The 56,104-nt window shown below is 68.5% G+C and carries 54 protein-coding genes, 1 other RNA gene and 1 riboswitch (1 of these 56 cut by a window edge); of the genes, 33 read left to right on the plus strand and 22 right to left on the minus strand.

Translation table 11 applies throughout. The features are described from left to right. Positions 1-78: 78 nt before the first annotated feature. A riboswitch (cyclic di-AMP (ydaO/yuaA leader) is annotated at positions 79-243 on the minus strand. Positions 244-701: 458 nt separating this feature from the next. Further along, positions 702-2,468, plus strand: a complete 1,767-nt coding sequence (locus MLGJGCBP_RS27155) for a DEDD exonuclease domain-containing protein (protein WP_160099358.1) — start codon at positions 702-704, stop codon at positions 2,466-2,468. Then, complete coding sequence (locus MLGJGCBP_RS27160; protein WP_005247708.1) at positions 2,465-2,740, plus strand: Lrp/AsnC family transcriptional regulator; 276 nt, start codon at positions 2,465-2,467, stop codon at positions 2,738-2,740. Before MLGJGCBP_RS27155 ends, MLGJGCBP_RS27160 begins: the two co-directional genes overlap by 4 nt. An 8-nt stretch (positions 2,741-2,748) precedes the next feature. On the opposite strand, the gene trpD is transcribed toward MLGJGCBP_RS27160, so the two are convergent. Both trpD and MLGJGCBP_RS27170 read right to left on the minus strand, forming a co-directional pair. Next, entirely contained in the window at positions 2,749-3,837 is a 1,089-nt protein-coding gene (trpD, locus tag MLGJGCBP_RS27165) for an anthranilate phosphoribosyltransferase (protein WP_160099360.1), read from the minus strand. A gap of 44 nt (positions 3,838-3,881) precedes the next feature. Further along, entirely contained in the window at positions 3,882-4,352 is a 471-nt protein-coding gene (locus tag MLGJGCBP_RS27170; protein ID WP_160099362.1) for a hypothetical protein, read from the minus strand. 126 nt (positions 4,353-4,478) lie between these two features. On the opposite strand from MLGJGCBP_RS27170, the gene ctaE reads away from it, so the two are divergent. The 4 genes from ctaE (at position 4,479) to qcrB (ending at position 8,824) form a co-directional block, all read left to right on the plus strand. Then, positions 4,479-5,090, plus strand: coding sequence for an aa3-type cytochrome oxidase subunit III (gene ctaE / locus MLGJGCBP_RS27175; RefSeq protein ID WP_087556213.1), 612 nt, complete (start codon positions 4,479-4,481; stop codon positions 5,088-5,090). Between the two features lie 64 nt (positions 5,091-5,154). Beyond that, the gene (gene qcrC / locus MLGJGCBP_RS27180; RefSeq protein ID WP_087556212.1) at positions 5,155-6,006 is read left to right on the plus strand and encodes a cytochrome bc1 complex diheme cytochrome c subunit; all 852 of its coding nucleotides are present in this window, start codon (positions 5,155-5,157) and stop codon (positions 6,004-6,006) included. Beyond that, positions 6,003-7,145 (plus strand): cytochrome bc1 complex Rieske iron-sulfur subunit, encoded by a 1,143-nt coding sequence (gene qcrA / locus MLGJGCBP_RS27185; RefSeq protein ID WP_124389931.1) that lies wholly within the window; start codon positions 6,003-6,005, stop codon positions 7,143-7,145. The genes qcrC and qcrA overlap by 4 nt, the downstream gene beginning before the upstream one ends. A gap of 29 nt (positions 7,146-7,174) precedes the next feature. After that, complete coding sequence (qcrB, locus tag MLGJGCBP_RS27190; protein ID WP_160099435.1) at positions 7,175-8,824, plus strand: cytochrome bc1 complex cytochrome b subunit; 1,650 nt, start codon at positions 7,175-7,177, stop codon at positions 8,822-8,824. Positions 8,825-8,826: 2 nt separating this feature from the next. Here the strand turns inward: qcrB and MLGJGCBP_RS27195 are convergent, their stop codons facing one another. Next, positions 8,827-9,777: a DMT family transporter gene (locus tag MLGJGCBP_RS27195; RefSeq protein WP_160099364.1), complete on the minus strand. Its 951-nt coding sequence runs from the start codon at positions 9,775-9,777 to the stop codon at positions 8,827-8,829. Positions 9,778-9,846: 69 nt separating this feature from the next. Between MLGJGCBP_RS27195 and MLGJGCBP_RS27200 the strand changes: the two genes are divergently transcribed. Then, a complete protein-coding gene (locus tag MLGJGCBP_RS27200) occupies positions 9,847-10,452 on the plus strand; it encodes a TetR/AcrR family transcriptional regulator (protein ID WP_160099366.1) in 606 nt (201 codons plus the stop codon). Between the two features lie 66 nt (positions 10,453-10,518). Here the strand turns inward: MLGJGCBP_RS27200 and MLGJGCBP_RS27205 are convergent, their stop codons facing one another. Beyond that, positions 10,519-10,935 carry a cytochrome c oxidase subunit 4 gene (locus MLGJGCBP_RS27205; protein WP_072945453.1) on the minus strand — a complete coding sequence of 139 codons (417 nt, stop codon included), beginning with the start codon at positions 10,933-10,935 and terminating at the stop codon, positions 10,519-10,521. A 41-nt stretch (positions 10,936-10,976) separates the two neighbouring features. Further along, positions 10,977-12,044 (minus strand): aa3-type cytochrome oxidase subunit II, encoded by a 1,068-nt coding sequence (gene ctaC / locus MLGJGCBP_RS27210; protein ID WP_160099368.1) that lies wholly within the window; start codon positions 12,042-12,044, stop codon positions 10,977-10,979. 272 nt (positions 12,045-12,316) lie between these two features. Between ctaC and asnB the strand changes: the two genes are divergently transcribed. Beyond that, positions 12,317-14,242 carry an asparagine synthase (glutamine-hydrolyzing) gene (gene asnB, locus MLGJGCBP_RS27215; protein WP_160099371.1) on the plus strand — a complete coding sequence of 642 codons (1,926 nt, stop codon included), beginning with the start codon at positions 12,317-12,319 and terminating at the stop codon, positions 14,240-14,242. Positions 14,243-14,311: 69 nt separating this feature from the next. On the opposite strand, the gene MLGJGCBP_RS27220 is transcribed toward asnB, so the two are convergent. From MLGJGCBP_RS27220 to MLGJGCBP_RS27230, 3 genes are all read right to left on the minus strand, one after another. Then, positions 14,312-15,286 carry a carbohydrate kinase family protein gene (locus MLGJGCBP_RS27220; protein WP_087556206.1) on the minus strand — a complete coding sequence of 325 codons (975 nt, stop codon included), beginning with the start codon at positions 15,284-15,286 and terminating at the stop codon, positions 14,312-14,314. 178 nt (positions 15,287-15,464) lie between these two features. Then, positions 15,465-15,815 (minus strand): iron-sulfur cluster assembly accessory protein, encoded by a 351-nt coding sequence (locus MLGJGCBP_RS27225; RefSeq protein WP_005247725.1) that lies wholly within the window; start codon positions 15,813-15,815, stop codon positions 15,465-15,467. Between the two features lie 138 nt (positions 15,816-15,953). Continuing rightward, positions 15,954-17,030 (minus strand): glycerate kinase family protein, encoded by a 1,077-nt coding sequence (locus tag MLGJGCBP_RS27230; protein WP_160099373.1) that lies wholly within the window; start codon positions 17,028-17,030, stop codon positions 15,954-15,956. An 88-nt stretch (positions 17,031-17,118) separates the two neighbouring features. On the opposite strand from MLGJGCBP_RS27230, the gene MLGJGCBP_RS27235 reads away from it, so the two are divergent. After that, the gene (locus MLGJGCBP_RS27235) at positions 17,119-17,775 is read left to right on the plus strand and encodes a DUF3043 domain-containing protein (protein WP_087556204.1); all 657 of its coding nucleotides are present in this window, start codon (positions 17,119-17,121) and stop codon (positions 17,773-17,775) included. Positions 17,776-17,778: 3 nt separating this feature from the next. Here the strand turns inward: MLGJGCBP_RS27235 and MLGJGCBP_RS27240 are convergent, their stop codons facing one another. Then, a complete protein-coding gene (locus tag MLGJGCBP_RS27240; protein WP_160099375.1) occupies positions 17,779-17,994 on the minus strand; it encodes a hypothetical protein in 216 nt (71 codons plus the stop codon). Between the two features lie 100 nt (positions 17,995-18,094). Between MLGJGCBP_RS27240 and cobU the strand changes: the two genes are divergently transcribed. From cobU to MLGJGCBP_RS27255, 3 genes are read left to right on the plus strand one after another with little or no spacing between them, the layout of a single operon-like run. Then, positions 18,095-18,739 (plus strand): bifunctional adenosylcobinamide kinase/adenosylcobinamide-phosphate guanylyltransferase, encoded by a 645-nt coding sequence (gene cobU / locus MLGJGCBP_RS27245; RefSeq protein WP_160099377.1) that lies wholly within the window; start codon positions 18,095-18,097, stop codon positions 18,737-18,739. Beyond that, a complete protein-coding gene (gene cobT, locus MLGJGCBP_RS27250) occupies positions 18,736-19,878 on the plus strand; it encodes a nicotinate-nucleotide--dimethylbenzimidazole phosphoribosyltransferase (protein WP_160099379.1) in 1,143 nt (380 codons plus the stop codon). Before cobU ends, cobT begins: the two co-directional genes overlap by 4 nt. Before the next feature lie 2 nt (positions 19,879-19,880). Beyond that, positions 19,881-20,621, plus strand: a complete 741-nt coding sequence (locus tag MLGJGCBP_RS27255; RefSeq protein WP_160099381.1) for an adenosylcobinamide-GDP ribazoletransferase — start codon at positions 19,881-19,883, stop codon at positions 20,619-20,621. Between the two features lie 43 nt (positions 20,622-20,664). Here MLGJGCBP_RS27255 and MLGJGCBP_RS27260 read toward each other — a convergent pair whose 3' ends face one another. Continuing rightward, positions 20,665-21,768, minus strand: a complete 1,104-nt coding sequence (locus MLGJGCBP_RS27260) for a branched-chain amino acid aminotransferase (RefSeq protein WP_087556199.1) — start codon at positions 21,766-21,768, stop codon at positions 20,665-20,667. Between the two features lie 63 nt (positions 21,769-21,831). Next, positions 21,832-22,932, minus strand: a complete 1,101-nt coding sequence (gene gcvT / locus MLGJGCBP_RS27265; RefSeq protein WP_160099383.1) for a glycine cleavage system aminomethyltransferase GcvT — start codon at positions 22,930-22,932, stop codon at positions 21,832-21,834. A gap of 126 nt (positions 22,933-23,058) precedes the next feature. Here gcvT and MLGJGCBP_RS27270 point away from each other — a divergent pair, with 126 nt between their 5' ends. Then, entirely contained in the window at positions 23,059-24,576 is a 1,518-nt protein-coding gene (locus MLGJGCBP_RS27270; protein ID WP_160099385.1) for a leucyl aminopeptidase, read from the plus strand. Positions 24,577-24,644: 68 nt separating this feature from the next. On the opposite strand, the gene MLGJGCBP_RS27275 is transcribed toward MLGJGCBP_RS27270, so the two are convergent. Next, a complete protein-coding gene (locus MLGJGCBP_RS27275; protein ID WP_072945480.1) occupies positions 24,645-24,983 on the minus strand; it encodes an oxidoreductase in 339 nt (112 codons plus the stop codon). A 327-nt stretch (positions 24,984-25,310) separates the two neighbouring features. Between MLGJGCBP_RS27275 and sucB the strand changes: the two genes are divergently transcribed. The 5 genes from sucB (at position 25,311) to MLGJGCBP_RS27300 (ending at position 30,750) form a co-directional block, all read left to right on the plus strand. Beyond that, positions 25,311-27,047 (plus strand): 2-oxoglutarate dehydrogenase, E2 component, dihydrolipoamide succinyltransferase, encoded by a 1,737-nt coding sequence (gene sucB / locus MLGJGCBP_RS27280; RefSeq protein ID WP_087556196.1) that lies wholly within the window; start codon positions 25,311-25,313, stop codon positions 27,045-27,047. Between the two features lie 92 nt (positions 27,048-27,139). Beyond that, positions 27,140-28,030, plus strand: coding sequence for a TIGR01777 family oxidoreductase (locus tag MLGJGCBP_RS27285; RefSeq protein WP_160099387.1), 891 nt, complete (start codon positions 27,140-27,142; stop codon positions 28,028-28,030). A gap of 48 nt (positions 28,031-28,078) precedes the next feature. Then, complete coding sequence (gene lipB, locus MLGJGCBP_RS27290) at positions 28,079-28,855, plus strand: lipoyl(octanoyl) transferase LipB (RefSeq protein ID WP_160099389.1); 777 nt, start codon at positions 28,079-28,081, stop codon at positions 28,853-28,855. Positions 28,856-28,907: 52 nt separating this feature from the next. Further along, positions 28,908-29,918: a lipoyl synthase gene (lipA, locus tag MLGJGCBP_RS27295; RefSeq protein WP_160099391.1), complete on the plus strand. Its 1,011-nt coding sequence runs from the start codon at positions 28,908-28,910 to the stop codon at positions 29,916-29,918. 73 nt (positions 29,919-29,991) lie between these two features. Then, a complete protein-coding gene (locus tag MLGJGCBP_RS27300) occupies positions 29,992-30,750 on the plus strand; it encodes a DUF4191 domain-containing protein (RefSeq protein WP_012688122.1) in 759 nt (252 codons plus the stop codon). An 84-nt stretch (positions 30,751-30,834) separates the two neighbouring features. Here MLGJGCBP_RS27300 and MLGJGCBP_RS27305 read toward each other — a convergent pair whose 3' ends face one another. After that, positions 30,835-31,311: an RDD family protein gene (locus MLGJGCBP_RS27305; protein ID WP_087562181.1), complete on the minus strand. Its 477-nt coding sequence runs from the start codon at positions 31,309-31,311 to the stop codon at positions 30,835-30,837. Between the two features lie 211 nt (positions 31,312-31,522). On the opposite strand from MLGJGCBP_RS27305, the gene glnA (MLGJGCBP_RS27310) reads away from it, so the two are divergent. The 7 genes from glnA (MLGJGCBP_RS27310) (at position 31,523) to MLGJGCBP_RS27340 (ending at position 39,189) form a co-directional block, all read left to right on the plus strand. Next, a complete protein-coding gene (gene glnA / locus MLGJGCBP_RS27310; protein WP_005247755.1) occupies positions 31,523-32,959 on the plus strand; it encodes a type I glutamate--ammonia ligase in 1,437 nt (478 codons plus the stop codon). Between the two features lie 267 nt (positions 32,960-33,226). Continuing rightward, complete coding sequence (locus tag MLGJGCBP_RS27315) at positions 33,227-34,480, plus strand: multidrug effflux MFS transporter (protein ID WP_160099393.1); 1,254 nt, start codon at positions 33,227-33,229, stop codon at positions 34,478-34,480. 6 nt (positions 34,481-34,486) lie between these two features. Continuing rightward, positions 34,487-35,467 carry an antibiotic biosynthesis monooxygenase gene (locus MLGJGCBP_RS27320; RefSeq protein ID WP_160099395.1) on the plus strand — a complete coding sequence of 327 codons (981 nt, stop codon included), beginning with the start codon at positions 34,487-34,489 and terminating at the stop codon, positions 35,465-35,467. 99 nt (positions 35,468-35,566) lie between these two features. Beyond that, positions 35,567-36,217 carry an ABC transporter permease gene (locus tag MLGJGCBP_RS27325; RefSeq protein ID WP_087562178.1) on the plus strand — a complete coding sequence of 217 codons (651 nt, stop codon included), beginning with the start codon at positions 35,567-35,569 and terminating at the stop codon, positions 36,215-36,217. Further along, complete coding sequence (locus MLGJGCBP_RS27330) at positions 36,210-37,436, plus strand: ABC transporter ATP-binding protein (protein WP_160099397.1); 1,227 nt, start codon at positions 36,210-36,212, stop codon at positions 37,434-37,436. The genes MLGJGCBP_RS27325 and MLGJGCBP_RS27330 overlap by 8 nt, the downstream gene beginning before the upstream one ends. Beyond that, positions 37,433-38,206, plus strand: a complete 774-nt coding sequence (locus MLGJGCBP_RS27335) for an ABC transporter permease (protein ID WP_087562176.1) — start codon at positions 37,433-37,435, stop codon at positions 38,204-38,206. Before MLGJGCBP_RS27330 ends, MLGJGCBP_RS27335 begins: the two co-directional genes overlap by 4 nt. Then, positions 38,206-39,189 carry a glycine betaine ABC transporter substrate-binding protein gene (locus MLGJGCBP_RS27340; protein ID WP_160099399.1) on the plus strand — a complete coding sequence of 328 codons (984 nt, stop codon included), beginning with the start codon at positions 38,206-38,208 and terminating at the stop codon, positions 39,187-39,189. Before MLGJGCBP_RS27335 ends, MLGJGCBP_RS27340 begins: the two co-directional genes overlap by 1 nt. 3 nt (positions 39,190-39,192) lie before the next feature. On the opposite strand, the gene MLGJGCBP_RS27345 is transcribed toward MLGJGCBP_RS27340, so the two are convergent. The 4 genes from MLGJGCBP_RS27345 to MLGJGCBP_RS27360 form a co-directional block, all read right to left on the minus strand. Further along, positions 39,193-40,155: an endonuclease/exonuclease/phosphatase family protein gene (locus MLGJGCBP_RS27345; protein ID WP_160099401.1), complete on the minus strand. Its 963-nt coding sequence runs from the start codon at positions 40,153-40,155 to the stop codon at positions 39,193-39,195. Next, complete coding sequence (locus tag MLGJGCBP_RS27350; protein WP_160099437.1) at positions 40,152-43,166, minus strand: bifunctional [glutamine synthetase] adenylyltransferase/[glutamine synthetase]-adenylyl-L-tyrosine phosphorylase; 3,015 nt, start codon at positions 43,164-43,166, stop codon at positions 40,152-40,154. The genes MLGJGCBP_RS27345 and MLGJGCBP_RS27350 overlap by 4 nt, the downstream gene beginning before the upstream one ends. 8 nt (positions 43,167-43,174) lie before the next feature. Then, on the minus strand, positions 43,175-44,515 hold the full coding sequence (glnA, locus tag MLGJGCBP_RS27355; protein ID WP_005247775.1) for a type I glutamate--ammonia ligase: 1,341 nt from the start codon (positions 44,513-44,515) through the stop codon (positions 43,175-43,177). A 116-nt stretch (positions 44,516-44,631) separates the two neighbouring features. Then, positions 44,632-46,200, minus strand: a complete 1,569-nt coding sequence (locus MLGJGCBP_RS27360) for an alpha/beta hydrolase (protein WP_160099403.1) — start codon at positions 46,198-46,200, stop codon at positions 44,632-44,634. A gap of 183 nt (positions 46,201-46,383) precedes the next feature. Between MLGJGCBP_RS27360 and panB the strand changes: the two genes are divergently transcribed. From panB to pip, 3 genes are read left to right on the plus strand one after another with little or no spacing between them, the layout of a single operon-like run. Then, positions 46,384-47,253 (plus strand): 3-methyl-2-oxobutanoate hydroxymethyltransferase, encoded by an 870-nt coding sequence (gene panB / locus MLGJGCBP_RS27365; protein WP_087562172.1) that lies wholly within the window; start codon positions 46,384-46,386, stop codon positions 47,251-47,253. Between the two features lie 40 nt (positions 47,254-47,293). Continuing rightward, positions 47,294-47,752: a hypothetical protein gene (locus MLGJGCBP_RS27370; RefSeq protein ID WP_160099405.1), complete on the plus strand. Its 459-nt coding sequence runs from the start codon at positions 47,294-47,296 to the stop codon at positions 47,750-47,752. 7 nt (positions 47,753-47,759) lie between these two features. Then, on the plus strand, positions 47,760-48,725 hold the full coding sequence (gene pip, locus MLGJGCBP_RS27375) for a prolyl aminopeptidase (RefSeq protein ID WP_160099407.1): 966 nt from the start codon (positions 47,760-47,762) through the stop codon (positions 48,723-48,725). A 4-nt stretch (positions 48,726-48,729) separates the two neighbouring features. Here the strand turns inward: pip and MLGJGCBP_RS27380 are convergent, their stop codons facing one another. After that, a complete protein-coding gene (locus MLGJGCBP_RS27380) occupies positions 48,730-50,130 on the minus strand; it encodes an RNB domain-containing ribonuclease (protein WP_160099409.1) in 1,401 nt (466 codons plus the stop codon). Between the two features lie 30 nt (positions 50,131-50,160). After that, complete coding sequence (locus MLGJGCBP_RS27385; RefSeq protein ID WP_087562169.1) at positions 50,161-50,346, minus strand: hypothetical protein; 186 nt, start codon at positions 50,344-50,346, stop codon at positions 50,161-50,163. A gap of 411 nt (positions 50,347-50,757) precedes the next feature. Here MLGJGCBP_RS27385 and MLGJGCBP_RS27390 point away from each other — a divergent pair, with 411 nt between their 5' ends. Genes MLGJGCBP_RS27390 through MLGJGCBP_RS27400 form a run of 3 tightly spaced genes read left to right on the plus strand, consistent with a single transcriptional unit; the run spans position 50,758 to position 52,266 of the window. Then, positions 50,758-51,204: an FAS1-like dehydratase domain-containing protein gene (locus MLGJGCBP_RS27390; protein ID WP_087562168.1), complete on the plus strand. Its 447-nt coding sequence runs from the start codon at positions 50,758-50,760 to the stop codon at positions 51,202-51,204. Then, entirely contained in the window at positions 51,201-51,620 is a 420-nt protein-coding gene (locus MLGJGCBP_RS27395; protein ID WP_160099411.1) for a MaoC/PaaZ C-terminal domain-containing protein, read from the plus strand. The genes MLGJGCBP_RS27390 and MLGJGCBP_RS27395 overlap by 4 nt, the downstream gene beginning before the upstream one ends. 22 nt (positions 51,621-51,642) lie before the next feature. After that, positions 51,643-52,266, plus strand: coding sequence for a LysE family translocator (locus MLGJGCBP_RS27400; protein WP_087562166.1), 624 nt, complete (start codon positions 51,643-51,645; stop codon positions 52,264-52,266). A 61-nt stretch (positions 52,267-52,327) separates the two neighbouring features. Here MLGJGCBP_RS27400 and MLGJGCBP_RS27405 read toward each other — a convergent pair whose 3' ends face one another. Further along, the gene (locus MLGJGCBP_RS27405) at positions 52,328-53,131 is read right to left on the minus strand and encodes an alpha/beta fold hydrolase (protein ID WP_160099413.1); all 804 of its coding nucleotides are present in this window, start codon (positions 53,129-53,131) and stop codon (positions 52,328-52,330) included. A gap of 226 nt (positions 53,132-53,357) precedes the next feature. Further along, positions 53,358-53,794, minus strand: an RNA gene (gene rnpB, locus MLGJGCBP_RS27410) — RNase P RNA component class A. A gap of 60 nt (positions 53,795-53,854) precedes the next feature. Here rnpB and MLGJGCBP_RS27415 point away from each other — a divergent pair. Together MLGJGCBP_RS27415 and MLGJGCBP_RS27420 are read left to right on the plus strand one after the other, a co-directional pair. Continuing rightward, complete coding sequence (locus MLGJGCBP_RS27415) at positions 53,855-54,382, plus strand: DUF1697 domain-containing protein (RefSeq protein WP_179220500.1); 528 nt, start codon at positions 53,855-53,857, stop codon at positions 54,380-54,382. 7 nt (positions 54,383-54,389) lie between these two features. Then, complete coding sequence (locus tag MLGJGCBP_RS27420; RefSeq protein ID WP_160099415.1) at positions 54,390-55,640, plus strand: SLC13 family permease; 1,251 nt, start codon at positions 54,390-54,392, stop codon at positions 55,638-55,640. 7 nt (positions 55,641-55,647) lie between these two features. Here MLGJGCBP_RS27420 and MLGJGCBP_RS27425 read toward each other — a convergent pair whose 3' ends face one another. Further along, a protein-coding gene (locus MLGJGCBP_RS27425; RefSeq protein ID WP_160099417.1) for a bifunctional RNase H/acid phosphatase crosses the window boundary here: on the minus strand, positions 55,648-56,104 show its end. It continues 644 nt past the right edge of the window; 457 of the gene's 1,101 nt are visible here — the last part of the coding sequence; the start codon falls outside the window, past its right edge; the stop codon is at positions 55,648-55,650.

A 56,104-nucleotide genomic window follows, 5' to 3' on the forward strand; every position in this document is an offset into this window, starting at 1 on the left:
CGACTGCGAGCGCGCCGGCGACGACTGCCCGTCGCACATTCCGCTTGGAAACTTGTGACGCCACGAAAGGGGTACTCCGTTTCTTCCATTCATCCGCCGACCGAGTTAGCTGACGGGTTCGGGCTGGGAAGATCAGCCCTACCCACCGGTGCGTGAGGACGTCCCGGCGGGATTCACCCCAGTAGAAACTTGGGTTCCCGGTACGACCGCTCTCGCGAGTGGCCGATTAGGCGGTGACTAGCGATGCTGCCCCGGTGTTGGGGCTGCGAGACTCCGCTAGGTCTCAGGAAGGTTACGAAATGGAATACCCCGATGTCGACCGGAACACGCGGAAAGTGTCCGTTTGCACCGTTTCGGGGTTTGCGGGCGCGCGATACCCGCATTCGGTAACGACTGGATAACAAGCGGTATGTTTCCGTTCGCTTTTCGACAGCGGGAGTGGGCATTTCGCGTCGCCCGGCGACTCCCCCGGCTGTGCCTCGCGCCGCGTTCCCGCTGTTCAATGGGGGTGCCGGGAACGCAGCTCGACATCCGCACCGGACTCGCCGCCCGCGGTCCCCGCGCTCCGGGAACCCCAATTCCGGGTCGCTCGCCGGGCCGCCCCTCCACTCGCCACCGCAGCCCGCAAACGGGCAGTGTGATCCTCGTCTCTCCGGGCTCCCCGGGCGGGTCTGTCGGTGCCCGTCCATACGCTCTGAGCCGTGAGTGTCCCCGGCGTACCCGAACAGCTGAGATTCGACGAGCTCGACACCCCGCTGCGGGACACCACGTTCGTGGTGGTCGACCTCGAGACCACCGGAGCGCGGCCCGGCGAGGACGCCATCACCGAGATCGGTGCGGTGAAGATCCGCGGCGGCGAGGTGATCGCCGAGATGGCCACCCTCGTCGACCCGGGACGGTCCATCCCGCCGCACATCGTCGAGATCACGGGCATCACCACCGCGATGGTGATCGACGCGCCACGGATCGAGCGCGTGCTGCCCGCGTTCCTCGAGTTCGCACGCGGAGCGGTCCTCGTCGCCCACAACGCCCCCTTCGACACCGGCTTCCTCAAGGCCGCCGCGTCGGCCACCGACACTCCCTGGCCCAAGTTCACCGTGCTCTGCACGGTCAAACTTGCCCGGCGGGTCCTCACCCGCGACGAGGCGCCGTCCGTGAAACTCTCGTCGCTGGCCCGGCTGTTCGACGTCGGGACCACCCCGACCCACCGGGCCCTCGACGACGCCCGCGCCACCGTCGACGTCCTGCACGCCCTCATCGCCCGGGTCGGCAACCAGGGAGTGCACAGTCTCACCGAGCTCGTCGACTACCTTCCCGACGTCTCCTCGCACCAGCGGGCCAAACGCACGCTCGCCAGTCATCTCCCCCGTTCGCCCGGCGTCTACCTGTTCCGCGGGCCGTCCGACGAGGTCCTCTACGTCGGCACGGCGACGGATCTGCGCCGCCGGGTGCGCAATTACTTCACCGGCTCCGAGACGCGCGGCCGGATGAAGGAGATGGTCGCGCTGACCACCCGGATCGACCACGTCGAATGCGCGCACGCTCTCGAGGCGGGTGTGCGCGAGCTCCGGCTGCTCGCCGCCCACACGCCGCCGTACAACCGGCGGTCCAAGTACCCGAAGCGCGGCTGGTGGATCACTCTCACCGCGGAGGCGTTCCCCCGGCTGTCGGTCGTGCGGACCCCGGCCACCGATTCACTCGGTCCGTTCCGGTCCCGTTCGACCGCCACCGACGTCGCCGACGTCCTCGCCGAGTACTGCATTCTCCGCACCTGCACGAGCCGGATCCCGAAGGGACGGGCGCACGGTGCGCAGTGTCCGCCCCGGGAGCTCGGGCGCTGCCCCGCATCCGTCCACGGCCGCGACACGGAGGACGCCTACCGTCCCGGTCCGGAGCTCTTCCGGCTCTTCCTGCGCGGCGCAGACGACGCGCCGCTGCACCGGATGCGCGCACGGGTGGAGGAACTGGCCGCGGGCGAGTTGTTCGAGAACGCCGCGCGGCTGCGGGATCGCACCGCGGAGGTCGTCCTCGCACTGCGCAGGATGCAGCGCCTGGCGGCCTTGACCGCCCTCGATCAGCTCGTGGCCGCACGCCCGGCCGCGACCGGCGGCTGGGAGTTCGCAGTGATCCGTTCCGGGCGTCTCGCGTCCGCGGGCTGCGCCCGGCGGGGAGTTCACCCGATGCCGGTGGTCGATGCGCTCGTCCTCACCGCCGAGACCGTCGTTCCGGACGCGACTCCGCTTCGCGGCGCGTCCCCCGAGGAGGCCGGACTGCTCGCGCGCTGGCTCGACCAGGACGACACCCGCATCGTCAGCGCATCCTCGGGGTGGTGCGAGCCCGCACGGGGCGCCGGATCCTGGTCCGAGTGGTGCGCACTCGCCCTCGCAGGCAGCGCGTCGACACGGGACGCCGAGACCCGACCACCCGCACCGGGTTCCGCCGACCACCGCTTAGGCTGGCGATCATGATCAACGCCATCGTCCTGATCCACGCCGAAGCCCACCGAATCCCGGAGACCGCTCAGGCCGTCGCCGACATCGAGGGCGTCGACAAGGTCTACTCCTGCGCAGGCGACGTCGACCTCATCGCGATCGTGCGGGTCCGGGACCACGCGAAGATCGCGGAGGTCGTCACCGAGGGAATCAACAAGGTGGACGGCGTCTCACGGACGGCGACGCACATCGCGTTCCAGTCCTACTCCAGCGCCGACGTCGAAGCGGGCTTCTCGATCGGCGAATAGCTCCGCGGCTATTTGCTGGTGGCCAGGCCCGACGTGAGTTCGGCCCACCGCCCGAGCAGCGTCGCGGCCGCTCCACTGTCGATGGACTGCGCCGCCGTCGAGAGCCCGTCCGACAGTCCGTCTTCGAGCGTGCGGCCGGCGAGTCCCCGGAACGCGGCGATCGCCGCCGCGGCGTTGAGCAGGACCGCGTCGCGGACGGGCCCGATCTCACCCGCGAGGAGTCGCCGCGCCACCGCCGCGTTCACGTCGGCGTCGCCGCCGCGCAGTTCGTCGAGCGACACCCGCGCGATCCCGATGTCGCGGGGGTCGAACTGACGGGTGGTCACCGACCCGTCGGCGACGATGTGAACGGTCGACGTGGTCGACGTCGTCAATTCGTCCAGACCGTCGTCGCCGCGCACCACCAGCGCCGAATTACCGCGCTGCGCGAGCACACCGGCCACCACCGAGATCAGGCCCGGGAAGGCGCAGCCGATGAGGCCCGCCCGCGGACGTGCCGGGTTGGTGAGCGGACCGAGCACGTTGAAGACGGTCGGGATGCCGATCTCCTTGCGGGGCGCGCCCGCGAACCGCAGCGCGGGGTGGAACACCGGCGCGAAGCAGAAGCCGATGCCGACCTCCTGCACGCAGCGGGCCACCTCATCGGGGCCGAGATTGATCTTGACGCCGAGCGCCTCGAGGACGTCCGCCCCACCGCTCTTGGAGGACGCCGCCCGGTTCCCGTGCTTGACGACGCGGATGCCGGACGCCGCGACCACGAGTGACGCCATCGTGGAGATGTTCACCGTGTTCGATCGGTCACCGCCGGTGCCGACGATGTCGACGACGTCGTCGTCGACGGGGACCCTGCGTGCGTGCCCGAGCATCGAGTCCGCCAGGCCGCGCAACTCGTCCGGGGTCTCACCCTTCATCTTCAGGGCGACGCCGAATGCCGCGATCTGCGCGGACGTGGCGTTGTCGGACATGATCTCGTCCATCGCCCACTTCGCGTCGTCCACCGCGAGGTCACGTCCGTCGGTGAGCGCACCGAGGACCGACGGCCAGGTGCGCGCAGGCAGCACACCGTCGTTGGTCCCCTGAGCAGTCGGGCTCTGCATCGTCGTGTCCCCTTGTACTAGTGGCGGATCCGATCCCTGGCAGCCTAGTCACCGGGCGGATCGGACTCGCGCGCCGGTTGCGTCGCGTCCCATCCGTCGACCGAGCCCCCGAGCCGCTGGGCAAGCCCGGCCATCCTCGACCGTTCCTGGGAGCAGTGCAGGGCATCGAGGACCTGGACCCGCTGCAGCACGAGTTCGACGGTCGCACCGTCCTCGGCGGCGGATGCCTGCCCGTCCGGATGCTGCGGCCGGTACCCGTCCTGGGCGGCGATCGACACGGCGTCGGCCACCGAGGACGCAGGCAGCCGCAAATGGTGCCGCAGTACCGCTTCCGCGTCGGCGTCCCACCGCGGATCCTCGGCGGCGGCACGGTCGAGCGCGGTCGAGCACGCCTCCACGTCGTCGAAGCTCGAGGCGACGACCACGAGGTCGGGCCGATCCTGATCGAGAGGGGTCTGCTTCCGACTTCCGAACAGTCGCCGCAGCCACCCCGTACTGTTGTCTCCAGAGCGCATGACTCCACCCTTTCACGGTCCGCGACCAGGCTGTCAGCAGGGAGAATCGGACAAGCGGGGCGCCTCGGCGCGCCGAGGGTGGACCCGGGTAGTCGTCTCTTACGACGAAGCGTCATACTTCTGTCTGTGACGAGCGCAGTAGGGACTTCAGGATCAGCAATCACCCAACGCGTGCACTCGCTGAACCGACCTAACATGGTCAGCGTTGGCACCATCGTGTGGTTGTCAAGTGAGCTCATGTTCTTCGCAGGGCTCTTCGCCATGTATTTCGTGGCGCGATCGCAGGCGAATGGAAACTGGCCGCCGGAGCCGACCGAGCTGAATCTGTTCCTGGCCGTGCCGGTGACGCTGGTGCTGATCGCCTCGTCGTTCACCTGCCAGATGGGTGTCTTCGCAGCGGAGCGCGGCGACGTCTTCGGCCTCCGCCGGTGGTACCTCCTCACGTTGGCGATGGGCACCTTCTTCGTCCTCGGACAGGGATACGAGTACATCCACCTCATCGAAGAGGGCACCTCCATCTCGAGCAGCGTCTACGGCTCGGTGTTCTACATGACCACCGGCTTCCACGGCATGCACGTGATCGGCGGCCTCATCGCGTTCGTGTTCCTGATCGCCCGCACCAAGGTCAGCAAGTTCACGCCCGCCCAGGCCACCGCCGCCATCGTCGTCTCGTACTACTGGCACTTCGTCGACATCGTGTGGATCGCCCTGTTTGCCACGATCTATTTCATCCGTTGATCAGCTGAACGCCCCAGGCAGCCCCCTGACGTCCAGTCCGTCCCGACATACCAAAGGGATACAGATGAGTTCATCCCCCCCTCCCGCATCCGACACCACAGCGTCTGCCGCCAAGGCACGCCGCCAGCGGAAGCTCCGCAGGCGCGCCATGGGCGCCCTGGTCCTGATGATGGGACTGGTCAGCGCCGGTTTCCTCGCGTCCGCGTTGACGCCAACCCCGCAGGTGGCCACCGCCTCCGATGATCAGGCAGCACTGATCCGCGAGGGCAAGCAGTTGTACGACACCTCGTGCATCACGTGCCACGGCGCGAACCTGCAGGGTGTGCAGGACCGCGGCCCCAGCCTGATCGGTGTCGGCGAGGCCGCCGTGTACTTCCAGGTGTCGTCGGGACGTATGCCCGCATCGCGCAACGAGGCCCAGGTCGAGCGCAAGCCCGTCAAGTTCGACGCCGAGCAGACGGACGCCATCGGCGCGTACGTCCAGGCCAACGGCGGCGGCCCCACGGTCATTCGCGACGAGAACGGCGAAGTCGCCCAGTCTTCACTGCGCGGCGGCGATATCGGACGCGGCAGCGAGCTGTTCCGTCTCAACTGCGCGTCCTGCCACAACTTCACCGGGCGCGGCGGTGCGCTGTCGTCCGGTAAGTACGCGCCGGTCCTCGACCCGGCCAACGAGCAGCAGATCTACACCGCGATGGTCACCGGTCCGCAGAACATGCCCAAGTTCTCGGATCGTCAGCTGACCCTCGAGGAGAAGAAGGACATCATCGCCTACATCAAGTCGTCGGGCGAGACGAAGCAGCCCGGTGGCTACGGACTCGGCGGCATCGGTCCCGCCTCCGAGGGCTTGGCCATGTGGGTCGTCGGAATCATCGCTGTCGTCGGTGCAGCACTGTGGATCGGAGCAAGGTCATGAGCGACGCTGGCCAGCCGGGCGGCGCCACGCCAAAGAAGTACACGGATGCAGAACTCGAGAACCTGAGCCGCGACGAACTGGTCGAGCTCGGCACGAATCTCGACCACGTCGATGTCGCGTTCCGCCGCAACCGCTGGGCGGTTCCGGGAACGAAGGCCGAGAAGCGCGCCGAGCGGTCGGTCGCGTTCTGGTTCGCGCTGTCCGGCATCTCCGCGATCGCGTTCATCGCGATCTACCTCTTCTGGCCCTGGGAGTACGCGGGCTCCGGCGAGGAGCACTACTCGGCGTACAGCCTGTACACGCCGCTGATCGGCCTCACCATGGGTCTGGCCATCCTCGGCCTCGGTGTCGGCGCGGTGCAGTTCACCAAGAAGTTCATCCCCGAAGAGGTGTCCATCCAGGACCGCCACGACGGTGGATCGTCCGAGGTCGATCGCAAGACGATCGTCGCGGAACTCGGCGACTCGTTCGACACGTCGACGCTGGGACGCCGCAAGCTCCTCAAGCGCACCCTGATCTTCGGCGGCGGTGCCCTCGGCATCATGTCCGTCATGCCCCTCGGTGGTCTGATCAAGAACCCGTGGGCCAAGCGCGACGACTCCCCGCTGTGGGTGTCGGGATGGACCCCCCGCTACGAGGGCGAAACCATCTACCTGCGCCGCGACACCGGTCGTCCCGAGGACGTCGTCCTGGTTCGCCCGGAAGACCTGGACGCCGGCGCCATGGAAACGGTGTTCCCCTTCCGGGAGTCCGATCGCGGCGACCACGACGCACTGCTCGAGGCGCTGCGCGGCATCCGTAACGCGACCATGCTCATCCGCCTCCGCACGGAGGACGCGGCAAACGTCACCAAGCGCAAGGGCCAGGAGAGCTTCAACTACGGCGACTACTTCGCCTTCTCGAAGATCTGCACCCACCTCGGCTGCCCCACCTCCCTGTACGAGCAGCAGACCAACCGAATCCTCTGCCCGTGCCACCAGTCGCAGTTCGATGCGCTGACCTACGGAAAGCCGATTTTCGGTCCGGCCGCTCGTGCACTTCCGCAGTTGCCTATTACAGTGAACGAAGAGGGTTTCCTAGTCACAACGGGTGACTACATCGAAGCTCTCGGCCCGGCATTTTGGGAGCGTCGACCGTGACCGACAACAAACCGTCCAAACTGAGCGCGATGGCCACAGGCCAGGCGGAAGCGATGGACTCGCGCTACCACCTCGCAGCGGGAATGCGGCGGCAGATCAACAAGGTCTTCCCCACCCACTGGTCGTTCCTGCTCGGCGAGATCGCGCTGTACAGCTTCGTCATCCTGCTGATCTCCGGTGTCTACCTGACCCTGTTCTTCGACCCGTCGATGGCGCACGTCGTCTACAACGGTGCGTACGAGCCCCTGCGCGGCGTCACGATGTCCCGCGCGTACGAGACCACGCTGAACATTTCGTTCGAGGTTCGCGGCGGTCTGTTCGTCCGTCAGATCCACCACTGGGCTGCGCTGATGTTCGCGGCGTCGATCGTCGTGCACCTGCTGCGCATCTTCTTCACCGGCGCCTTCCGGCGTCCGCGTGAGGCCAACTGGGTCATCGGCTGCCTGTTGCTGATCCTGGCGATGTTCGAGGGATTCTTCGGCTACACCATCCCCGACGACCTGCTGTCCGGCACCGGCCTGCGCGCCGCGTTATCCGGCATCACGTTGAGCATCCCGATCGCAGGCACCTGGATGCACTGGCTGATCTTCGGCGGCGACTTCCCCGGCGACCTGATCATCCCCCGCCTGTACGTCGCGCACGTCCTGCTGTTCCCCGGCATCATCCTCGCCCTGATCGCCGGTCACCTCGCGCTCGTCTGGTACCAGAAGCACACGCAGTTCCCCGGCCCCGGCCGCACGGAAACCAACGTCGTCGGTGTGCGCATCCTCCCGGTGTTCGCCGTCAAGTCGGGTGCGTTCTTCGCGATCACGTTCGGTGTTCTCGCCGTCATGGGTGGCGTGCTGCAGATCAACCCGGTCTGGACCATCGGCCCCTACAACCCGTCGCAGGTGTCGGCAGGTTCGCAGCCCGACATCTACATGATGTGGACGGACGGCCTGGCCCGTCTGTGGCCGGCATGGGACGTCTACCTGTTCAACCGCTACACCATCCCGTCGGTGTTCGCCGTCGCGTTGATCATGGGTCTGGTGTTCACGGTCCTGATCGCCTACCCGTGGATCGAGAAGCGTCTGACCAAGGACGATGCTCACCACAACCTGCTGCAGCGTCCGCGCGACGTTCCGGTGCGTACCGCGATCGGTGCGATGGCGATCGCGTTCTACGCCGTCCTGACGATCTCCTGCATCAACGACATCATCGCGTACCACCTGAGCATCTCCCTGAACGCGATGACGTGGATCGGCCGTATCGGCATGGTGCTGCTGCCTCCGATCGCCTTCTTCGTGGCCTACCGGTTCTGCCTGGGTCTCCAGCGCAGCGACCGTGAGGTCCTCGAGCACGGCATCGAGACCGGCATCATCAAGCGGATGCCGAACGGTCAGTACATCGAGATCCACCAGCCGCTCGGCCCGGTCGACGACCACGGTCACCCGATCCCGCTCGAGTACCAGGGTGCGACCGTCCCGAAGAAGATGAACAAGCTCGGTTCCGCCGGCAAGCCCGGGTCCGGCAGCCTCGTCACGGCCGACCCGGTCGAGGAGAGCCTGGCCCTCGAGCACGCCCTGCACCACGGCGAGCACGAGCAACTCACGATGCTGCGGGAGTACCAGGACCGTGCCCACGGCAACGGTTCGTCGGCGTCCGGCAACGGATCGTCCGGCAACGGCGAGGCGCACTAGCCTCACCTCCGCAACCGAGCAGAGCCCCGAACCACTTCCGGTTCGGGGCTCTGCTCGTCTGTCCGGGCCGTGCGCGCTCCCCTCCCCCGCGGCTGCCCACGGAACACGAGCACGACCGCCCCGAGACCGAGGACAAGTCCGAGCGCGGTGAGAACCCCGAACGGCTCGCCGAACATCACGGCTCCCCAGATCGCCGTCACTGGCGCCATCAGGAACATCAGGGCATTGACCCGCGTGATTCCGCTCCGGCGCAGCACGAGCCAGTACAGGCCGTAGCCGCCGACCGTGGACAGGACGATCAGCCACGCCACCGACCACCAGAACGGTGCCGTCGGCGGCGGCGACAGCCTTCCCGCGCACGCGGCGAGGGCGGTGAACAGCACGGCGCTGGTCGCGCAGTGCACCGTGAGGGCCACGGCGGGGTCGGTGTCGTCCGGTGAACGGCTCTCCATGAACGTCGCGGCCACCAGCGACAGCATCCCGGCGAACGGCACGAGGTACGCCCACCACGCCACGCCGGAGACCGAGGTGGCGTCGCCGGCGGTGACGATCACGACACCCGTCAGTCCGAGCAGCAGCCCCCACCACTGCCTGGCCGCGACGTTCTGACCGAGCAGTGGGCCTGCCAGCACGGCGACGACCAGGGGCTGGGTGCCGTCGATCAGTGCGGTGGTGCCGGTCGAGACGCCGAGTCCGATCGCCTGGTAGACGGTCAGCAGGTACCCGGTCTGCGACAGCGCGCCCACCACCACCCCGCGGCGGACCGCACGGAATCCGACTCCCCGCCACCGGGCGCGGTGGAACAGCGCCGCACCCACGGCGAGTGCGACGGCCAATGGGAGGAACCGCCAGGTGAGCACTGTGAGCGGGTCCGCGTCCCCGGCGCCGAGTTTGGCCCCGATGAACCCGGAACTCCAGCACAGGACGAACATCACGGCGAACGCCACGTTCACGACAGACCACCACCCAGGTATACAGATCGGTTTACTTCCCGAAAGTACACCGATCTGTATACTTTTGTCATGGAGTCTGTGCAGGCACCGCAGCGCGTCACGCTGACGCCGGGCGCGCGGCGGGTGCTCGCCGCGGCGGGCACGCTGTTCTACGAGCGGGGCATCCACGCGGTCGGCGTCGATCTCATCGCAGCCGAGGCCGGCGTCACGAAGAAGACGCTCTACGACCGTTTCGGTTCGAAGGAACAGATCGTGGTCGAGTACCTCGCCGACCGGGACGAGCGGTGGCGGGCGTTTCTCGCAGACCACCTCGACTCCGTCGGCGCCTCACCCGAACAACGGCTGACGGCGATCTTCGACGCGTCCCGGGAATGGACCGCGGAGAACAGCGCAAAGGGGTGCAGCATGGTCAACGCGCACGCGGAGATCAGCGACCCGTCACATCCGGCGTACGCGATCATCATCGGCCAGAAGCGGTGGATGCTCGACCTGTTCACCGGCGTGTGCCGGGACGCATCGGTGCCCGATCCGGAAACACTTGCGCGCACCGTCCTGCTGCTTCACGAGGGCGCCCTGGTCGCGCACGGATTGCAAGTGTTCCCCGATACGGTGCGACTCGCGTCCGAACAGGCCACCGCCCTCCTCGCCGCGGCGGTGCCGAACCGCGAGCGCTGACGACGAAAAGCGGAGGCGCCGAATCCCAGAGGGATTCGGCGCCTCCGCCGTCACATCAGGTGTGGACTAGTGCTTCTCGGGCCCGACGTAGTACTCGAAGACGAGACCCGCGGCGGCGGCCAGCACGGCAACCACGGCGACCACCAGCATCCACGGCTGGAAGAACGCCATCGACACTGCGACGAACGCGGCCGCGGCGGCGAGCAGGATCGGCCAGTAGCTACCGGGGCTGAAGAAGCCCAGGTCGCCTGCGCCGTCGGCGATCTCCGCATCCTCGTAGTCCTCGGGACGAGTGTCGAGGCGACGGGCGACGAACCGGAAGTACGTTCCGATGATCAGCGTCAGTCCCGCCGACAGGCAGATGCCCGTCAGACCCGCCCACTCGATACCGGTTCGTGAAACGGCGGTGAAGACGCCGTAGACGATCGCGACGAGAATGAAGAATACCGTCAGGATCTCGAAGAGCTTGGCTTCGATCTTCATATCAGCACTTGTCCTTGGTCAGTGAGGTATCAGCAGCGGGTTCAGTTACCTTCGACACCGCTCGCCTGCTTGTAGCCGCGGTCGGTGGTGAAGGGAGACGTCGACGTCGCGACAGGGGACTCGCCGATGGCCTGCAGAGCCTCCGCCGTGGTCAGATCCCGGCCGCCCTCGCTCGCCGGCTTGCGCAATTCGACGTACTGCGCGAACTTGTCCGGGCTCACGGCGCGAACCTCGAAGTTCATCATCGCGTGGAACGTGCCGCACATCTCGGCGCAGCGCCCGACGAAGGCACCTTCCTTCTCGATCTCACTGATCTGGAAGACGTTGTCGGAGTGGTTCTCCTTGGGGTTCGGGTTCACGTCGCGCTTGAACAGGAACTCCGGCACCCAGAACGCATGGATGACATCGGCCGAGGCCAGTTCGAACTGGATCCGCTTGCCGGTCGGCAGGACGAGGATCGGGATCTCGTTGCTCGAACCGACCGTCTCGATCTTGTCGTAGTGCAGGTAGGACAGGTCCTGGGGGACCTTGCCGTGGATCGGTCCGGGCAGGGCGTGCTCACCCTCGCCCTCCGCCTTGGGCGCCGATGCAGCCTCGACGGCGGCCTGCGCCTCCTGGTCGACTCCGTCGTACAGGCCGCCACCCTCACCGAGGTCGATGGAGCGGTAGCCGAACTTCCAGTTCCACTGGTACGCAGTGACATCCACCACAACGTTGGGGTTGTCCTGCTTCTCGAGGACATGGTTCTGCACGACCACCGTGAAGTAGAACAGCACCGCGATGATGACGAACGGAACCGCGGTGTACGCCAGCTCCAGCGGCACGTTGTATGCCGTCTGACGCGGGAACTCGGGTGAGTCCTTCTTCTTGCGGTGGAAGATCACCGCCCAGAAGGTGAGTCCCCACACCAGCACACCCATGACGAGGGCGGCGATGACCGACCAGGTCCACAGTTCACGCATGCGGTGCGCCTGCGGGGTTACGCCCGAAGGCCACCCGAAACGAAGCACCTCGTTGTCGATTGAACAACCCGACAGCAGCAAGGCAGCAATGCCCAAAGATACTGCCAACCCTGCCCGCCGAAGGATCCGACCTTGCGCCACGTTCACGCCTTCCTGATCGCCGCAAATTCCACTAGGGCACACCCGATGGGAAGGCCCAATTACTACGCAGCGTAGACCAAAGGTGGCGGCTCTCCATCCTCGGGTCGGGCGATGTGTCGCTGTCGTTGCCGCGGCGGTGCCGGTGTTCGGGTCGCGTCGGTGCCTGCGACGGCCCGAACCGGACGCTTCGGCAATCTGCGGCATACTTTCCGGCAGAGATCCATGACCCCTCCACCTCGTGGAGCCTTCCAAGATTCTGAATTGAGGTACCGGACGCTGTGTGCGGACTGCTCGGGCTACTGACCTCTGGAGAAACCAGCGACAACGCCGTCTCACAGGTCGACCAGGCGATGCACTGCCTGCGGCACCGTGGGCCGGACGAGCACGGGACCTGGCACGACGACCACCTGGTCTTCGGGTTCAATCGGCTGTCGATCATCGACATCGAACACTCCCACCAGCCGCTGCGGTGGGGTCCGGCGGAGAATCCGGAACGCTACGCGCTGACGTTCAACGGCGAGATCTACAACTACCTCGAGGTGCGGGCCGAACTCGCCGAGCAGTTCGGCGCGCAGTTCGTCACCGAGGGCGACAGCGAGGCCATCGTCGCCGCGTTCCACTACTGGGGTGAAGACGCCGTCCGCCGCCTGCGCGGCATGTTCGCGTTCGCGATCTGGGACACCGAGACGCGGGAATTGTTCATCGCCCGCGATCCGTTCGGCATCAAGCCGCTGTTCCTGGCGACGGGCACCGGCGGCACCGCGTTCGGCAGCGAGAAGAAGAGCCTGCTGGAACTGGCGAGCCTGATCGGCATCGGCACCGAACTCGATCCGCGTGCGGTCGAGCACTACACCGTTCTCCAATACGTGCCGGAGCCGGAAACCCTCCACAAGCAGATCCGCCGGCTCGAGTCCGGGTGCTTCGCGCGGGTGCGCCCGGGTGAAGAACCCGTGATCACCCGCTATTTCGCGCCTGCGTTCCCGGTGCGTCCGTTCGCCGCGGGCACCGAGCAGGCCCGGTACCGCGAGATCGCGGAGGCGCTCGAGGACTCGGTCGCCAAGCACATGCGCGCCGATGTGACGGTCGGCTCGTTCCTGTCGGGCGGCATCGACTCGACGGCCATCGCGGCGCTCGCCATGCGCCACAACCCGAACCTGATCACGTTCACCACCGGTTTCGAGCGTGAGGGCTACTCCGAGGTCGACGTCGCGGCCGAATCCGCCGAGGCCATCGGCGCACGCCACGTCGTGAAGGTGGTCAGTCCCGCCGAGTTCGCCGCCGCCATCCCCGAGATCGTGTGGTACCTCGACGACCCCGTTGCCGACCCCGCGCTGGTTCCGCTGTGGTTCGTCGCGAAGGAGGCACGCAAGCACGTCAAGGTCGTGCTGTCCGGTGAGGGCGCCGACGAACTGTTCGGCGGCTACACCATCTACCGCGAGCCGATCTCGCTGAAGCCGTTCGAGTACCTGCCCAAGGGCCTGCGCAGGGCCGCCGGGAAGCTGTCCGAGCGCATCCCCGACGGCACCCGCGGCAAGAGTCTGCTCAACCGCGGTTCGCTGACCCTCGAGGAGCGGTACTACGGCAACGCGCGCAGCTTCAACGACGCGCAGTTGCGCGCCGTCCTGCGCGAATTCCGGCCCGAGTGGACGCACCGCGACGTCACCGACCCGATCTACGCGCAGTCCCAGGGGTGGGATCCGGTGGCCCGGATGCAGCACCTGGACCTGTTCACGTGGTTGCGCGGCGACATCCTGGTCAAGGCCGACAAGATGACGATGGCAAATTCGCTCGAACTGCGGGTGCCGTTCCTCGATCCGGAGGTCTTCGAGGTGGCGTCACGGGTGCCGCTGGATCAGAAGATCACCAAAAGCACCACCAAGTACGCCCTGCGTCAGGCGCTGGAGGGGATCGTCCCCGGGCACGTGCTCCACCGCGCGAAGCTGGGCTTCCCGGTGCCGTTGCGGCACTGGCTGCGCGGCACCGAACTGTTCGACTGGGCGCACGAGCAGATCGCGGCCTCGGGCACCGATCACCTGCTCGACAAGGCCGCGATCACGAAGATGCTGAACGATCACCGGGACGGCGTGTCCGACCACAGCCGCCGCCTGTGGACCGTGCTGATCTTCATGGTCTGGCACGGCATCTTCGTGGAGAACCGCATCGTCCCGGAGATCGCCGAGCCGGCGTACCCGGTCTCGATCTAGGCGCTTCGCGCCCGTGCGCCTTTTTGGTAGCTCCCACTGCCAGAAAGGCGCACGAGCGGCGGAGCCGCCTTACGGCAGTATCGCGGCGATCTCGTCCGCGGCGGCGGAGCCGTAGGCATCCGCGAGGCGCTTGACAGCCTCGTCGCGGTCGAACGTCCATTCCTGGGTTCCGGTCGTCTCCAGCACCAGCACGGCCACCAGCGACCCCAGCTGTGCGGAGCGTTCGAAGCTCAGGCCTGCGCTGTGCGCGAGGAGGAATCCGGCACGGAAGCCGTCACCGACACCGGTCGGGTCGACCTTGGCCTTCTCCGGGACGACGGCGACCCGGGTCCGGTTGCCCTCGGCGTCGACGATCTCCACACCCTTGGAGCCGAGCGTCGTGACGCGGACGCCGACCTGCGCGCGGATCTCCTCTTCGGACAGTCCGGTCTTCTGCTGCAGCAGTCCCCACTCGTACTCGTTCGTGAACAGGTATTTCGCGCCGCGAATCAGCGCCGCAGCCTCCTCGCCGTTCAGGCGCGCGAGTTGCTGCGACGGGTCGGCGGCGAACGGGATGTCCTGTCGGCGGCATTCCTCGGTGTGGCGGATCATCGCCTCGGGGTCGTTGGCGCCGATCAGGACCAGTTCGAGCGTGTCGGCGTCCGGTGCGATGGCGGACAGCTGGATCTCGCGGGCCTCGCTCATCGCCCCGGGATAGAACGAGGCGATCTGCGCCATGTCCTCGTCGGTGGTGCACACGAAACGCGCGGTGTGCGCGGTGGTCGAGATCCGGACGGCGGTGCAGTCGACACCGTTGCCCTCGAGCCACTGGCGGTAGTCCGCGAAGTCGGCTCCGACAGCGCCCACCAGCAGCGGGGAACCACCGAGGACACCCATGGCGTAGGCGATGTTGCCGCCCACTCCCCCGCGCCGGACTACGAGATCGTCGACCAGGAAGCTCAACGAGATGTGGCTGAGCTGATCGGCGAGCAGTTGCTCGGCGAACCGGCCCGGAAACCGCATCAGGTGGTCGGTGGCGATGGAACCGGTTACCGCAATTGTCACGGGCGGATGCCTTTCGGTGAGTTCGGTCGGGATTTCTCACCGTACCCCGGCGTACCACCATGTTCGGTCGGCAGCACGAGGACGCGGGACGGCGAGGTCGGGCACGAAAAAAGTCTGACGCGGCAGCCGGTCGGCGCCGCGTCAGACTTGTCGATTCAGTTGTACTTCGGCCTGGGACTCAGTTGAAGGAGTCGCCGCAGGCGCACGAACCGGTCGCGTTGGGGTTGTCGATGGTGAAACCCTGCTTCTCGATGGTGTCGACGAAGTCGATCGAGGCACCCTCGACGTACGGCGCGCTCATCCGGTCCACCGCGAGGGCGACGCCACCGAAGTCCACGATCAGGTCGCCGTCCAGGTTGCGGTCGTCGAAGAACAGCTGGTAACGCAGTCCTGCGCAGCCGCCGGGTTGCACGGCGATACGCAGTGCGAGGTCGTCACGACCTTCCTGATCGAGCAGCGCCTTCGCCTTGGCGGACGCGGCTTCGGTCATCTTGACGCCGTGGACGGCGGTCTCGTTCTGCACAGTCATGGGCTCTCCCTGTAGTTCGTAACAAACCCGTGAACGCTTCAACGGTACTCCGCGCCCGACTTATTCCCGGGTTCCATTCGCTGCGGCAGCGTCCGCAGATCGATCCACGTCCATGGTATCCGACGCCGGGGTTTCGGGTTACTGCCGTGCGGCTGTGCCGTCCCATCCGCGGGCCGCGGCGGCGGCGAGGTCTCTCAGCTGCGCGTATGCGTCCGACATCGCGCGTTCGACCGACCCGGCGTGATCCACCAGGGACAGCGCGTCGTCGATGCCGGCGCGGTCCAGATCGGCCGTGTCGAGGAGCACCTGCCCGGCCAGGACGAGCGTCGCAATGGCCCGCCTGCGGGCCGCGGCGGCGAGCGCGATCACGAGTTTGCCGCGCAGCGACTGCTGGTCGAGCCGACCTTCGCCGGTGATCACGAGCTGCGCGGAGGCGAGTTGCCGGTCCTGCCGGGTGCGCTGGGCGACCACGTGGGCGCCGGATTCGCGGGTGCCGCCGAGCGCGAGCAGCGCGGCGCCGATGCCACCCGCGGCTCCGGCGCCGGCCTCGGCCGCGACGTCCCGGGCGGTCGCCCGATGCAGTTGCGCGGCCCACGCGGTGTTCCGGTCCTCGAGGAAGGCGACGGTGCCGGGGTCGGCACCCTTCTGCGGTCCGAACACGCGGGCAGCGCCGTGCTCGCCGAGCAACGGGTGTTCGACGTCGGTCGCGGCCACCAGTTCCACCGCGCGCAGCCGAGCGACGGCGGCGTCCGCACTGCCGAATCCCTCCGCGAGGGATTCGACGAGGCCGCGGCCTCCGTCGGTGCAGCTGCTGCCGCCGAGACCGACGACGATTCTGCGGGCTCCGGCGTCGAGGGCCGCCACCACGAGCTGCCCGACGCCTCGGCTGTGCGCGTCTCGGGCGGTGCGGGGCGTCGGCGGTCCGCCGAGCAGTCCGAGTCCGCAGGCCTGAGCGGATTCGAGGTAGGCGTCGGTGCCGTCGAGGAGCCAGCGGGCGGGGATGTCGACGCCGAGGGGCCCTTCCACCACCGTGGTCCGGACGGTGCCGCCCGCAGCGGCGACCACGTCGACGAAGCCGGGGCCGCCGTCGGACTGCGGGGCCTCGATCAGCTGGTCGTCCGGGCGCACCGCCGACCATCCCGCCGCGATGGCGGCGGCCGCCTCGACCGCGGTCAGCGTTTCACCGAAGGAGTCCGGCGCGATCAACACTCGCATCGGCGAAGTGTATGGCGACGGGCGCGACCCGGCATTTCGATGTGAGGGCGGTTTTCCACTCGCCGGCGTCTTCCCATAGTCTGGAAGGGTGAAATTGCTACGCCGCGGTGATTCGGACAATTCAGACAAGCGGGACGTCGAGGTCGCCGAGTCGTCCACGGCCCAGGAGGCGGAGTCCGTCGAGCAGGCAGGCAAGGGCCGCCCGACCCCCAAGCGACGTGACGCAGAGTCGAAGCGCCGCGGACCGGTCGCGCCCGCACCCCTGACCGCGAAAGAGGCCCGGGCCCGCAAGAAGGCGACCCGCGGCAGTAAGGAAGAGCGCAAGGTTGCCGCGGCGGAGCGACGCGCCACCGCCGCGGAGCGGCGCACCCGCATGCTCGCCGGCGAGGACAAGTACCTCCTCCCCCGCGACAAGGGTCCCGTCCGCGCGTACGTCCGGGACATCGTCGACGCCCGGCGCAACCTGGTCGGCCTGTTCATGCCACTGGCGCTCGTGCTCATCATGGCGATGTTCGTCAGCCCCGCGCTGCAAGCGATCGTGACCCTCGCCATGCTCATCATGATGATGTTCATGGCCATCGAGGGCGTCTGGCTGGGCCGCAAGATCAACAACCAGGTGCGGGAACGCTTCCCGGACACCCCCGACGGCGGTTTCAAGCTCGGCTGGTACGCGTTCGTGCGGGCGTCGCAGATCCGCAAGCTGCGGGCCCCCAAGCCGCGCGTGCGGCCCGGCGACGCCATCTGACGATCAGTTGTGGGGCGCGCGGTGCGTCTCGGCGAGCAGCCGCCCCAGTTCGGCGTCGCGGTCGTGCGACAGGTCCGTCATGGGATCGGCAGGCCGGAAGAAGTTGTCGCGGTAGCTGTTCCGCAGTCGCGGGTGGAGTGGACCCAGGTGCCGACCGGCGTATGTCACGGCCGCTTGCAGCACGAGGAGTAGTGCAACGAGGACGAGAAATTCGGTCATGGCTGAAATTCTCCGCCCGCCCACTTCCCGCCAACAGTGGCGGAATTGACGTTCTTCGTCAAAATACTGCCACGTCGGCGGGTTGGTAGCGTTTTCCTCCGTGCCCATCGCCGATCCCCGGGACCACCCGGGTCACCCGTACCAGCCCACGCGAACGCTGGTACTCGGCGGGGCACGCTCCGGTAAATCCGTGCACGCCGAGGAACTGACCCAGGCGCTGGCCGGGGCGGGCCGGGTGCGCTACGTCGCGACCAGCCACCGCGACCCCGACGACCAGGACTGGGAGCACCGGGTCGCCGAGCACCGTGACCGGCGCCCCGACAGCTGGCTCACCGTGGAAACCGCGCACCGCCGCGACCTCGCCGATCACCTGCGTTCCCCCACCGACGCGGCCGCCACCCTCGTCGACGACCTCGGCACCTGGCTCACCGTCGAACTCGACGGCGCCGCAGCCTGGGATTCGCCGCGGGGCACCATCGGCCCCCGCGCGGACGACCTCGTCGCGAGCGTCCGCGACTACCGCGGGGCGCTCGTGCTGGTAACCCCCGAGGTGGGACTCGGCGTCATCCCCGAGACCCGGTCCGGTCGACTGTTCCGCGACGAGATCGGCGCCCTCAACGCGCGACTCGCGCAGGTGTGCGATCGCGTGGTCCTCGTCGTGGCCGGCCTGACCATGACTCTGAAAGACGATCCCGCACGCGCATCGTGCGGGGCAGACTCCACTCGAGCGAGAGGCCAAGCGTGACCAGCGAGTCCGTGAGCACCGACCCCGGTCGGTTCGACCCCGTCACCCCACCCGACGAAGGGATTCGCGCGCAGGCCGAGGCCCGCCAGCTTCAGCTCACCAAACCCGCCGGATCGCTCGGACGTCTCGAGACGCTCGCATGCTGGGCGTCGGCCTGCCAGGGCGTCTGCCCGCCCGCCCCGTTCGCACGGGCACGGGTGGTGGTGTTCGCCGGCGACCACGGCGTGGCACGGACCGGCGTCTCCGCGTATCCGCCCGAGGTGACGGCCCAGATGGTCGCCAACTTCGTCGGCGGCGGGGCGGCCGTCAACGCTCTCGCGAACCGGGCGGGCGCGAGCGTCCGCGTCGTCGACCTGTCGGTGGACGGCGACACGGATCCGTCGGTGTCCACGTTCAAGATTCGGCGCTCGTCGGGTGCGATCGATCGCGAGGACGCGCTCACGCACGAAGAGACCCTGAAGGCCATCGAGGCCGGGCGGTCGATCGCCGACTCCGAAATCGATTCCGGCGCAGACCTGTTGATCGCCGGCGACATGGGAATCGGCAACACCACGCCGGCCACCGTCCTCATCGCCTCGCTGACGGACACCGAACCGGTCGCGGCCGTCGGCCGGGGTACCGGTGTCGACGACGCCGGCTGGATCCGGAAGACGGCGGCGATCCGCGACGCGATGCGCCGCGCCCGGCCGGTGCTCCGGGACACGGTGGCACTGCTGCGCACGGTGTCGGGCGCCGACCTCGCCGCGATGGCCGGGTTCCTCGCGCAGGCCTCCGCGCGCAAGACCCCGGTGATCCTCGACGGCGTCGTCGTGACGGCGGCCGCGATGGTCGCGGAGGAATTGGCGCCCGGCGCGCGCGCGTGGTGGCTGGCCGGCCACCGTTCCACGGAACCGGCCCACACGATCGCGCTGAAGCATTTGCAACTCGACCCGCTCCTCGAACTCGACATGCGACTCGGCGAGGGGTCCGGCGCCGTCACCGCGCTGCCGATCCTGCAGGGAGCCGTCGCGACGCTCGCGGAGATGGCCACGTTTGCGGAGGCCGGGGTCAGCACTCGCGACGCCGAAGACGACTCCGGCTCCGGTCCCAGGACCGACTCCGGCACCGGGACCGATTCCGCCGCCGATACCGCGGGCTGACCGTGACGGGCGTGCTGCTCGCGTTCTCCTGGCTGACGGTCCTCCCCCTGCGCGGACCGGATTCCGTCGACCGCGCGGCCGGCCGCCGCGCGATCCGGGCGGCACCGGTGACGGGCATCGCGCTGGGCGCCCTGGCCGCCGGGTTGCTGTGGGTGCTCGTGTCCGCCGGTCTCGATCCCGCCCTCGCCGGCCTGGTGACGGTCGGGGCACACGCCCTCGCAACCCGCGGCATGCACATCGACGGACTGTCCGACACCGTCGACGGACTCGGCTGCTACGGGCCGCCGGAGCGGGCGCGGGCCGTGATGCACAGCGGCGGCGCGGGCCCGTTCGGAGTGTGCGCCCTGGTGATCTGCCTGGGCGCGCAGGGGCTGGCATTCGGATCTCTCGCCGCCACAGGACAGTTCGCGTGTGTGGCCGTCGCCGTGGCGGCGGGGCGGGTGGCGGTCGTGTTCGCCTGCCGCCGCGGAATCCCCGCGTCCTCCACGGAAGGTTTCGGCGCGCTGGTCGCCGAAACCCAGTCACCGTGGACCGGTCTCGCCTGGACCGTCCCGCTGCTCGCGACGGCCGCATGGTGCACGGCGCCCTGGTGGCAGGGACCGGTCGTCGTGGCGACTGCACTGGCACTCATCGCACTGCTGGTGGCCCACTGCGTCCGGCGATTCGCCGGCCTGAACGGTGACGTGCTCGGAGCCGCGCTCGAGATCACCGTCACCGTGTCGGCGATCGGTCTCGCTTTCTGACCGACTGCCGAAACGGCTCAGCGCAGTCGACCGCCGACACGGCTCAGCGCAGTTTGGTCATCCAGCCGTGGGTGTCGGCGAACGTTCCCCGCTGAATTCCGGTCAGCGTGTCGCGCAGGGCCATGGTGACCTCGCCGGGCTCGCCGTCGGCGATCGTGAATTCACCTTCGGCGGACTTGACCCTGCCGACGGGCGTGATGACCGCCGCCGTTCCGCATGCGAACACCTCGGTGATCTCGCCGGACTTCGTCTTGGTGCGCCATTCGTCCGTGCTGATCCGCCGCTCCTCCACCGCGAAACCGGCGTCGATCGCGAGGGTCAGCAGCGAATTGCGGGTGATCCCCGGCAGCAGCGAACCGGACAGGGACGGCGTCACGAGGCGGGCGTCGGATCCCGAGCCGAACACGAAGAACAGGTTCATGCCGCCCATTTCCTCGACGTACGACCGCTCGATGGCGTCGAGCCACACCACCTGGTCGCAGCCCTCGTCGGCGGCCTGCGCCTGCGCGAGGAGCGACGCCGCGTAGTTGCCCGCGAACTTGGCGGCACCGGTGCCGCCGGGTGCGGCCCGGACGTACTCCGTCGACAGCCACACGCTGACCGGCTTCACTCCCCGCGGGAAGTACGCGCCCGCGGGCGAGGCGATCAGCAGGTAGCGGTACTCGTCGGCCGGACGCACACCGAGACCGGCCTCGGTGGAGAACATGAACGGGCGCAGGTACAGCGCGTCCTCACCACCGGCCGCGGGCACCCACTCGTGATCGAGCTCGAGCAGTTCGGTGATCGACTTGACGAACAACTCCTCCGGCAGCTCGGGCATCGCGAGACGGCGAGCCGACGTCGCGAGCCGCTCGGCGTTCGCCTCGATACGGAACGTCGAGATGCCGCCGTCGGGCTGCCGGTAGACTTTCAGTCCCTCGAAGATGGCCTGCCCGTAGTGCAGGACCATCGCGGCCGGGTCGAGCTGCAGCGGCCCGTACGGCTCCACCTTCGCGTCGTGCCAGCCGAGCTCGGTGGAGTAGGTGATCGACGCCATGTGGTCCGTGAAGTACCGACCGAATCCGGGCGCCGCCAGTATCTCTCGCCGTACCTCGTCGGAGGTGGGGGCGGGATGCGGGACGCGAACGAACTCGGTGACACCTGTCATGCCCGTGATCTTATCGAACGCCTTCCGCCGCCCCGCCGCCGACAGGTCGTCCGCGACAGGTGCTTACTTGGTGTTGATCTCCACGAACGGCGGAGACACCACCGCGGCGCGCAGCGAACGTCCCCGGACGTCCACGGAGATCTCGTCTCCGGCCGACACCGCGGACCCGGAATCGAGCAGCGCCAGCGCGATCCCGACCTTGAGCGTGGGCGAGAACGTGCCCGACGTGGTCTCGCCGATCGACTCGCCGTCGCGGAGCACAGTCTGACCGGCGCGCAGGACCCCGCGGTCCAGCGCCTTGATGCCCCACAGCTTGCGGGCGGGGCCGGACGCCTTCTCGTCGGCGAGAGTCTCCTTGCCCCAGAACTTCGGCTTCTTCCAGCCGATCGCCCAGCCGCATCGCGCCTCGAGCGGGGAGATCTCCAGCGACAACTCGTGCCCGTGCAGCGGGTACCCCATCTCGGTACGCAACGTGTCCCGGGCGCCGAGACCGGCGACCTGGCCGCCGCGCGCGCGAACCTGCTCGACCGCCGCCCGGAACAACTTCTCGCTGTCCTCCCAGCGTGGCAGCAGTTCGAACCCGATCTCGCCGGTGTACCCGCTGCGGCAGACACGGACGGGAACGCCGTCCCAGGTGGCGTCCGCGAAGGCCATGTAGTCGATGTCGGTGGGCAGGCCGAGCGCGGTGAGCACCTCCACCGACTTCGGGCCCTGCACGGCGATCACGCCGAAGTCCCGGTGCTGGTCCTCCACCGTGATCCCGTCAGGCGCCGCGGCGGTCAGCGCCGCGACCACGTCCGCGGTGTTGGCGGCATTCGGGACGAGGAACACCTCGTCCGGGCCCACGTAATAGGCGATCAGATCGTCGATCACCCCACCCGACGGCGTGCAGCACAGCGTGTACTGCGCCTTGCCGGGGCCGATCTTGTCGAGGTCGTTGGTCAGCGCCGAGTTCACGAAGGCGGCGGCGCCGCTGCCCCGCACGAGGGCCTTGCCGAGGTGGCTGACGTCGAACACTCCGACCGATTCGCGGACCGCGGTGTGCTCGGCGACGGTGCCGGCATACGACACGGGCATCTCCCAGCCGCCGAACGGAGCGAACGTGGCCCCGAGTTCGACGTGGACGGCGTGGACGGGCCCCTGCGACAACTGCTCCTCGGTCATGCGCCTCAACCTATCGGACCTCCGGGTAGCCGCGCACCGGGTAGCCGGCGGCGACGGAGCACTACCATCGGGACCGACGTCGGCCACCCGACACCACCCGCCCCCCACCGCTGCAGGAGACACACCGTGAGCACTCGCACAGCCCGGCCCCTCGGACCACAACTCGCACTGGCCGGCACCGTCGGCAAGCGAGTGGACGTGTTGGTGATCGGACTGACGTCGAGCCCGGACGGCCCCGAAATCGCCCTCGGAGACGGCATCGTCGACGAATCGGTGCTGACCGATCTGCTCGACACGCTCGTCACGGTGGGCGCCTCCGGCAAGGCCGAGGAGACCACCCGCATCCCGGCACCCGGCACGCTGCCGGTCGACAGTGTGCTCGCCGTCGGACTCGGTTCGGCCGGGAAGCTCGACGCCGAGCAGATCCGCAGGTCCGCGGGCGCCGCGGCACGGGCGCTCAGCGGCGTCGACACCGTCGCGACCACGCTGTCCGCACTCGATCTCGGTGCGGCAGCGGAAGGTTTCGCCCTCGGCGCGTACCGGTTCACCGAATTCAAGTCCGCGAAGTCCGCCCCCGGCCCGGACGCACAGCCCGTCTCCCGTGTGGAGCTGCTGGTGTCGTCCCCGCGGGCGAAAGAGTCGAAGGACACCCTCGCGCGCTCTTCGGCGATCGCCGAAGCCGTCGCCACCGCACGCGAATTCGTCAACACTCCCCCGAGCCACCTCTTTCCCGCCGAATTCGCCGACCGCGCAAAGGCACTCGGCACCGATGCGGGACTGAAGGTCGAGGTCCTGGACGAGAAGGCACTCGAAAAGAACGGGTACGGCGGCATCCTCGGGGTGGGCAAGGGCTCGTCCCGGCTGCCGCGACTGGTCCGCCTCAGCTACTCCGCCAAGAAGCGGAACGCCCCCAAGGTCGCGCTCGTCGGCAAGGGCATCACGTTCGACACCGGCGGCATCTCCATCAAGCCCGCCGCAGGCATGGAGAACATGACGTCCGACATGGGCGGTGCCGCAGCCGTTGTGGCGACCGTGGTCCTCGCCGCCAAACTCGGACTGCCCGTCGACGTCACCGCCACCGTCCCGATGGCCGAGAACATGCCGTCGTCCACCGCGCAGCGCCCCGGCGACGTCCTCACCCAGTACGGCGGAACCACGGTGGAGGTCATCAACACCGACGCGGAGGGACGCCTCGTCCTCGCCGACGCCATCGTCCGGGCCTGTGAGGACGAGCCCGACTACCTCATCGACACGGCGACGCTCACCGGCGCGCAGATGGTGGCACTGGGCAATCGGACCCCCGGCGTCATGGGGACCGACGAGTTCCGCGACCGCGTCGCCGCCGTCTCCCAGAGGATCGGCGAGAACGCGTGGGCCATGCCGATGCCCGCCGAACTGCGCTCGGACCTCGACTCGAAGATCGCCGACCTCGCCAACGTCACGAATCACCGCTGGGGCGGCATGCTCGCGGCGGCCCTGTACCTGAAGGAGTTCGTCGCCGACGGCGTCCAGTGGGCGCACATCGACGTCGCGGGACCGGCCTACAACTCGTCGGGACCGTGGGGCTACACCGGCCGCGGCGGCACCGGCGTGCCGGTGCGCACGATGATCTCGGTGATCGAGGACATCGCCGCCAACGGGTAGGCGCTTCGCGCTCGTGCGCCTTTCCGGTTGCCCCCGCAACCACAAAGGCGCACGGGCGGCGGAGCCGCCTACAGGTCGCGTTCGCGCTCCCGCTTCCGCTCGATGCGGCGCCGCGCGTCGTGGTCGCGCATCCGCTGCGGGTAGCCGGTCTTGCGGACGTCGTACACCGGGATGCGCAGATCCTCCCCGAGTTTGCGGGCGCCGCGTTCGCCGCCCACCCGGCGCCGGGTCCACTCGCCGTCCGCCGCGACGAGCACGACGGTGACTTCGGTCACTGTCGTCCGAGGTTCCACGTACGCCTCCACACCGAGATGGGTGCGAGTCCAGTTCGCGAGATGGGCGGCATCCTCCGGGGACGCCTGGGATCGGCCGGACCGAGGCCGCGAGAAACGGTCGAACAACCCCACGTCGAGCCTCCTCGAGTGCGTGCGCGGGGCGGTGCCCGCGATGTCCTCCAAGTTTGCCAGCGAACATCCGGTTTCCGCCGCGACCGCAAACTACCGGCCAGTAGGGATTTCGATGCGACACACCGGAGTGACCGGGGGGTCCCCCTCGACGGACGCGCCCGTCGGATCAATGGAAAGATGTGGAGCGCCGACACAGCGAGTGGGTGACGACGAATCGGAATTACCTGCAAGTAGACGCAAGACACGTGCATCTTGAGCACAATGGTTCACGACCACAAGTCGACAAAATTCAACAACCCGAACACAACTGTCGAGGAGTCAAAAGACATGGCCTTCTCCGTCCAGATGCCAGCGCTTGGTGAGAGTGTCACCGAGGGAACTGTCACGCGGTGGCTCAAGCAGGAAGGAGACACGGTCGAAGTTGACGAACCCTTGCTCGAAGTCTCCACGGACAAGGTGGACACGGAAATCCCGTCTCCCGTGGCCGGCGTTCTCAGCAAGATCGTTGCTCAGGAAGACGACACCGTCGAAATCGGTGGCGAGCTTGCCGTGATCGGCGACGCCGGTGAGGCTCCCGCCTCCGACTCCGCTCCCGCACCCGCCGCCGAAGAGCCCGCCGCAGAGCCGGCTCCCGCCGCGGAGGCACCGGCCGCAGAGCCCGCGCCCGCAGCGTCCGGCGGCGGTTCCGCCGAGGGCACCGCGGTGAACATGCCCGAACTGGGCGAGTCCGTCACCGAGGGCACCGTCACCCGCTGGCTCAAGGCCGTCGGCGACGAGGTCGCCGTGGACGAGCCGCTCGTCGAGGTGTCCACCGACAAGGTCGACACGGAGATCCCGTCGCCCGTCGCCGGCACGCTCCTCGAGATCAGCGCGGAGGAAGACGACACCGTCGCCGTCGGCGGTCAGCTCGCCGTCATCGGTTCCGGTGCGCCCGCCGCCAAGCCGGAACCGAAGCCCGAGCCCACCCCCGAGCCCGCGAAGCCCGCTCCGGCCCCGGAACCGGCGAAGCCCGCACCCGCCCAGAGCGCTCCGGCTCCGGCCGCCGCACCGGCGGCATCCGCGCCGGCTCCCGCCGCCGCTGCACCCGCACCCGCGGCCACGTCCGGGGACAGCACCCCGTACGTCACCCCGCTGGTGCGCAAGCTCGCCGCGGACAACGGCGTCGACCTGTCCTCGGTGACGGGCACCGGAGTCGGTGGCCGCATCCGTAAGCAGGATGTTCTCGCTGCCGCCGAGGCCAAGAAGGCACCGGCCGCCGCTGCCGCGCCTGCGGCCGCACGGCCCGCTGCCGCTGCTGCTCCCGCAGCCGCCTCCGCCGGGGTCCGCCCCGAACTGGCGCACCTGCGCGGAACCACGCAGAAGGCCAACCGAATTCGCCAGATCACGGCCACGAAGACCCGGGAGTCGCTGCAGAGCACGGCGCAGCTCACCCAGACCTTCGAGATCGACGTCACCAGGATCGCGGCCCTGCGCGCGCAGGCCAAGAACACCTTCCTTGAGCGCGAGGGCGTCAAGCTCACGTTCCTCCCGTTCTTCGCGAAGGCCGTCGTCGAGGCGCTGAAGTCGCACCCGAACATCAACGCCAGCTACGACGAGGCGAACAAGCAGATCACCTACTACGACGCCGAGCACCTGGGCATCGCGGTCGACACCGACCAGGGCCTGCTGTCCCCCGTGATCCACAACGCCGGCGACCTGTCGCTGGCCGGACTGGCCCGCGCCATCGCGGACATCGCCAAGCGCGCCCGCTCCGGTGGACTCAAGCCGGACGAGCTGTCCGGTGGCACGTTCACGATCACGAACATCGGCAGCCAAGGCGCCCTGTTCGACACCCCGATCCTCGTGCCCCCGCAGGCCGCGATGCTCGGAACCGGTGCGATCGTCAAGCGTCCCGTGGTCGTGACCGACGAGTCCGGCAGTGAGAGCATCGGCGTCCGCTCGATGTGCTACCTGCCGCTCACGTACGATCACCGCCTCGTCGACGGTGCCGACGCCGGCCGCTTCCTGACGACGATCAAGCAGCGTCTGGAGCAGGGCGCCTTCGAGGCCGATCTCGGCCTCTGATCCGTCGCCGGACTTCGAGCCGAACGTAGTTTCGCAGGGGCACCATTTCCAGCAGGAATGGTGCCCCTGCGCTGTGAAGGAGGCTGTTGCACATGCGCGTGGTCGTCGCCGGATCCTCCGGGCTGATTGGCACCGCTCTCGTCTCGTCCCTCCGCGGCGACGGTCACGACGTCGTCCGCCTGGTCCGCCGGTCGGCGGCGGGTCCCGACGAGTCGCGCTGGGATCCGCAGAAGGACCGGCTCGACACCGGGATCCTCGTGGACGCCGACGCAGTCGTGAATCTGTGCGGCGTCGGGATCGGCGACAAACGCTGGACCGGCGCGTACAAGCAACTGATCCGGGACAGCCGGATCGCCGCCACCGACGTCCTGGCCGAGGCGGTCGCCGAGGCCGGGGTGCCCGTGTTCGTGAATGCGAGCGCGGTCGGCTACTACGGCGACACCGGCGACCACGTGGTCGACGAGACCTCGCCGTCCGGGACGGGTTTCCTCGCGGACACCTGCCGTGACTGGGAGGCGGCGACGGCCCCCGCCGACGACTCGAAGGTCCGGACGGTGCGGCTGCGCAGCGGCATCGTCCTGTCCCCCCACGGCGGCCTGCTCGGCCGGCTGAAGACGCTGTACTCGTTCGGGCTCGGCGGCCGGCTCGGCAACGGCCGCCAGTACCTGTCGTGGATCTCGTTGGAGGACGAGGTCGATGCGATCAAATTCGTGCTCTCCCGCGACGACGTGGCCGGCCCTGTGAACGTCACCGGTCCGGCGCCCGTCACCAATGCGCAATTCAACGGCGCGGTCGCCCGGACGATGCACCGCCCCGCCCCGTGGATCGTGCCCGGGTTCGCGCTCAGCGCGCTGGTGGGCGAGTTCGCGCAGGAGGGCATCCTGGCCGGGCAGCGCGCGATCCCGACGGTGCTCGAGAACGCGGGATTCCGGTTCCGGCACAACACCATCGGAGAAGCGCTCGACGCCGCCCTCGTCCGGTGAACCCGGCTCGTGGCGGCACGGCCACCGCCCCGGCGTAACCTCTAGCGCATGAGCAGCGCGACACAATCCGCCCGTTTCAGCCCCTCCCCGATCGCCGTCGAACACCTCGGCACGATCGGGTACGTCGACGCCTGGGACCGACAGCGCGAGCTGGCGGCCGAACGCGCCGAGAACGTGGGCACCGACACGCTGCTCCTGCTCGAACACCCCGCCGTCTACACCGCGGGACGCCGCACCGAACCGGAGGACCGTCCCACCGACGGCACTCCCGTCATCGACGTCGACCGCGGCGGGAAGATCACCTGGCACGGCCCGGGACAGCTGGTGGGGTATCCGATCGTCAAGCTGGCGGAACCGGTCGACGTCGTGCGGTACGTCCGCAGGCTCGAGCAGGCGCTGATCTCCGTGTGCACCGACCTCGGCATCGTCTGCGGCCGGGTGGACGGCCGCTCCGGCGTGTGGCTGCCCGCCTCCCTCGACAACGGGCAGTGGCTGCCCGAGCGGAAGGTCGCGGCGATCGGGGTGCGGGTGCAGCGCGGTGTCGCTCTGCACGGCTTCTCGCTCAACTGCAATTCCGTCCTGACGGGCTTCGACGCGATCATCCCGTGCGGCATCCGAGACGCCGGGGTGACGTCGCTGTCGCGCGAACTGGGCCGCGACGTCACGGTCGAGGAGGTCACTCCGGCCGTCACCGCCGCTGTCGTGGCCGCGCTGGACGGCACCCTCCCGGTGACCGACCACGACATCGAACGGGTCACGTTCGACTCCGCGACGGCCGAGAAGGCGTCCGCCGCCCCCACCTTCACTACTGTTCAGTACGGTTGACGACCGCTCCCCGGCCCGTCGTGCGCGCCGGGCCGGGCGTAGCATCGTTCGCGTGACTGTGGCCCCAGAAGGACGCAAATTGCTCCGCCTCGAGATCCGAAACGCGGAGACTCCGATCGAACGCAAACCGAACTGGATCAAGACGAGAGCAAAGATGGGCCCGGAATACTCCGAGCTCAAGGGCCTCGTCAAACGCGAGGGTTTGCACACCGTCTGCGAAGAAGCCGGCTGCCCCAACATCTACGAATGCTGGGAAGACCGCGAGGCGACGTTCCTCATCGGCGGCGAACAATGCACCCGCCGCTGCGACTTCTGCCAGATCGACACCGGCAAACCCACGGACCTCGACCGTGACGAACCCCGCCGCGTCGCCGAATCCGTCCAGGCGATGGGACTGCGGTACTCCACCATCACCGGCGTCGCCCGCGACGACCTCCCCGACGGCGGCGCCTGGCTCTACGCCGAGACGGTCCGCCAGATCCACCAGCTCAACCCCGGCACCGGCGTCGAGAACCTCATCCCCGATTTCAACGGCAAGCCGGACCTGCTCGCCGAGGTCTTCGACTCCCGCCCCGAGGTCCTCGCCCACAACCTCGAGACCGTGCCCCGCATCTTCAAGCGGATCCGCCCCGCGTTCCGCTACGAACGCTCCCTCGGCGTCATCACCGCCGCCCGCGACTTCGGGCTGGTCACCAAATCCAACCTGATCCTCGGCATGGGCGAAACCCCCGACGAGGTCCACCAGGCGATGCTCGACCTGCACGCCGCCGGCTGCGACATCCTCACCATCACCCAGTACCTGCGACCCTCCCCCCGGCACCACCCCGTCGAGCGGTGGGTCAAGCCCGAAGAGTTCGTCGAACACTCCCAGGCCGCCGAAGAGATGGGATTCGCCGGCGTCATGGCCGGACCGCTCGTGCGCTCGTCGTACCGCGCCGGCCGCCTCTACGCACAGGCGATGGCCCACCACGGGCGCGAATTGCCTGCTGGACAGGCACATCTCACCGAAGGCGGTGACGCCTCGCAGGAGGCGAGTTCCCTCATGGCGCGCCTCGCCCGCTGACCGCGGCGCGTGCGCGGTGATCGACACCGGACGGGTCATCACCGCGCACGGCCAGGGACGTATCCTGAGAAGCATGGCGAACGGCAGTAAATCCGGTAAAGCGGGCAAACCCAGTAAAGAAGCAAAGGCGGCCGCCAAGGCAGCCCGCAGGCAGGCGTCGAAGGAACGCAGAACCCAGCTCTGGCAGGCGTTCCAGATGCAGCGCAAGGAAGACAAGCTGCTGTTGCCGCTCATGCTCGGCACACTCGTCGGACTCGCAGTGGTGTTCTTTCTCGTCGGTCTTATCTGGGGCCTGCAGTGGTTCCTCCTCCCGATCGGCCTCCTCCTCGGCGTTCTCGGTGCATTCATCATCTTCGGCCGGCGCGTGCAGAAGACGGTGTACGGCAAGGCCGAGGGCCAGGCCGGTGCGGCCGCGTGGGCGCTCGACAACATGCAGGGCTCCTGGCGCGTGACCAGCGCGGTCGCAGGCACCACGCAGCTCGACGCCGTTCACCGCGTGATCGGACGCCCCGGCGTCATCCTGGTCGCCGAGGGATCACCGCAGCGCGTGAAGTCGCTGCTGGCCCAGGAGAAGAAGAAGACGGCGCGCCTCGTCGGCGACACCCCGATCTACGACATCGTCATCGGCAACGACGAGGGCCAGGTCCCGCTGTCGCAGCTGCAGAAGCACCTGAACAAGCTCCCCAAGAACATCGACACCAAACGGATGGACGCCATCGAGTCGCGACTCGCCGCGCTCAGCAGCCGCGGTGGCGGCGCCGCACTGCCCAAGGGGCCGATGCCCGGCGGCGCGAAGATGCGCGGCGTGCAGCGCACCATCCGTCGCCGCTAGAAGCCGGTCGCCTTTTCACCTGGTCCGCGTCACACCTACTCCGCCCGATGTCGAAGCCGACATCGGGCGGAAGACGTTCTGGGGTCAGCGCGTGCGAATCAGTGCGGTGCCGGTGGCGCGGTCCTGCATGCCGCGACCGTCGATGTCCGTGATGGTGCCGGGCACTACGAACACGAGCAGCGCCTGACGCACCAGGGCCCGCACGAAGCCGACGCGGGCAGGTCCGTCCACCCGGGCCACCTGCATGCCGAGGAACAGTTGCCCCGGCGTGAAGGAGAACAGACTCACCGTGACGACACCGACGACGAACCAGACCAGCAGTGTGATCGTGGAGAACGGGCCGTCGAAGAAGTTGTCGCCGATGATCAGAGCGGCGACGCCCGCCGACGTCACCCAGTCGATCATCAGCGCGGCGAGACGGCGTCCCGTGCTCGCGAGTGAACCGGGTCCTTCCGCCTGCAACCCGAGGCGCTCGCCCCGGAAGGACTGCGTCGTCTCGTCGGCACCGTTCGGCAGTGCAGCCGAAGGTCCGGAGAGCCAAGAACCGGTGATACGTGCCATGCTGTCCAGGATAGGCGTCGTCTCTCCGCGGACCTCACACCGGAGCTTGGGGCTGTGTGCGCAGTCACAGCCGGTGCAAAAGCCCAGGACGATTCGACGTGTAACACGGGCGAAACAAAAGGTTGACCGGCGGGCAACACCAAGTCCATACCGTCGGCTCGACGAATTTCGCCAATATCCACTTGGCTGAAGCGACTTAAGGAGCACAAGCGTGGCGTTCACCACGGCCGAAGAGGTCATCAAGTTCATCAAGGACGAGAACGTCGAGTACGTCGACATCCGGTTCAGCGACCTGCCGGGCGTGCAGCAGCACTTCTCGATCCCCGCGTCCGCGTTCAACCAGGACGTGTTCGAGGACGGCCTCGCGTTCGACGGTTCGTCCGTCCGCGGCTTCCAGTCGATCCACGAGTCCGACATGATGCTCCTCCCCGACGTCGCCACCGCCCAGATCGACCCCTTCCGCGCCGCCAAGACGCTGAACATCAACTTCTTCGTGCACGACCCGTTCACGCGCGAGTCCTACAGCCGCGACCCGCGTAACGTCGCGCGCAAGGCCGAGGAATACCTGAAGTCGACAGGCATCGCCGACACCGCCTTCTTCGGCGCCGAGGCCGAGTTCTACATCTTCGACTCGGTCCGCTACGACTCCGGCATCAACGGCGCGTTCTACGAACTCGACTCCATCTCGGGTTCCTGGAACACCGGCAACGACGTGAACGCCGACGGCAGCCCCAACCTGGGCTACAAGGTCCGCCCCAAGGGTGGATACTTCCCCGTCGCTCCCTACGACCACTACGTCGACCTGCGCGACGAGATCTCCACCAACCTGCAGAACGCAGGCTTCGAGCTCGAGCGCGGCCACCACGAGGTGGGCACCGGCGGCCAGCAGGAGATCAACTACAAGTTCAACACGCTGCTCGCAGCGGCTGACGACCTGCAGCTGTTCAAGTACATCGTGAAGAACACCGCATGGCAGCACGGCAAGTCGGCCACCTTCATGCCGAAGCCGCTGTTCGGCGACAACGGTTCGGGCATGCACGTCCACCAGTCGCTGTGGAAGGACGGCAAGCCGCTGTTCCACGACGAGGCCGGCTACGCGGGCCTGTCCGACATGGCACGTCACTACATCGGCGGCATCCTGCACCACGCACCGTCGCTGCTGGCGTTCACCAACCCGACGATCAACTCGTACCACCGCCTGGTGCCGGGCTACGAAGCCCCCATCAACCTGGTGTACAGCCAGCGCAACCGCTCGGCGGCCGTGCGTATCCCGATCACCGGCAACAACCCGAAGGCCAAGCGCCTCGAATTCCGCGCCCCCGACTCCTCGGGTAACCCCTACCTGAACTTCGCGGCGCAGATGATGGCCGGCCTCGACGGCATCAAGAACAAGATCGAGCCGCAGGCTCCCGTCGACAAGGACCTCTACGAGCTCCCGCCGGAGGAGGCCCGCAACATCCCGCAGGCTCCCACCAGCCTGTCGGCCGTCATCGACCGCCTCGAGGCCGATCACGACTACCTCACCGAGGGTGGCGTGTTCACGTCCGACCTGATCGAGACGTGGATCTCGCTCAAGCGTGAGCAGGAGATCGCTCCGGTCAACCTGCGTCCGCACCCCTACGAGTTCCAGCTGTACTACGACGTGTAAGTCGTGATGCCCGCCGAAATGCGGGCCGGTACTTCCTGACGAGCCCATCCGTGGCGCCGGCTGTGTGCAGCCGGTGACATGGGTGGGCTCGTCGTGCTTCCCAGGCCCCCGCTGCGGGCGCACCCGGAACCCGCACGGCGTGGCAGTCCGCGGTCGTATGATCCAGGGAACCGACCGCACGGACCGTTGCGGAACGTTCACGTGAAGGCTTGCGGGAAACTTGCTCCGTTCTCCATCCCCCATGGGTCGAGAAGCAGGTGGTGCGAGATGTCAGTGCCCACGACGCCGACCGGCGTCCCGGTGCCGCGCCGTGTCGTGGTCATCCTGCTGCTGGTGATTCCGCTCAGCCAGATCCCGCTCGACATCTACACCCCGGCGCTGCCGCAGATGGTGATCGACCTGGACGCCTCCGCGGCCGTCGTCCAGAACACGGTGACGGCGTACATGCTGGGCATGAGTCTGGCGTTCATCCCGGTCGGACTGATCGCGGATGCGGTGGGCCGCAAACGAACTCTGCTGACCTGCCTGGCGATCCTCGTCGTCACCAGTGTGGGATGCGCACTCGTGCAGAACATCACGGTCCTGCTCGGACTGAGATTCGTGCAGGGTGTCGGCGGGTGTGCGTGCCTCGTCCTCGCGTATGCGATCGCCGCCGACTGCTACCGCGGCGCCAAGCTCACGTCCGTGTCCGGTCTCCTCGGGGCCGCATGGGGGCTGGCCCCGGTTCTCGCGCCCGCCGTGGGCGGTCTGCTCGTGCAGTTCATCTCGTGGCGCGTGGTGTTCGGGCTGATCGCGCTGCTGGCGGCGCTCGCCGTTCCCCTCGTGGTCGTGGGACTGCCGGAGACGCTTCCGAAGGAATCGCGGTCACCGGTCGACGCCACCGCCGCGGCGCGGGTGCTGCGGGCCGCGCTGCGCCACCGCATCTTTGTGGGCTTCGTCCTCGTGTTCGGGCTGATGGCGTCCGCCCAGATGGTGTTCGGCGTCGTCGCGCCCTTCCTGTACCAGGAGATCCTCGGCTTCTCCCCCGCCGCCTACGGTGCGGTGGCGCTCGTGGTGGGCGGCGCCAACCTTCTCGGCGAACTCGCCTGCAGCGCACTCGCCGTCCGGATCGGCACCCGCCGCCTCGCCTTCGGCGCGTGGTGGGTGTTCGTGCTCGGCGCGCTGGTACTGGCCGTCACGGCCGGGATGTCCGTCGTCACCGCGCCGGCCATCACGATCGGCGCCTGCCTCGCACTCGCCGGATGCGGGGTGCTCTGCCCGCAGATGTACGGGTTGGCGCTCGGGCTGTTCACCCGGAATCTCGGGCTGATCGGCGGCGTCGTCACCGCCGCCTGCTATCTCGTCGTCAGCGCGGCGATGGCAGTCGCGGGCGTTCTGCCGGAGAACAGCCAGGCACCGCTCGGCTGGCTCTACCTCGTTCTCGGCGCCGGCGCCGGAATTCTGCTCCTGCTCACCACATCCGCCCGGCGGTCCGACGATTCCCCCGCCGAGGAGCCCGCACCACGAACCGACCGGAGGTGATCTCACGTGCCGCACCCGAGTCAGCACAGCCCCGCCGCATCCCCGGTGTCGGTGATCTTTCAACGCCGGATCGACGACGCCAGCTACGCCGAGTACTCGCAGTGGCAGAAACGCGCGGCGGACGCCCTCGCGACGGTTCCCGGTTTCATCGATCAGGACATCGTGCCGCCGTCGCCCCCCGTGCAGGACGACTGGGTGGACGTGCTGCGGTTCACCACCCTCGAGGACGCCCGGGCGTGGCTCGACAGCGACCTGCGCACGGAACTGGTCGCGGAGATCAAGCACGCCTTCATCGGCAACGAGGACGTCCACTTGCTCACCGGCGAGCAGACCCGGGAGCAGTCGGCGACGTCGGTCGTCATCTCCTGCCACGTCGACCCCGCGGACGAGTCGGCGTTCATGGACTGGCAGCGGAAGATCTCCGCCACCGAGGCAGGGTTCCGGGGCTTCCGGGGGCACAAGGTCGAGAGGCCGGTGCAGGGAATCACCGAGGACTGGACGATCGTGCTCAGCTTCGACACCGAGGACAACCTGGGGTCGTGGATGGATTCCCCGGAGCGGGCCGCCCTCCTCGAGGAGGGCGAGAAGTTCAACAAGAATCTCCGGATCCGCAAAGCGAGCTACGGTTTCGACTTCTGGTTCCGCGGCACGGGCGGCGACGAACCGCCTCCGGTACCTGTCGCCCGCAGCAACCTTCTGGCGCTGCTCGTGCTGTACCCGCTGGTCGTGATCTGGGGTCATTTCTTCAGTGCGCCGTTCATCGAGGCGCACGGCGTGCCGATCGCCGTCGCCCTGTTCATCGGGAACCTGGTCACCACCCAGATCCTCGGGTGGTGGGCGGTTCCAGCCGCGTTCAAGGCGTTCGGGTGGTGGATGGACCCGGCGATCCCGGCCCGCCGGCGGAACCTGGGCTACGCCGTCATGGTCGTGCTGTTCGCGATCTCCATCGGCGTGTGCACCCTGCTGTTCATGATCCCCACGACCTGAGTCGAGTTTCCCGATTCACCTGCGCGATGTCCGGGTACGTAGCACTGTGAAGGACCGAGGTCTGTTTTCACATCTGGAGAAAGGTGTGCGCGGTTGGACATGCAGCAACTGTGGGACTTCGTCTCCGCCAGGAAACAGCAACTCCTCACCGACTCGCTCCTGCACGTCAGTGCCGTCGTGCAGTCGGTGATCATCGCCACGATCGTCGCGGTGGCGATCGGGATCCTGGTGTACCGGAGCCCGGCCGGGTCCGCGATCGCGACCGCCCTGGCAGGCACGATCCTCACCATCCCGTCGTTCGCCCTGCTCGGTCTGCTCATCCCGATCCTGGGGCTCGGTGTGGCCCCCACCGTGACCGCCCTGGTGCTGTACGCGCTGCTGCCGATCATCCGGAACACCATCCTCGGACTCGCGTCCGTCGACCCTGCCGTCACCGATGCCGCCCGCGGTGTGGGGATGAGCCGCACGACGGTGCTGAGCAGAATCGAACTGCCCCTCGCGTGGCCGTCGATCCTGACGGGCATGCGGGTGAGCACGCAGATGCTGATGGGCATCCTCGCGATCGCCGCCTACGCCAAGGGCCCCGGGCTCGGCAACCTCATCTTCTCGGGACTGTCCCGCGTCGGCAGCCCGACAGCGATACCGCAGGCCCTCACGGGGACCGTGCTCATCGTGATCCTCGCCCTCCTACTCGACGGCGTCCTCGCCGTCGTCGGCCGACTCACCACCTCCAGGGGGATCCGTGACTGATCTCGATACACCTCACACCAACGGCAGCGCGGTCTCGGGCGTGGACATCGTCCTCGAAGACGTCGTGAAGAGCTATCCCGGGCAGGAAAAGGCGGCGGTCGACAACGTGTCGATGCGCATCCCCGCAGGGGAGATCGTGGTCCTCGTCGGCCCGTCCGGCTGCGGGAAGACCACCACGATGCGGATGATCAACCGGCTCATCGAACCGACGTCGGGAAAGATCACGATCGGCGGCAAGGACGCCCTGTCCATCGACCCCGACAAACTGCGACGCGGTATCGGCTATTCGATTCAGCAGGCCGGGCTGTTCCCGCACCTGACCATCGCCAAGAACGTCGGCACCGTCCCCGGGCTGATCGGCTGGGACAAGAAGAAGATCGCCGACCGCACCGACGAGATGCTCGACCTCGTCGGACTCGAACCGGGCCTCTACCGCGAGCGCTACCCCCGCCAGTTGTCGGGCGGTCAGCAACAGCGCGTCGGAGTGGCGCGGGCGCTGGCCGCCGATCCGCCGGTGCTGCTGATGGACGAGCCGTTCGGCGCGGTCGACCCGATCACGCGCGGGCTGCTGCAGGACGAGTTGATGCGGTTGCAGTCCGATCTCGGCAAGACGATCGTGTTCGTGACGCACGATTTCAACGAGGCCGTCAAGCTGGGTGATCGCATCGCGGTGCTGGGCAACCAGTCGCACATCATGCAGTACGACACTCCGGAGGCGATCCTCGCCCATCCCGCCAACGACATGGTTGCCGGGTTCATCGGCGCCGACGCATCGCTGAAGCAGTTGACCCTCACCCGGGTGGCGGAGGTCGACCTCCTCGATTGCCCGACCGCGTACGAGGACGGCTCGGTGGACGATCTGCGGGCGGCGATCGCCCCCCGCAAGATAAAGTGGGGCGTCCTGCTGGATGCGCGGGATCGCCCGGTCCGCTGGGTGTCGCTGCGGCATCTGGAGACCGCCACCTCCCTGCGCGACATCGGCGACCCGATCGAAGAGGTCGTGTCCACCCAGTCGACGCTGCAGGACGCCCTCGAGGCGCTACTCGCGGAAAGCAGCGCGTCGACGATCGTCACGGGACGGAAGGGCGAGTTCCACGGCCTGATCACGATCGACACGCTGGTAGCGCACCTGTCGGCGATGCGTGAGGAGCATGCGCACGAAGACGAGGCCGGCGAACCGGAGCAGGACGGGGCGAGTGAGGGCGAGACACCGTCATGACGGCCGCCGTCACCACGAAGCCCACCGCCCCGGCCGCCCGGCGGTCGGAGCGGGCCCGCCTATTGGTCCAGCCGATCCTCGTCCTTTTCCTGGTGGTGGGTGTCCTCGGCTGGGCGTTCAGCCGAGACCTGACCGCCACGCAGAAGGGCAGTCTCAATGCCGCGAACATCGCGACGCTGACGTGGCAGCACGTGCTGATCACCGTGGTCGTGGTGGTGATCGTCGTCATCGTCGCCGTCCCGCTGGGGATCCTGCTCACCCGGCCCGGGTACACCAAATTCGCACCGATCTTCATCGGAATCGCCAATATCGGGCAGGCCGCACCGGCCATCGGACTGCTCGTGCTGCTGTTTCTCGCGACAGGGACCACCGGGTTCTGGATCGGGGTGCTCCCCATCGCGTTCTACTCACTCCTGCCCGTGCTGCGGAACACGATCCTCGGTCTGCAGGAGGTCAATCCCGCGGTCATCGACGCCGGGCGGGGGCAGGGCATGACGGCCGGTCTCGTGCTGCGCAAGGTCGAGTTCCCGCTCGCCGTCCCGTACATCCTCGCGGGACTGCGCACGTCCCTGGTCCTCGCGGTGGGCACCGCGACGCTCAGTTTCCTCGTCAGCGCAGGCGGTCTCGGCATCCTCATCGACACCGGATACAAGCTGCGCGACAACGTGACTCTGGTCGTCGGTGCCGTGCTCGCGGTCGCGCTGGCGCTGCTCGTCGACTGGTGCGGCGCCCTGGCCGAGGAGTTCCTCGGCCCGAAGGGGCTGCGCTGATGAACTTCCTGCGGAAGGCGATCGCCGCGACGGCCGTGACGTTCTGCGGGGTCCTCACAGTGTCCTGTGGCCTCGAATCCGGAGGCGCCCTGCCGTTGTCGGTGGAACCGGGCAGCATCCAGCCCGTCCCCGAACTCGAGGGCGTCCCGATCACCGTCGGGTCCAAGGACTTCACCGAGCAGGTCACCCTCGGGTACATCATCGAGTTCGCGCTCAGCGCCGCAGGAGCCGACGTGCGCGACCTCACCAACATCCAGGGGTCCAACAGCACGCGGGACGCCCAGCTGGACGGTCAGATCGACGTCACCTACGAGTACACCGGGACGGGGTGGATCAACTACCTCGGCAACGAGATTCCGATTCCCGACCCGACCGCGCAGTTCGAGGCGGTCCGCGACCAGGACCTCGAACGCAACGGCATGGTCTGGGTGGATCCGGCCCCGATGAACAACACGTACGCGCTCGCGATGAGCAGGCAGACCGCCGAGGAGACCGGGATCACCACGCTGTCGGAGTACGCGGACCTGGTCAACCGCGACCCCGCCGCGGCGACGACGTGCGTGGAGACCGAGTTCAACGTCCGCCAGGACGGGTTCCCGGGTATGGCCGCGAAGTACGGCTTCGATCCGGCCCGCGCGAACCGCCAGATCCTGCAGACCGGCATCATCTATCAGGCCACCGCGGACGGAACGCAGTGCAAGTTCGGTGAGGTGTTCACGACGGACGGCCGGATCATCGCGCTCGATCTGGTGCTGCTGGAGGACGATCGCCAGTTCTTCCCGAAGTACAACCCGGCGATCACGATGCGCAAGGATTTCGCCGAGGCGCACCCGCAGGTAGCGGACGTGATGGCCCCGATCTCCGCGGCCCTGACCAACGAGGAGATCACCGAACTGAACCGGCGGGTCGACGTGGAGGGCGAGGAACCGGCGGACGTGGCCCGGGACTGGCTGGTGCAGAAGGGATTCGTCACGCTCCCGTGACGGTCAGCCGCCGAGGGTGATCCTCGCGACGAGGCCCCGGTGATCCGAGCCCGTCAGCACCACCGATTCCACGGACTGCGCCTGCGCCCCGCTCGTGACGATGTGATCGATCGCGATCATCGGCGGAAACGGCTGCCGGTCGGCGGGATACGTGTTCTGAATTCCGGCACCGACCTGGTCGGCGGCATCGCGGTAGCGTCCGGTGACGAGGTTGCGGTACTTGACGTGGTCGCGGGTGGAGTTGAAGTCGCCACTGACGATGACGGGTCCCGAGTCGGCGGGGACGGCGTCGAGAATGGCTTTGATGCGGTCCATTTCGCGTGACCACAGCGACGGATCCGACGGCCACGGCGGGACGGGGTGGAACGCGTACAGTGCCGTGCTCGCGCCGTCCGGGAGTTCCACCCTGGCCGACAGTGCGGACAACACGAACTCCGAGTGGTGGACCGTGTCGGTCAGCGGGTACCGGCTCCAGATCCCGGTTCCCTCACCGCCGCCGCCGGGCACGAGAAACGAGTACGGCAGAGTCGATTCGAGGCCCGCGGCCGCCAACCGGTCTACGGCCTCCGGCGTCAGTTCGTTGACGGTGAGCACATCGACGTCGCGGTCCCGGATCTGCCGGACGAGGGAGTCGGCGTCCGCGTTGCCGAGCCAGATGTTGGCCTGCATCACGGTCAGTTCCGGCCCGGACGCCGGCACCGAATTCGCCACGTACAGCGGGCCCTGCGACAGGGTGGCCACCGCGGCCACGGTCAGCGCGACCCCGAACCCGATCCAGTGCCGGGTGATTCCCAGCAACAGCACCCCGACCGCGGCGGCCGCCATCAGGTAGGGCGCCGCGGACGCCAGTACGAGCAGACGCTGATTCTGGACGTCGAGGAATCGCAGCACCACACCGAACACGCCGACGAGCACCGCGAGCCACCCGAGGGCGATCAGTGCCCGCGCCCCCCAGGTGGCGATCACTCCCCGAAGACTCTCTCCACCACAGCCTTGGCCCGCCGGGTCACCCGCAGGTAGTTGTCGAGGAACTCGCCGGCGTCGCCGCCGCCCCAGCCGGCGATCTGCGCGACCGCGGACAGGACGCGTCCCGACCCGGGTAGCTGATCGGTGGCCTTGCCGCGGACGAGGACGAGGCAGTTGCGGGCCTTCGTCGCCGTGATCCACGCGTCGCGCAGCAGTTCGACGTCGGACTCGCTGAGCAGCTCGGCGGCACCGATCGCGTCGAGTGTCTCGAGGGTGGACGTGTTGTGCAGCGACTCGATCTCGTGGGCGTGCCGGAGCTGGATCAGCTGCACGGTCCATTCGATGTCGGCGAGACCGCCGCGCCCGAGCTTGGTGTGGGTCGCGGGGTCGGCGCCGCGCGGCAGCCGCTCGGAGTCGACGCGTGCCTTGATGCGCCGGATCTCGCGGACCGCCTGGTCCGACACGCCGCCCTCCGGGTAGCGGGTCTTGTCGATCATGTGCAGGAAGCGCAGACCCAGGTCGGCGTCGCCGGCCACGTGGTGGGCGCGCAGCAGCGCCTGGATCTCCCAGGCCTGCGCCCACTGCGCGTAGTAGGCCTCGTAGGACGCCAGCGTGCGCACCATCGGGCCGCTGCGCCCCTCCGGCCGCAGACCGGTGTCGACCTCGAGCGGCGGATCGGTGCTCGGCGCTCCGAGCAGGGTCCGCACCTTGTCGCCGATGCTGTTGGCCCACTTGACGGCGACGGTCTCGTCGATTCCCTCGCGCGGCTCGCACACGAAGAGCACGTCCGCGTCCGAACCGTAGCCGAGTTCACCGCCGCCGAGCCGGCCCATCCCGATCACCGTGAACGTCGCGGGAGCGGGCGTGCCGAGTTCCTTCTCGCTCGCCTTGGTCACGGCGGCGAGGGCGGCGTTGAGCACGGCCGCCCACACGGACGACAATGCCTTGCACACGCCCGGCACGTCGAGCATGCCGAGGATGTCGGCGGACGCGATGCGGGCCAGTTCGTAGCGGCGCAGGGAGCGCGCCGCCGCGATCGCGCGGGCCGAGTCGTCGTGGCGTGCCGACGCCGTCAGGATGCCGCGGGCGACGTCCTCCGGCTTCGACTCCAGCAGTCGCGGTCCGGCCGGTGAATCGGCGAACAGCCGCACCACGTCCGGCGCCTTGATCAGCAGATCGGGAACGTAGGCCGAGGATCCGAGCACGGTCATCAGCCGCTCGGCGACCGAGGCCTCGTCGCGCAGCAACCGGAGGAACCAGGTCTGATCGGTCATCGCGTCCGACAGCCGCCGGTACGCGAGCAGGCCCGCATCGGGATCCGGTGTGTCGGCGAGCGATTCGAGCAGGGTCGGCAGCAGCAGCGCCTGGATGCGGCCCTTGCGGGATGCACCGCTGGTGAGTGCGGTGAGGTGGCCGAGCGCGTTCTCCGGGGCGGTGTAGCCCAGCGCCGCGAGCTGGCGGATGGCCGCGTCCGGGCTCAGCCGCAGCGCCTCCTTGTCGATGCGCGCCACCGATTCGAGCAGCGGCCGGTAGAACAGTTTCGCGTGCAGGCGCCGCACCCGGTGCGCGTTGCGTTTGATCTCCGCGTTGAGAACGCCGAGCGCGTCCTTGCTGCCGTCGGGTCGCATGTGCGCGGCCCGTGCCAGCCAGCGGAGCGCTTCCTCGTCGTCGGCGGGCGGCAGGGTGTGCGTGCGGCGCAGCTTCTGCAACTGCAGCCGGTGCTCGAGCAACCGCAGGAACTCGTAGGACGCGGCCAGGTTCGCGGCGTCGTCGCGGCCGACGTAGCCGCGGGCGGCGAGTGCGGTCAGCGCGTCGATGGTGCTCTGGACGTGCAGCGCCTCGTCGGCCCGCCCGTGCACGAGTTGCAGGAGCTGGACGGCGAACTCGACGTCGCGCAGGCTGCCACGACCCAGTTTCAGTTCCCGCTCGCGCAGTTCCGGGGGAACCATCTCCTCCACCCGGCGGCGCATCGCCTGCACCTCGGGCACGAAGTCCTCACGCTCCGAGGCGGTCCACACCATGGGGTTGAGGGCGTCGGCGTACTGCTGTCCGAGCGCGGCGTCGCCGATCATCGGACGGGCCTTGAGCAGGGCCTGGAACTCCCAGGTCTTCGCCCAGCGTTTGTAGTACGCGACGTGCGATTCGAGGGTGCGGACGAGTTCCCCGCGCTTGCCCTCCGGCCGCAGCGCGGCGTCCACGTCGAAGAAGGCCGACGACCCGATGCGCATCATCTCGCCGGCGATGCGGCTGGCGATCGAGTCGGCGGGTTCGGCGACGAAGACGACGTCGACGTCGCTGACGTAATTGAGTTCGCGGGCACCGCACTTGCCCATGGCGATCACGGCCAGCCGCACGGGGCACGGGGCGTCCGGGCACACGGCGGCGACGGCCACCGCGAGGGCGGCGTCCAGTGCCGCATCCGCCAGATCGGACAGCTGATGGCCGACAGTCTGGTACGGCAGTACCGGTTCGTTCTCGACGGTCGCCGCGAGGTCGACGGCGGCGAGCAGCATCAGTTCGTCGCGGTACGTCTTGCGCAGCGCCGCGATGGCATCGGGTCCGGTGACCTTCGCCCGGTACAGGTGGGCGTCCGGGTGGGCACCCTCCTCGGGTTCGGCGCCGACCGCGGCCATCATCGTGGCGGTCGCCTCGTCCTTCGACGGCAGGCGGACGTCGCCGGCGAGGATCTTCCAGGACGCGGGGTCCGCGACCAGGTGGTCGCCGAACGCGCTGGACGCACCGAACAGCCCGAACAGCCGGCCGCGCAGGCCCTTGTCGGTGCGCAGTGCCGCATCGAGTTCGGCCCAGCCCTCGCCGAGCCCTTCCTTCAGGCGCACCAGGGTGCGGAGGGCGAGGTCGGCGTTCGCGGCCCGCGACAGCGACCACAGCAGTTCGATGCTGTCTTCACCCACCCAGCCCAGCTCGCGGAGTTCGGACGGAGCGGTCGGCTCGACGAGACCCAGACGACCCGGACCGGGAACGGCAGAACGCGCTGCCGGAGGCTTCACCATGCTCTTGCTCACAACCCCAGATACGTCTTGAGTTCGAACGGCGTCACGTGGCTCCGGTACTCCTCCCACTCACGCCGCTTGTTGCGCAGGAAGAAGTCGAACACGTGCTCGCCGAGGGCTTCGGCCACCAACTCCGACTTCTCCATCTCGCGCAGTGCGCCGTCGAGGTTGCCGGGCAGCTCGCGGTAGCCCATGGCGCGGCGCTCGGCCGACGTCAGCGCCCACACGTCGTCCTCGGCCTCGGGAGGCAGTTCGTAGCCCTTCTCGATTCCACGCAGACCTGCGGCGAGAAGAACGGCGAACGTCAGGTACGGGTTGCAGGCCGAATCTGGGCTGCGGATCTCGACGCGGCGCGACGATGCCTTGTTCGGCGTGTACATCGGGACGCGGACCAGCGCCGACCGGTTGGACGGGCCCCAGGACGCCGCGGTCGGGGCCTCGCCGCCGTGGATCAGGCGCTTGTAGGAGTTCACCCACTGGTTGGTGACGGCGCTGATCTCGTTGGCGTGCTCGAGGATGCCGGCGATGAACGCCTTACCGGTCTCCGACAGCTGCATCGGATCGTCCGGGTTGTGGAAGGCGTTGGTGTCGCCCTCGAACAGGCTCATGTGGGTGTGCATCGCCGAGCCGGCCTGATCGCTGAACGGCTTGGGCATGAACGTCGCGCGCACGCCCTCGGCGATCGCGACCTCCTTGACGACGTACCGGAACGTCATCACGTTGTCGGCCATCGACAGGGCGTCCGCGTACCGCAGGTCGATCTCCTGCTGGCCGGGAGCCGCCTCGTGGTGACTGAACTCGACGGAGATGCCCATCGACTCGAGCGCGTCGATCGCGTGGCGGCGGAAGTTGGGCGCGGAGTCGTGCACGGCCTGGTCGAAGTAGCCGCCGGAGTCGGCGGGCTTCGGCGGGGTGCCGTCGATCGGCCCGTTCTCGAGCAGGAAGAACTCGATCTCGGGGTGCACGTAGCAACTGAAGCCGAGATCGCTGGCCTTGTTCAGTTGGCGGCGCAGCACGTGCCGCGAATCCGCCCAGGACGGCGAACCGTCGGGCATGGCGATGTCGCAGAACATGCGGGCGGAATGCTGATGCCCCTTGCTCGAACTCCACGGCAGCACCTGGAACGTGGAGGCGTCCGGCTTCGCGACCGTGTCCGCCTCGGACACCCGGGAGAAGCCCTCGATGGCTGATCCGTCGAAGCCGATACCTTCCTCGAAGGCACCTTCCAGTTCCGCGGGGGCGATCGCCACCGATTTCAGGTACCCGAGAACGTCCGTGAACCACAATCGGACGAACCGAATGTCGCGCTCTTCGAGGGTGCGAAGCACGAATTCCTTTTGGCGATCCATGTCCGCGAGAGTAAGCAAAGTTCGTTAAATCTGTGTTACTTCGTTGATTCGACTGTTCCGGATTCCGCATCGGGCCAGCGTGCGGGCACCTCGGGCGATCCCGTCACAGGCGCGGCTCAGCACGTCAGGTCCGCGGGCGGCGCCGCGAGGTCGACGAGATAGTCCGTGACCGCGTCGTCGACGCACGCCTCGCCGTCGAGGACGACGGTGTGCTGGGTTCCCCGGTACGTGACGAGCGAGCCGTTCATCTGCTTCGCCAGATCCACGCCCGCCTGGTACGGCGTCGCCGGGTCCTCGGTCGTCGACACGACGACGACCGGCGGGATTCCCGGCGCGGACACGGTGTGCGGCGCGCCCGTGTTCGGCGCGGGCCAGAACGCGCACACGTCCAGCGGCGCGTTGCCGGTGCCGCGACCGTCGTCGAGGAACGGCGCCGCCTGGCGGTACCGCACGTCCGCTTCCCCGACGACTGCACGATCGGTGACGGGCGGATCGTCCATGCAGCGGATCGAATTGAAGGCGTCATTGAGGTTGGAATACGTGCCGTCGTCGGCGCGCCCCTCGTACAGGTCCGCCAGCATCAGCAGCGAATCACCCGTCCCCGTCTGCAGGCTCTCCAGCCCGCCACGGAGCGGGCCCCACAGGTTCGGCGAATACAGCGCCTGCTGGACACCGGTGATCGCGTCGGTGTAACTGAGTCCGCGCGGGTCGGTGGTCGCGGCGGGCTTGCCGATCAGCGGGTCGACGAGCGCCCGGAACCTCGCGTTCGCCTGCGCCGGGTCGGTGCCGAGCGGGCAGTCCTTCTGCTGCATGCACTCCGCGGCGAACGCGTCGAACGCGGACTGGAATCCGGCGGCCTGCAAGATCACTTCCTGCGTCGGGTCCTGCTCCGGGTCGAGGGCACCGTCGAGGACCATCGCACGCACGTTGCCGGGGAACGTCTCCGCGTACGTGGAGCCGAGCCGGGTGCCGTACGAGTAGCCGAGGTAGTTCAGCTTCTCGTCGCCGAGCACCGCCCGGATGACGTCCATGTCGCGCACCACGTCGTTCGTGCCGACGTGGGCGAGGACGTCGACACCGGTCCGCTGCGCGCACTTGTCGGCGTAGTCGCGGTTCTCGGCTTCGGTGCGCGCGATTCCGGCGGGACTCATGTCGACGTCGTCGTCCTTGCGCCTCGCGTCCACTTCCGCCGGCGTCAGGCAGGTCACCTTCGGGGTGGACGCGCCGATGCCGCGCGGATCGAAACCGATGACGTCGAATCGCTCCGCGATGGCGGTGCCGTCGGCCACGGACGCCAGCCCGATACCCGACGCCCCGGGGCCGCCCGGGTTCACCAGCAGCGATCCGATCTTGTCGCCGGTCGCCTTCGAGCGGGAGACGGCGATCTGCGCGGTGGCTCCGCCCGGATTCGCGTAGTCGTTCGGCACCGTCACCTCGGCGCAGTCGAGCGTGTCCCCGAGTGGGGACCCATCCGTGCTGAACCCGTCGCACGAACCCCACTGCATCTGCTGCGTGTAGTACTCCTCGAGCCCGGCGGGGATCGGTCCGGCCGGAGCGGCCTCGGCCGCCGACGGTTCGGCGACGGCCTCACCGGTGCCCTGTACGCCCCCCGCACAGCCTGCGACGACAAGGACGACGGCGATGCACCCCGCGAACGCGGCCGGTACCCGAGCACTCTTCGACATAGGACGATCGTGCCAGGGGTTCCGCGCCGAAGGGCCTTCCCGCAGGTCAGAGACCGGACAGCAGGTGTGACCCATTGCACCCGCGCGACCCCTTCGCTCCCCCGCCCGCCGGTGGCAGACTGTAGGCGTCATCACCCGCACCCGGGGACCCGTCAAGGGCCTCGAGGCCAGAAAGGGACAACGATGTCCGATAGCAAGTCGTCCGCGAGCACGTCAGAAGATCGGCTCTACGGATCAGCACCATCGCACGACGTTCCCAAGCGCAAGACCCGGATCCACCACCTGCAGGCCATGAAGGCCGAGGGCGAACGCTGGTCGATGCTCACCGCATACGACTACTCCAGCGCCCGCATCTTCGAAGAGGCCGGAATCCCGGTCCTGCTCGTCGGCGACTCGGCCGCCAACGTCGTCTACGGATACGAGACCACCGTCCCGGTCACGATCGACGAACTCCTCCCCCTCGTTCGCGGCGTCGTCCGCGGAGCGCCGCACGCCCTCGTGGTCGCGGACCTGCCGTTCGGCAGCTACGAAAGCTCCCCGGAGCAGGCCCTCGCGTCCGCGACCCGGTTCATGAAGGAAGGGCTGGCCCACGCGGTCAAGCTCGAGGGCGGCGAGCGCGTCGCCCCGCAGATCGCCGCCATCACCGCGGCGGGCATCCCCGTCATGGCCCACGTCGGATTCACCCCCCAGAGCGTCAACTCGCTCGGCGGTTTCCGCGTGCAGGGCCGCGGCGACGCCTCCGAGCAACTGGTCGCCGACGCGATCGCCGTGCAGGAGGCCGGCGCGTTCTCCGTCGTGATGGAGATGGTGCCCGCCGAGATCGCGGGCCAGGTCACCCGCAAGCTCACCATCCCCACCGTGGGCATCGGAGCGGGCGCCGAATGCGACGCCCAGGTCCTGGTGTGGCAGGACATGGCCGGCTACACCAGCGGCAAGACGGCGAAGTTCGTCAAGCGCTTCGGTAACGTCGGTGACGAGTTGCGCAACGCGGCCGCCGCATACGCGGCCGAAGTGCGCACCGGAACGTTTCCGGCGGAAGAGCACAGCTTCTAGGTCGTCCTCGACTCACCGGGCCGGCACACACTCGAGGGGGATGTTCATGGGACAGCGACGCGTGCACGGCTCCGGACGTCGTCACCGCCTGGCCGTCGCCGCGGCCGGGACGGTGGCGGCTGCGACGCTGGTCACGGGGTGTGCCGGACCGAGCCCCGCCCCCGCGCCCGGCACCACGGCGCCCCCACCGGCGACCACCGTGGTTCCCGGCACTGCCCTGGTGCCGGGCGGGGTCACCGAGGCGCAGGCCGCCCAGTTGTGCACCGACCTCGAGGGTCAGTTGCAGAGTTGGCGCACCTACACCCCGACGATCGGGAAGACCGGGTTGAACGGCCTGGTCGGCACGTGGATCGCGAAGAACAACCTCAACGGGCTCGACTTCCTGCAGGACCGGGCCCGGATCGACGCCATCACGACAGCCGCCTGCCCCGACATCCGGCAGCAGGCGACCACCGCGCTGGAGATCCCCGACCTGGCGTCCGGCCTGATCGGGTTCTGAGGCCGAAGTGAGCCAGTTGCGCACGCTGTACCCGCCGCTCGAGCCGTACCAGTTCGGGCACCTCGACGTCGGCGACGGTCAGCAGATGTACTGGGAGCAGAGCGGCAACCCCGACGGGAAGCCGGTGGTGTTCCTCCACGGCGGGCCCGGCGGCGGCACCGACCCCGCGCAGCGCCAGTTCTTCGACCCGCAGGTGTACCGGATCGTGCTGCTCGACCAGCGCGGATGCGGGCGTTCCACACCTCACGTCGCCGACGGGGCCGATCTGTCGGTCAACACCACCGGCCGTCTCCTCGGCGACATCGAGATGCTGCGTGAACACCTCGGCATCGACCGGTGGCAGGTCTTCGGCGGGTCGTGGGGCTCCACCCTGGCACTCGCCTATGCCCAGAAGCACCCCCGCCGGGTCACCGAACTCGTGCTGCGCGGCATCTTCCTTCTGCGCCGCAGCGAGATCGACTGGTACTACAACGGCGGTGCCGGACACCTCTTCCCCGAACTGTGGGAGGAATTCCTGGCGCCGGTGCCGGAGCCGGAGCGCGGCGGGGACCTCGTCGAGGCGTATCACCGGCTCCTGCACTCCGACGACCCCGACGTCGCGACGCGGGCCGCGGTCGCGTGGTCCACGTGGGAGGGCGCGACGAGTTCGCTGCTCCCCAAACCGGAACGGGTGGTGGAGACGTCCCAGCCGCGGTTCGCGCTGGCCTTCGCCCGCATCGAGAACCACTACTTCCACCACCGCGGATTCCTGGACGAGGGTCAGTTGCTGCGGGACGCCGCCGCGCTGGACGGCATTCCGGGCGTGATCGTGCAGGGCCGCTACGACGTGGTGTGCCCGGCGGCCAGCGCGTGGGCCCTGCACCGGGCGTGGCCGGATTCCCGGCTCGAGATCGTCGACGACGCGGGACACTCCGCGATGGAACCGGGCATCGTCCACCACCTGGTCACCGCGACGGACCGATTCCGCACCTGACTCGCTATGCGGGATAACCGAATTCGACGGTCCGCTTCGCGACGTCGGCGGAGACGAGTCTGATCTTCACCTGCTCGCCCTCGGCGGGGTCGCCCACGCATTTGGCCATCACCGACACCGACGGGACGAACACGTCCGCGGTGCGTTTGCCGTTCCGTGACCGCAGCACGGTCGCGTCGAACGTCTCCCCCACCCGGTCGGCGAGTACGGTCGCCTCCGTGAGGTCGATGCAGGCCCGGTCGATCTTGCTCGCGAGGGAATCCGAGCCACCCATGATCTCGGGCATCGATCCCAGGGCGTCCCGCGCCCAGGACGGCACCGGCGTTCCGGCGGACACGGCCAGGCACACCTCCGTGGAGTACCGGTCCGAGAGCCGGCGCAGCGGCGCGGTCACGTGGGCGTAGGGCGCGCCGATGGCGGCATGGGAGGTCAGTTCCGGCAGGGTTCCGTCGAACGCTGCGTAGTCGGCGCCCCGCAGCAGCGACGGCGCCTCGGTCATCAGCACCAGCGTCGACGCCGAATTCGGGTCCAGCCCCGCCAGGAGTGCACCGACGCCGACGCTCTCGGGCCAGTCGACCCCCAGTGCCGCCGCCGTCCGCCGCAGCGCCCCGACCGCGTCCGGCCCGGCAGGCGGCAGGGTGCGGAGTAACCCGATCTTCGCGTCGAGCATCATGGCGGCCGCACACATTCCGGTCAGCAGCGAGACCTCGGCGTTCCAGTCGTCGGCCTCGGTGCGGGGTGCGAGGTCGACGCGCCAGCTGTCGCCGTCCGGCACCACTTCCTGCTCGGGGAGCCGGAGTTCGATCGCGCCGCGCGCCACCGCCGCCGCCGTGCGGAGCCGGCCGAACTCGGGCAGCGGCGCAATGGACGGATGCAGTCGTCCCGCCTCCGCATCGGCCTGCACACCGGCGTAATCGAATCGGGCCACGGACCGCACCGTCGCCCGGGACACGGTGCAGGACAGCGGCTCGGCCGACTCGTCGAGTTCGATCCGCCACACCACCGCCGGGCGGTTCACCCCCGGGAGGAGGCTCGCCGATCCCTCCGAGAGTTCCTGGGGATGCAGCGGCACCTTGCCGTCGGGGAGGTAGAACGTCTGCCCGCGTTTGCGGGTCTCCACGTCGAGCACCCCACCGGGCTCCACGACGGCGCCGACGTCCGCGATCGCGTAGTGCAGGACGAATCCATCGGCTGTCCGCTCGAGGTGCAACGCCTGATCGAGATCCATCGAATCCGGCGGATCGATGGTGACGAACGCCAGATCGGTGCGGTCCTCCCGTCCGGACGCGAACCGGTCGGACGCCGTACGCGACTGCGCGAGCGCCGCGGGCGGATACCCGTCCGGCAGGTGGAACTCGGTGCGCACGGTGCCGAAATCGATTCCGCGCGCAACGAAACGACTCATCGGCACCTCACGCACACCCTTCCCGTAACGCTAGTTGTTCCACTCCTCGTCGGCCCGGTCCGCCGCCTTGTTCCGCTCCGCTGCGATCTGCAGTGCCTTCTCCGCCGCCGCGCGGTCGGGGTACGGGCCCATCCGCGTCATCGAGGATGCCGCCTTTCCCTGTGTGACGGTGCCGTCCTCGACGTTGTAGTACCAGAGGTGATCTTCGTCAGTCATGTCCTCAGTGTGGCACCGGTGGGACGTGTGGGGTTGTGGATCACGCTCAGACTGTTACCCTCGGAGTCCTGTCCGGTGATACGGTCTCCGGCGCCGGTCAGTGCGGTGCCGATGGCTCGTTCTTCCCGTGCGCAGTGCCCGAACAGAGAATGGAGCGAGCATGTCGACGATCATTTTTGATCAGCTACTTCCCTACCTCGGTGCCGAAGGCGCCTCCTACTGGGCCCAACTGCTGATGGTCGATCCCGTCTGACGGTTGTCGATCAGTCGATACCCCGAAGCCCCCGCCGGACACCTCCGGCGGGGGTTTCGTCGTAGGCGGGGGTTTCGGGGTATCAGGGCAGGCACGCCCGCAACCCATTCGTGACGCTTCGCCCTGCCCGGCGGACCGCGCGTCTCTAGGCTGACGTGATGGGAGTGAATCCGGAGATCGAGGGTCGTGTCTACCCACCGACCGAGCCCTACCTCGTCGGCCGCGAGAAGATCAGGGAATTCGCCCGCGCCGTCTTCGCCACCAACCCCACGTCGTTCGACGTGGACAGCGCCCGCGCCGCCGGTCACGCCGATCTCGTTGCCCCGCCCACGTTTCCCGTCATCGTGCAGGAGCGGGCACTCGCGCAACTGGTCGCCGATCCGACGTCGGGTATCGAACCGGTCAATCTGGTGCACAGCACCGAGCACGCCACGTCCCACCGCCCGGTCGTCGCGGGCGACGAACTCTCCGCCGTCCTCACCGTCACGCACGTGACCTCGCGTGGTCCGCACACCCTGCTCGTCGCCGACATCGAGATTCTCGACGCCACAGGCGATCACGTGAGCACGATGACGTCGACGCTGTTCGTCAGGGGGGCGGAATGACGTCCCCGCGGCGAATCCTGCTCGGCGACACCGTTGCCAAGGCCCGGTATCACGTGACCCGGGAATCCCTGGTCCGCTACGCCGGGGCGTCCGGTGACTTCAACTCCATTCACTATCGCGACGACATCGCCGACGCGGTGGGCCTTCCCGGCGTGCTGGCCCACGGGATGCTCACGCTGGGACTGGCGACGCAGTGCGTCGTCGACTGGCTCGGCGATCCGGCGCTGGTCACGGGGTACCGCGCGCGCTTCACCAAGCCGGTGATCGTGGACCCGGATCAGGGTGCGGTGGTCGAGGTCGTCGCGAAGGCCGCGGAGGTCGACGAATCCGCGGGCACCGCGAGGATCGACTTGACGGTGACGTTCGACGGGCACACCGTGCTCGGCAAGTCCCAGGTGTGGATTTCACTGCGCTGACCACACGCGACATACTGGGCCGATGATCGGTGTGGTGGTGACAGCGTTCGCGGTACTCGGGCTTCTGACCGTGATTCCCGGTCCGGACATGGCGGTGGTGACCCGCGCCGGACTGTCCGGCGGGCGCAGCGCCGCGCTGCGGGCCACGTTCGGCGTCGTCGCCGGGTTGATGGTGTGGGGCGCGCTGACCGTCGTCGGGCTCGGTGCCGTGCTCGCCGCGTCCGCGGAGGCGTACACCGTCGTGAAGATCGTCGGCGGGATGTACCTGGTGTATCTGGGGCTCTCCACCCTCTGGCGCAGCCGGACACGACCCCGCGCCGCCCGGACCGCGCCGGCGCCGGTTCCGTCCTCGGGGTCGAGTTGGCGGGCCGGGTTCCTGACCAACCTCCTGAATCCCAAGATCGCGGTGTTCTACACCGGCCTGCTCCCCCAGCTCGTCCCGCCCGGCTGGCCGACCGCCCCGAGCCTGGCCCTGCTCGTGCTGGTACACGGGCTGCTCGGGATCGTCTGGCTCGGGGCGTACAGCATCTTGCTGACCCGCGCGCGCACCACGCTGGAGAAGCCGTCGGTGCGGAAAGTCCTCGACCGGATCACCGGAACCGTCCTCTTCGGTTTCGGCGCCGTGGTCGTCGCCGAGGCGCGGTAGCGCCGATTTGTCACAGAGGCGCGTTAGCGCCGACGGTATCACTGAGGCGCGTTAGCGCCGGTCAGTTCGCGGGGTCGCGGGAACTCGCCGCGCTGCCGCCGAGCAGGATCGTGCTGATCAGGTTCGGGTCGTCGGTCATCGGGACGTGCCCGATGCCGGGCAGGATCAGAATTCGCGCCTGCGGGAACACTCTGCGCACCCGTCGCGCCTGGTAGACCGGCAGAATCAGGTCCCGCCGCCCCCACGCCACGGTGACCGGAACCGACGCGTCGACGACCGGCGGGAGGTCGAACGAGGCCGTGAGCCCTTTGTCGACCAGGGCGTTCGTGGCCAGCGACTGTGCGTCGATCACGGCGTCCTCGTAGCGCACCCGGCTGGGCCGAGCGAAGAAGGCGGCGAGGGAGGGATAGCGGACGGCTCTGTATCGCAACGCCTTCGGAGTGTTCGGGCCCAGCGCCCGGGTGACTCCGCGCAGCGCGCGGAACGTGTAGATGGTGCGGGCCTGATCGGCGTGATTGACGAAGAAACCGGCCGGTGAGAGTGCCGTGGCCGAGGCGACCTCGCCGCGGGCGGCGAGGGCGAGCGAGAGCCAGCCGCCGAGCGAGTTCCCGGCGATGTGCGGCCGTTCCCCGGCAGGGGTCACCGAGCGGACGAACCCGCTCAGTTCCTCGACCAGTTGGTCCATCGTGTCCGCGCCGTCTTCGAGTGCCGCCGATTCGCCGTGTCCGGGAAGGTCGACGGTGACCACCCGCCGATAGGGTGTCAGCTGGTCGAGGAGGACGTTCCAGGCCTGCCTGCGGTGCACCACCCCGTGCACGAGTACCAGGGTGGGGCCGGAACCGGCGATGTCGTGAGGCAAGTCCATGGGCAGATGTTACCGCTATCGTGAGTAACATCTACCGTTCTCGATATCGTCGGCGAGGGGCCCCATCGCCCACGGACGTGGACGACGGGCCCCGGCATCGACCCCGATTCGGGTCAGTCGGGCCGATGCGGGAAAAACACTAACCGGTCTGTTTGTTACTCGCCAGTCAGGGCCGTGACCAGGCGTCCAGCCGCACGCGACAGACCCCGCAGGCGCAGAATTGAGGCGGACGAGTTGGCGTGTAAGCCGGATCCTGTCCCCGGCGCCGAAGCGCCGGGTGGCGACCATCCATCTGGGCACACCGTCGCCGGGTACCTCGAGCGGTTCACCCGCAGGCTCGGGCGAGCAGCCCTCGAACACCTGCGCAGCCGCACCGGATCCCGGAGGAACCGATGCGGCCTTCAACCTTGCTCCGGGCGGGGTTTACCTAGCCACCCCGGTCACCCGGGGTGCTGGTGCGCTCTTACCGCACCGTTTCACCCTGACCGACACCTCATCCCGGAGGATGTGGCGTCGGCGGTCTGTTTTCTGTGGCACTGTCCCGCGAGTCACCTCGGGTTGCCGTTAACAACCGCCCTGCTCTGTGGAGTCCGGACTTTCCTCGACTCGGGGCCTGCGCACTGATGTGCTGGTTCCCCGTGCCGCGGTCGCCCGGCCAACTCGTCCGCCCGATCAGCCTACAGTTCGCGCGAACGTGTCATGCCGCCGCACTATGGTCTGAGCATGACCCGATACGCCGCCCTCCTGCGCGGTATCAACGTGGGCGGCATCAACATCAAGATGGCCGACCTCCGCAGCACCTTCGCCGAGCTGGGATTCGAGAACGTGAAGACCGTCCTCGCGTCGGGCAACGTGCTCTTCGATTCCGACCGCGACGACGTCCCCGCACTGAAGAGTGAGATCGAATCCGCGCTGCGCGCCGACTTCCACTACGAAGCCTGGGTTTTCGTCCTCGACCTCGACACGATCCGGAAGATCGTCGACGACTACCCGTTCGACCCCGAGCGAGAAGGCTGGCACCCGTACGTGCTGGTGACTCCCGACCCCGAGGTCCTGGACACGCTGCTGCGGATCCGGGACGACCTCGATCCGGACGTCGAACGCGTGCAGGCCGGAGACGGCGTCCTGTACTGGGAGGTCGAACGCGGCATGACGCTGAAGAGCAAATTCGGCAAGAGCACCGGCACCCCCAAGCTCAAGGCCTTCACCACCACCCGGAACCTGCGCACCCTCCACAAGCTCCTGAAGTGACCCGCCGGTGACAGTTCTGGCAGTGGCGCTGGTCGCCGCGGTCCTCGTCTTCACGGTCGTCCGGCCTCGCCGGCTACCCGAGATCGTCGCGGCCGCACCGGCCGCCGTCGTCGTCCTGGCCACCGGTCTGGTGACGCCGGCGCAGGCCCGGGACGAAGTGACCGAGATGGCCCCGACCGTCGGGTTCCTCGCGGCGATCCTCGTCCTCGCGCACCTCGCGGACGCGATGGGTGTGTTCACCTGGATCGCGGCCCGGCTGCGGCGTGGGGCACGCGGAGACCCGAAGAGGTTGCTGACGCTCGTGTTCGGGGCAGCGGCACTCACCACCGCGGTGCTGAGTCTCGACGCGACGGTGGTGCTGTTGACGCCGGCAGTGATCGCGACGGCCCGCTCGTTGCGGATGGACCCGCGACCGCATTCGTACGCCAGTGCTCACCTGTCGAACACGGCGTCGACGCTTCTCCCCGTCTCCAATCTCACCAATCTCATCGCGTTCTCCGCGACCGGGTTGACTTTCCTGCATTTCACCGCCGTGATGGCGCTGCCCTGGGCGGTGGCGATCGTCGTCGAACTGATCCTGTTCCGGATGTTCTTCCGGCGCCACCTGAATCGGCCCTACGCCGAACCGGAACCGGCCCGCGATCCCCCCGCACCGACCGTCGCACTGTCGATCATCGCCGCGACACTCGTCGGTTTCGCGGTGTCCGGCTTCGTGGGGATCGCGCCGGCATGGGTGGCGGCGGCGGGGGCGATCGTGCTCGGCGTCGTCGCACTGCGCGACGGCCGCACCGACTTCGGCCGCATCCTGTATGCGGTCGACGTGTGGTTCTGCGCGTTCGTCCTGGTCCTCGGCGTCGTCGTCGCCGGCGTCGCGAACGGTCCGATCGGGGACTGGATCGGCGCACGGCTACCGACCGACACGTCGTTCGCGGCGCTGCTCACGATGGCCGTCGTCGCGGCGGTCGCCGCGAATCTGGTGAACAACCTCCCCGCCACACTGCTCCTGCTGGCAGCGCTCGGGCCCCACCCCCCGACCGCCCTCGTCCTGGCGATGCTCCTCGGGGTGAATCTCGGCCCCAACCTCACCTACGTGGGGTCGCTGGCGATCATGCTGTGGCGGCGGGTCGCCGCGCGAGCCGGATCGCCCGCCGATCTGCGGACCTTCACGATTCTCGCGATGGTGACCACACCGCTGACCCTGTTCGCGGCGGTCGTTGCCCTCTGGGCCTGTGAGTACTTCTTAACCGCCGGCGGTTAAGAAGTACTCACAGGTGGGAGGTGTCGTTGACCAGGCGGACGGACGAGCCGCCGTCCGGGTAGAACTCGGCGATGCTCAGCGACGCCAGATCCAGGTGCAGCCGGAACAGCAGCGACGGTCCCGCGTCGAGCGCCAACTGCAGCAGGGTCTTGATGGGGGTCACGTGCGTGACGACGAGGATCGTGGAGCCACCGTAGGAGGCGGTGAGGTCGTCGCGGACCTTCACGATCCGCTCCCGGACCTCGTCGAAGCTCTCCCCCGCCGGCGGTCGCACCGACGTGTCCGACAACCACTTGCGGTGCAGTTCGGGGTCGCGGTCGGCGGCCTCCCTGAACGTGAGGCCCTCCCACTCGCCGAAGTCGGTTTCGGTGAGACCCTCGTGCACGGTGACCGGGAGCCCGAGCACCTTCGCCGCGGCCGCCGCGGTCTGCTGCGCGCGCCCCAGCGGGGACGACACCACGGCC

Source organism: Rhodococcus sp. T7, from assembly GCF_009872365.1.
Taxonomy (GTDB): Bacteria; Actinomycetota; Actinomycetes; order Mycobacteriales; family Mycobacteriaceae; genus Rhodococcus_F.

Coding starts and splice junctions, on each gene's coding strand:
- MLGJGCBP_RS27160 (WP_005247708.1), top strand. CDS start 2,465: ATGATCAACGCCATCGTCCTGATCCACGCCGAAGCCCACCGAATCCCG.
- trpD (WP_160099360.1), bottom strand. CDS start 3,837: ATGCAGAGCCCGACTGCTCAGGGGACCAACGACGGTGTGCTGCCTGCG.
- MLGJGCBP_RS27170 (WP_160099362.1), bottom strand. CDS start 4,352: ATGCGCTCTGGAGACAACAGTACGGGGTGGCTGCGGCGACTGTTCGGA.
- qcrC (WP_087556212.1), top strand. CDS start 5,155: ATGAGTTCATCCCCCCCTCCCGCATCCGACACCACAGCGTCTGCCGCC.
- qcrA (WP_124389931.1), top strand. CDS start 6,003: ATGAGCGACGCTGGCCAGCCGGGCGGCGCCACGCCAAAGAAGTACACG.
- qcrB (WP_160099435.1), top strand. CDS start 7,175: ATGGCCACAGGCCAGGCGGAAGCGATGGACTCGCGCTACCACCTCGCA.
- MLGJGCBP_RS27200 (WP_160099366.1), top strand. CDS start 9,847: ATGGAGTCTGTGCAGGCACCGCAGCGCGTCACGCTGACGCCGGGCGCG.
- MLGJGCBP_RS27205 (WP_072945453.1), bottom strand. CDS start 10,935: ATGAAGATCGAAGCCAAGCTCTTCGAGATCCTGACGGTATTCTTCATT.
- MLGJGCBP_RS27225 (WP_005247725.1), bottom strand. CDS start 15,815: ATGACTGTGCAGAACGAGACCGCCGTCCACGGCGTCAAGATGACCGAA.
- MLGJGCBP_RS27230 (WP_160099373.1), bottom strand. CDS start 17,030: ATGCGAGTGTTGATCGCGCCGGACTCCTTCGGTGAAACGCTGACCGCG.
- MLGJGCBP_RS27240 (WP_160099375.1), bottom strand. CDS start 17,994: ATGACCGAATTTCTCGTCCTCGTTGCACTACTCCTCGTGCTGCAAGCG.
- MLGJGCBP_RS27260 (WP_087556199.1), bottom strand. CDS start 21,768: ATGACAGGTGTCACCGAGTTCGTTCGCGTCCCGCATCCCGCCCCCACC.
- gcvT (WP_160099383.1), bottom strand. CDS start 22,932: ATGACCGAGGAGCAGTTGTCGCAGGGGCCCGTCCACGCCGTCCACGTC.
- sucB (WP_087556196.1), top strand. CDS start 25,311: ATGGCCTTCTCCGTCCAGATGCCAGCGCTTGGTGAGAGTGTCACCGAG.
- MLGJGCBP_RS27285 (WP_160099387.1), top strand. CDS start 27,140: ATGCGCGTGGTCGTCGCCGGATCCTCCGGGCTGATTGGCACCGCTCTC.
- lipB (WP_160099389.1), top strand. CDS start 28,079: ATGAGCAGCGCGACACAATCCGCCCGTTTCAGCCCCTCCCCGATCGCC.
- MLGJGCBP_RS27300 (WP_012688122.1), top strand. CDS start 29,992: ATGGCGAACGGCAGTAAATCCGGTAAAGCGGGCAAACCCAGTAAAGAA.
- MLGJGCBP_RS27305 (WP_087562181.1), bottom strand. CDS start 31,311: ATGGCACGTATCACCGGTTCTTGGCTCTCCGGACCTTCGGCTGCACTG.
- MLGJGCBP_RS27315 (WP_160099393.1), top strand. CDS start 33,227: ATGTCAGTGCCCACGACGCCGACCGGCGTCCCGGTGCCGCGCCGTGTC.
- MLGJGCBP_RS27325 (WP_087562178.1), top strand. CDS start 35,567: ATGCAGCAACTGTGGGACTTCGTCTCCGCCAGGAAACAGCAACTCCTC.
- MLGJGCBP_RS27335 (WP_087562176.1), top strand. CDS start 37,433: ATGACGGCCGCCGTCACCACGAAGCCCACCGCCCCGGCCGCCCGGCGG.
- MLGJGCBP_RS27340 (WP_160099399.1), top strand. CDS start 38,206: ATGAACTTCCTGCGGAAGGCGATCGCCGCGACGGCCGTGACGTTCTGC.
- MLGJGCBP_RS27350 (WP_160099437.1), bottom strand. CDS start 43,166: ATGGTGAAGCCTCCGGCAGCGCGTTCTGCCGTTCCCGGTCCGGGTCGT.
- glnA (WP_005247775.1), bottom strand. CDS start 44,515: ATGGATCGCCAAAAGGAATTCGTGCTTCGCACCCTCGAAGAGCGCGAC.
- MLGJGCBP_RS27360 (WP_160099403.1), bottom strand. CDS start 46,200: ATGTCGAAGAGTGCTCGGGTACCGGCCGCGTTCGCGGGGTGCATCGCC.
- panB (WP_087562172.1), top strand. CDS start 46,384: ATGTCCGATAGCAAGTCGTCCGCGAGCACGTCAGAAGATCGGCTCTAC.
- MLGJGCBP_RS27370 (WP_160099405.1), top strand. CDS start 47,294: ATGTTCATGGGACAGCGACGCGTGCACGGCTCCGGACGTCGTCACCGC.
- MLGJGCBP_RS27380 (WP_160099409.1), bottom strand. CDS start 50,130: ATGAGTCGTTTCGTTGCGCGCGGAATCGATTTCGGCACCGTGCGCACC.
- MLGJGCBP_RS27385 (WP_087562169.1), bottom strand. CDS start 50,346: ATGACTGACGAAGATCACCTCTGGTACTACAACGTCGAGGACGGCACC.
- MLGJGCBP_RS27390 (WP_087562168.1), top strand. CDS start 50,758: ATGGGAGTGAATCCGGAGATCGAGGGTCGTGTCTACCCACCGACCGAG.
- MLGJGCBP_RS27395 (WP_160099411.1), top strand. CDS start 51,201: ATGACGTCCCCGCGGCGAATCCTGCTCGGCGACACCGTTGCCAAGGCC.
- MLGJGCBP_RS27400 (WP_087562166.1), top strand. CDS start 51,643: ATGATCGGTGTGGTGGTGACAGCGTTCGCGGTACTCGGGCTTCTGACC.
- MLGJGCBP_RS27405 (WP_160099413.1), bottom strand. CDS start 53,131: ATGGACTTGCCTCACGACATCGCCGGTTCCGGCCCCACCCTGGTACTC.
- MLGJGCBP_RS27415 (WP_179220500.1), top strand. CDS start 53,855: ATGACCCGATACGCCGCCCTCCTGCGCGGTATCAACGTGGGCGGCATC.